Origin of the sequence: Pseudomonas sp. 22085 (assembly GCF_052045815.1) — a bacterium.
In the GTDB taxonomy this organism is placed as follows: Bacteria; Pseudomonadota; Gammaproteobacteria; order Pseudomonadales; family Pseudomonadaceae; genus Aquipseudomonas; species Aquipseudomonas glycinae.
The window spans coordinates 1-56,190 of record NZ_JBQEQA010000031.1 but is presented as its reverse complement, the minus strand read 5'-3'; the positions used below and the strand labels follow the sequence as shown (position 1 = coordinate 56,190).

Annotated in this window: 54 protein-coding genes (1 of these 54 only partly in view); 32 read left to right on the top strand and 22 right to left on the bottom strand. The window is 60.8% G+C overall.

The window, feature by feature from the left end; all coding sequences use genetic code 11:
* A protein-coding gene (rhlB, locus tag ACTJK7_RS27635; RefSeq protein WP_323151565.1) for an ATP-dependent RNA helicase RhlB crosses the window boundary here: on the bottom strand, nt 1–333 show its start. It extends 1,146 nt beyond the left edge of the window; only the first 333 of its 1,479 coding nucleotides appear in the window; its start codon is at nt 331–333; the stop codon falls past the left edge of the window.
* Between the two features lie 96 nt (nt 334–429).
* The gene (locus tag ACTJK7_RS27630; protein ID WP_323151564.1) at nt 430–1,086 is read right to left on the bottom strand and encodes an alpha/beta hydrolase; all 657 of its coding nucleotides are present in this window, start codon (nt 1,084–1,086) and stop codon (nt 430–432) included.
* Nucleotides 1,087–1,553: 467 nt separating this feature from the next.
* Between ACTJK7_RS27630 and ACTJK7_RS27625 the strand changes: the two genes are divergently transcribed.
* From ACTJK7_RS27625 to ACTJK7_RS27610, 4 genes are all read left to right on the top strand, one after another.
* The gene (locus ACTJK7_RS27625) at nt 1,554–2,585 is read left to right on the top strand and encodes an amino acid ABC transporter substrate-binding protein (protein ID WP_064382445.1); all 1,032 of its coding nucleotides are present in this window, start codon (nt 1,554–1,556) and stop codon (nt 2,583–2,585) included.
* A gap of 65 nt (nt 2,586–2,650) precedes the next feature.
* Nucleotides 2,651–3,832, top strand: a complete 1,182-nt coding sequence (locus ACTJK7_RS27620; protein WP_011332572.1) for an amino acid ABC transporter permease — start codon at nt 2,651–2,653, stop codon at nt 3,830–3,832.
* Between the two features lie 10 nt (nt 3,833–3,842).
* The gene (locus ACTJK7_RS27615) at nt 3,843–4,940 is read left to right on the top strand and encodes an amino acid ABC transporter permease (RefSeq protein ID WP_064382444.1); all 1,098 of its coding nucleotides are present in this window, start codon (nt 3,843–3,845) and stop codon (nt 4,938–4,940) included.
* 11 nt (nt 4,941–4,951) lie between these two features.
* Entirely contained in the window at nt 4,952–5,716 is a 765-nt protein-coding gene (locus tag ACTJK7_RS27610; RefSeq protein ID WP_007957337.1) for an amino acid ABC transporter ATP-binding protein, read from the top strand.
* 52 nt (nt 5,717–5,768) lie between these two features.
* Here ACTJK7_RS27610 and ACTJK7_RS27605 read toward each other — a convergent pair whose 3' ends face one another.
* Nucleotides 5,769–6,260, bottom strand: a complete 492-nt coding sequence (locus ACTJK7_RS27605; protein ID WP_007957339.1) for a type II TA system antitoxin MqsA family protein — start codon at nt 6,258–6,260, stop codon at nt 5,769–5,771.
* A complete protein-coding gene (locus tag ACTJK7_RS27600) occupies nt 6,257–6,568 on the bottom strand; it encodes a type II toxin-antitoxin system MqsR family toxin (protein WP_074691191.1) in 312 nt (103 codons plus the stop codon). Before ACTJK7_RS27600 ends, ACTJK7_RS27605 begins: the two co-directional genes overlap by 4 nt.
* A gap of 166 nt (nt 6,569–6,734) precedes the next feature.
* Between ACTJK7_RS27600 and ACTJK7_RS27595 the strand changes: the two genes are divergently transcribed.
* The 5 genes from ACTJK7_RS27595 (at nt 6,735) to ACTJK7_RS27575 (ending at nt 10,815) form a co-directional block, all read left to right on the top strand.
* Complete coding sequence (locus ACTJK7_RS27595) at nt 6,735–7,394, top strand: FadR/GntR family transcriptional regulator (RefSeq protein ID WP_064382442.1); 660 nt, start codon at nt 6,735–6,737, stop codon at nt 7,392–7,394.
* The gene (locus ACTJK7_RS27590; protein WP_108559705.1) at nt 7,384–8,688 is read left to right on the top strand and encodes a CynX/NimT family MFS transporter; all 1,305 of its coding nucleotides are present in this window, start codon (nt 7,384–7,386) and stop codon (nt 8,686–8,688) included. Before ACTJK7_RS27595 ends, ACTJK7_RS27590 begins: the two co-directional genes overlap by 11 nt.
* 100 nt (nt 8,689–8,788) lie before the next feature.
* Nucleotides 8,789–9,262, top strand: coding sequence for a nuclear transport factor 2 family protein (locus ACTJK7_RS27585; RefSeq protein WP_085654676.1), 474 nt, complete (start codon nt 8,789–8,791; stop codon nt 9,260–9,262).
* 39 nt (nt 9,263–9,301) lie between these two features.
* Entirely contained in the window at nt 9,302–9,604 is a 303-nt protein-coding gene (locus ACTJK7_RS27580; RefSeq protein ID WP_440781036.1) for a GIY-YIG nuclease family protein, read from the top strand.
* 275 nt (nt 9,605–9,879) lie between these two features.
* On the top strand, nt 9,880–10,815 hold the full coding sequence (locus ACTJK7_RS27575) for a glutathione S-transferase family protein (protein ID WP_440781035.1): 936 nt from the start codon (nt 9,880–9,882) through the stop codon (nt 10,813–10,815).
* Between the two features lie 31 nt (nt 10,816–10,846).
* Here ACTJK7_RS27575 and ACTJK7_RS27570 read toward each other — a convergent pair whose 3' ends face one another.
* A complete protein-coding gene (locus tag ACTJK7_RS27570; protein WP_085654681.1) occupies nt 10,847–11,197 on the bottom strand; it encodes a glutaredoxin family protein in 351 nt (116 codons plus the stop codon).
* Nucleotides 11,197–12,201, bottom strand: a complete 1,005-nt coding sequence (yejK, locus tag ACTJK7_RS27565; RefSeq protein WP_039769496.1) for a nucleoid-associated protein YejK — start codon at nt 12,199–12,201, stop codon at nt 11,197–11,199. The genes ACTJK7_RS27570 and yejK overlap by 1 nt, the downstream gene beginning before the upstream one ends.
* A gap of 396 nt (nt 12,202–12,597) precedes the next feature.
* On the opposite strand from yejK, the gene ACTJK7_RS27560 reads away from it, so the two are divergent.
* Complete coding sequence (locus ACTJK7_RS27560; RefSeq protein WP_064382436.1) at nt 12,598–12,879, top strand: HU family DNA-binding protein; 282 nt, start codon at nt 12,598–12,600, stop codon at nt 12,877–12,879.
* Nucleotides 12,880–13,001: 122 nt separating this feature from the next.
* Here the strand turns inward: ACTJK7_RS27560 and rlmF are convergent, their stop codons facing one another.
* The 5 genes from rlmF to ACTJK7_RS27535 all read right to left on the bottom strand — a co-directional run bounded on the left by rlmF (nt 13,002) and on the right by ACTJK7_RS27535 (nt 19,587).
* A complete protein-coding gene (rlmF, locus tag ACTJK7_RS27555; RefSeq protein ID WP_085654683.1) occupies nt 13,002–14,024 on the bottom strand; it encodes a 23S rRNA (adenine(1618)-N(6))-methyltransferase RlmF in 1,023 nt (340 codons plus the stop codon).
* Between the two features lie 133 nt (nt 14,025–14,157).
* Nucleotides 14,158–17,004: a valine--tRNA ligase gene (locus tag ACTJK7_RS27550; RefSeq protein ID WP_108559713.1), complete on the bottom strand. Its 2,847-nt coding sequence runs from the start codon at nt 17,002–17,004 to the stop codon at nt 14,158–14,160.
* A gap of 199 nt (nt 17,005–17,203) precedes the next feature.
* Nucleotides 17,204–17,599 (bottom strand): hypothetical protein, encoded by a 396-nt coding sequence (locus tag ACTJK7_RS27545; protein WP_064382433.1) that lies wholly within the window; start codon nt 17,597–17,599, stop codon nt 17,204–17,206.
* An 8-nt stretch (nt 17,600–17,607) separates the two neighbouring features.
* Nucleotides 17,608–18,036 carry a DNA polymerase III subunit chi gene (locus tag ACTJK7_RS27540; RefSeq protein ID WP_064382432.1) on the bottom strand — a complete coding sequence of 143 codons (429 nt, stop codon included), beginning with the start codon at nt 18,034–18,036 and terminating at the stop codon, nt 17,608–17,610.
* A 60-nt stretch (nt 18,037–18,096) separates the two neighbouring features.
* Complete coding sequence (locus ACTJK7_RS27535) at nt 18,097–19,587, bottom strand: leucyl aminopeptidase (RefSeq protein ID WP_064382431.1); 1,491 nt, start codon at nt 19,585–19,587, stop codon at nt 18,097–18,099.
* 307 nt (nt 19,588–19,894) lie between these two features.
* Here ACTJK7_RS27535 and lptF point away from each other — a divergent pair, with 307 nt between their 5' ends.
* The 8 genes from lptF (at nt 19,895) to pdxJ (ending at nt 28,295) form a co-directional block, all read left to right on the top strand.
* Entirely contained in the window at nt 19,895–21,016 is a 1,122-nt protein-coding gene (gene lptF / locus ACTJK7_RS27530) for an LPS export ABC transporter permease LptF (RefSeq protein WP_011332585.1), read from the top strand.
* Nucleotides 21,009–22,070 (top strand): LPS export ABC transporter permease LptG, encoded by a 1,062-nt coding sequence (gene lptG / locus ACTJK7_RS27525; RefSeq protein WP_011332586.1) that lies wholly within the window; start codon nt 21,009–21,011, stop codon nt 22,068–22,070. The genes lptF and lptG overlap by 8 nt, the downstream gene beginning before the upstream one ends.
* A 172-nt stretch (nt 22,071–22,242) precedes the next feature.
* Entirely contained in the window at nt 22,243–24,039 is a 1,797-nt protein-coding gene (gene lepA / locus ACTJK7_RS27520) for a translation elongation factor 4 (protein ID WP_039769508.1), read from the top strand.
* A 9-nt stretch (nt 24,040–24,048) separates the two neighbouring features.
* Nucleotides 24,049–24,903: a signal peptidase I gene (gene lepB / locus ACTJK7_RS27515; RefSeq protein ID WP_064382430.1), complete on the top strand. Its 855-nt coding sequence runs from the start codon at nt 24,049–24,051 to the stop codon at nt 24,901–24,903.
* A gap of 182 nt (nt 24,904–25,085) precedes the next feature.
* On the top strand, nt 25,086–25,775 hold the full coding sequence (gene rnc, locus ACTJK7_RS27510; RefSeq protein WP_011332589.1) for a ribonuclease III: 690 nt from the start codon (nt 25,086–25,088) through the stop codon (nt 25,773–25,775).
* The gene (gene era, locus ACTJK7_RS27505) at nt 25,768–26,670 is read left to right on the top strand and encodes a GTPase Era (protein ID WP_011332590.1); all 903 of its coding nucleotides are present in this window, start codon (nt 25,768–25,770) and stop codon (nt 26,668–26,670) included. Before rnc ends, era begins: the two co-directional genes overlap by 8 nt.
* A gap of 144 nt (nt 26,671–26,814) precedes the next feature.
* A complete protein-coding gene (gene recO / locus ACTJK7_RS27500; protein ID WP_085654693.1) occupies nt 26,815–27,504 on the top strand; it encodes a DNA repair protein RecO in 690 nt (229 codons plus the stop codon).
* A gap of 47 nt (nt 27,505–27,551) precedes the next feature.
* Nucleotides 27,552–28,295, top strand: a complete 744-nt coding sequence (pdxJ, locus tag ACTJK7_RS27495) for a pyridoxine 5'-phosphate synthase (protein ID WP_085654695.1) — start codon at nt 27,552–27,554, stop codon at nt 28,293–28,295.
* Nucleotides 28,296–28,348: 53 nt separating this feature from the next.
* On the opposite strand, the gene mltF is transcribed toward pdxJ, so the two are convergent.
* The gene (mltF, locus tag ACTJK7_RS27490) at nt 28,349–29,809 is read right to left on the bottom strand and encodes a membrane-bound lytic murein transglycosylase MltF (protein ID WP_108559715.1); all 1,461 of its coding nucleotides are present in this window, start codon (nt 29,807–29,809) and stop codon (nt 28,349–28,351) included.
* Nucleotides 29,810–30,094: 285 nt separating this feature from the next.
* Here mltF and purL point away from each other — a divergent pair, with 285 nt between their 5' ends.
* Both purL and ACTJK7_RS27480 read left to right on the top strand, forming a co-directional pair.
* Entirely contained in the window at nt 30,095–33,991 is a 3,897-nt protein-coding gene (gene purL / locus ACTJK7_RS27485) for a phosphoribosylformylglycinamidine synthase (protein WP_108559717.1), read from the top strand.
* 5 nt (nt 33,992–33,996) lie between these two features.
* The gene (locus ACTJK7_RS27480; RefSeq protein ID WP_108563646.1) at nt 33,997–34,308 is read left to right on the top strand and encodes a Nif3-like dinuclear metal center hexameric protein; all 312 of its coding nucleotides are present in this window, start codon (nt 33,997–33,999) and stop codon (nt 34,306–34,308) included.
* Nucleotides 34,309–35,023: 715 nt separating this feature from the next.
* On the opposite strand, the gene nagE is transcribed toward ACTJK7_RS27480, so the two are convergent.
* The 7 genes from nagE to ACTJK7_RS27445 all read right to left on the bottom strand — a co-directional run bounded on the left by nagE (nt 35,024) and on the right by ACTJK7_RS27445 (nt 43,686).
* Entirely contained in the window at nt 35,024–36,742 is a 1,719-nt protein-coding gene (gene nagE, locus ACTJK7_RS27475; RefSeq protein ID WP_108559720.1) for an N-acetylglucosamine-specific PTS transporter subunit IIBC, read from the bottom strand.
* Nucleotides 36,743–36,765: 23 nt separating this feature from the next.
* Complete coding sequence (gene ptsP / locus ACTJK7_RS27470) at nt 36,766–39,279, bottom strand: phosphoenolpyruvate--protein phosphotransferase (protein ID WP_323151136.1); 2,514 nt, start codon at nt 39,277–39,279, stop codon at nt 36,766–36,768.
* Nucleotides 39,280–39,314: 35 nt separating this feature from the next.
* The gene (locus tag ACTJK7_RS27465; protein WP_108559725.1) at nt 39,315–40,325 is read right to left on the bottom strand and encodes an SIS domain-containing protein; all 1,011 of its coding nucleotides are present in this window, start codon (nt 40,323–40,325) and stop codon (nt 39,315–39,317) included.
* Nucleotides 40,318–41,424 carry an N-acetylglucosamine-6-phosphate deacetylase gene (gene nagA / locus ACTJK7_RS27460; protein WP_064382422.1) on the bottom strand — a complete coding sequence of 369 codons (1,107 nt, stop codon included), beginning with the start codon at nt 41,422–41,424 and terminating at the stop codon, nt 40,318–40,320. The genes ACTJK7_RS27465 and nagA overlap by 8 nt, the downstream gene beginning before the upstream one ends.
* A 30-nt stretch (nt 41,425–41,454) precedes the next feature.
* Nucleotides 41,455–42,186: a GntR family transcriptional regulator gene (locus tag ACTJK7_RS27455; RefSeq protein WP_108559727.1), complete on the bottom strand. Its 732-nt coding sequence runs from the start codon at nt 42,184–42,186 to the stop codon at nt 41,455–41,457.
* A 330-nt stretch (nt 42,187–42,516) separates the two neighbouring features.
* Complete coding sequence (locus ACTJK7_RS27450; protein WP_007954614.1) at nt 42,517–43,032, bottom strand: L,D-transpeptidase family protein; 516 nt, start codon at nt 43,030–43,032, stop codon at nt 42,517–42,519.
* 102 nt (nt 43,033–43,134) lie between these two features.
* Nucleotides 43,135–43,686: an NUDIX hydrolase gene (locus ACTJK7_RS27445; RefSeq protein ID WP_108559729.1), complete on the bottom strand. Its 552-nt coding sequence runs from the start codon at nt 43,684–43,686 to the stop codon at nt 43,135–43,137.
* A gap of 147 nt (nt 43,687–43,833) precedes the next feature.
* Between ACTJK7_RS27445 and ACTJK7_RS27440 the strand changes: the two genes are divergently transcribed.
* The 5 genes from ACTJK7_RS27440 to purT all read left to right on the top strand — a co-directional run bounded on the left by ACTJK7_RS27440 (nt 43,834) and on the right by purT (nt 47,031).
* A complete protein-coding gene (locus ACTJK7_RS27440; protein WP_064382420.1) occupies nt 43,834–44,433 on the top strand; it encodes a CoA pyrophosphatase in 600 nt (199 codons plus the stop codon).
* A 47-nt stretch (nt 44,434–44,480) separates the two neighbouring features.
* Nucleotides 44,481–45,005 carry a gamma carbonic anhydrase family protein gene (locus ACTJK7_RS27435; protein WP_011332606.1) on the top strand — a complete coding sequence of 175 codons (525 nt, stop codon included), beginning with the start codon at nt 44,481–44,483 and terminating at the stop codon, nt 45,003–45,005.
* Entirely contained in the window at nt 45,002–45,217 is a 216-nt protein-coding gene (locus ACTJK7_RS27430) for a DUF1289 domain-containing protein (protein ID WP_007954618.1), read from the top strand. Before ACTJK7_RS27435 ends, ACTJK7_RS27430 begins: the two co-directional genes overlap by 4 nt.
* Nucleotides 45,218–45,281: 64 nt before the next feature.
* Entirely contained in the window at nt 45,282–45,749 is a 468-nt protein-coding gene (locus tag ACTJK7_RS27425) for a preQ0 transporter (protein ID WP_011332607.1), read from the top strand.
* Between the two features lie 100 nt (nt 45,750–45,849).
* The gene (purT, locus tag ACTJK7_RS27420; protein WP_108559731.1) at nt 45,850–47,031 is read left to right on the top strand and encodes a formate-dependent phosphoribosylglycinamide formyltransferase; all 1,182 of its coding nucleotides are present in this window, start codon (nt 45,850–45,852) and stop codon (nt 47,029–47,031) included.
* 47 nt (nt 47,032–47,078) lie between these two features.
* On the opposite strand, the gene ACTJK7_RS27415 is transcribed toward purT, so the two are convergent.
* The 3 genes from ACTJK7_RS27415 to ACTJK7_RS27405 form a co-directional block, all read right to left on the bottom strand.
* Entirely contained in the window at nt 47,079–48,395 is a 1,317-nt protein-coding gene (locus tag ACTJK7_RS27415; protein WP_064382417.1) for an MFS transporter, read from the bottom strand.
* 235 nt (nt 48,396–48,630) lie between these two features.
* A complete protein-coding gene (locus ACTJK7_RS27410) occupies nt 48,631–49,872 on the bottom strand; it encodes a transporter associated domain-containing protein (protein ID WP_108559735.1) in 1,242 nt (413 codons plus the stop codon).
* A gap of 12 nt (nt 49,873–49,884) precedes the next feature.
* Nucleotides 49,885–50,697 (bottom strand): cytochrome C assembly family protein, encoded by an 813-nt coding sequence (locus ACTJK7_RS27405; RefSeq protein WP_039769548.1) that lies wholly within the window; start codon nt 50,695–50,697, stop codon nt 49,885–49,887.
* Between the two features lie 209 nt (nt 50,698–50,906).
* Here ACTJK7_RS27405 and ffh point away from each other — a divergent pair, with 209 nt between their 5' ends.
* From ffh to ACTJK7_RS27370, 7 genes are all read left to right on the top strand, one after another.
* On the top strand, nt 50,907–52,283 hold the full coding sequence (gene ffh / locus ACTJK7_RS27400) for a signal recognition particle protein (protein WP_108559737.1): 1,377 nt from the start codon (nt 50,907–50,909) through the stop codon (nt 52,281–52,283).
* Nucleotides 52,284–52,532: 249 nt separating this feature from the next.
* Complete coding sequence (gene rpsP / locus ACTJK7_RS27395; protein ID WP_003185073.1) at nt 52,533–52,784, top strand: 30S ribosomal protein S16; 252 nt, start codon at nt 52,533–52,535, stop codon at nt 52,782–52,784.
* A gap of 5 nt (nt 52,785–52,789) precedes the next feature.
* Nucleotides 52,790–53,326, top strand: coding sequence for a ribosome maturation factor RimM (rimM, locus tag ACTJK7_RS27390; RefSeq protein WP_011332613.1), 537 nt, complete (start codon nt 52,790–52,792; stop codon nt 53,324–53,326).
* A 3-nt stretch (nt 53,327–53,329) separates the two neighbouring features.
* Entirely contained in the window at nt 53,330–54,082 is a 753-nt protein-coding gene (gene trmD, locus ACTJK7_RS27385; RefSeq protein WP_108559739.1) for a tRNA (guanosine(37)-N1)-methyltransferase TrmD, read from the top strand.
* A gap of 45 nt (nt 54,083–54,127) precedes the next feature.
* Nucleotides 54,128–54,478, top strand: coding sequence for a 50S ribosomal protein L19 (gene rplS, locus ACTJK7_RS27380; protein ID WP_003175895.1), 351 nt, complete (start codon nt 54,128–54,130; stop codon nt 54,476–54,478).
* 90 nt (nt 54,479–54,568) lie between these two features.
* On the top strand, nt 54,569–54,982 hold the full coding sequence (locus tag ACTJK7_RS27375) for an acyl-CoA thioesterase (protein WP_011332614.1): 414 nt from the start codon (nt 54,569–54,571) through the stop codon (nt 54,980–54,982).
* A gap of 239 nt (nt 54,983–55,221) precedes the next feature.
* Nucleotides 55,222–56,184 carry an IS110 family transposase gene (locus ACTJK7_RS27370; RefSeq protein WP_440779566.1) on the top strand — a complete coding sequence of 321 codons (963 nt, stop codon included), beginning with the start codon at nt 55,222–55,224 and terminating at the stop codon, nt 56,182–56,184.
* Nucleotides 56,185–56,190 lie beyond the last annotated feature (6 nt).

Genomic DNA, 56,190 nt, shown 5'->3' with positions numbered 1-56,190 from the left:
AGGGGCGAGTTTGAAATCGTGGAAGCGGGTCTTGCCTTCCTGGGGCTCGACGACGAAGTCTTCGAGTTTCCAGGGAATCACCGGCGCCTTGGGCTTGGGTTCGCGACGTGGTCTGGCCGGTTTCGGTGTTTCGCTGCGGGCCGGCTCGGTGGCAGGCGCGGCAGCTGGAGCGGGTTTCGGTTCTTGCTTTGGGGGCGTGGCGGGCGTCTGGCGGTCGGCCTGGCTGGCATCGTTGCGATGACCGGGGGCGTGCGACGGCGCAGTGGGGACTGGCGCGAGCTGCTCAGCCTCGCTTTTACCGAACATTTTCTTGAGTGCTTTGAGCACGGTCATCTCATCAATTGGTTAAGGAATGTACGCCGGCCAGTGTAATGCAAGAAACGGGCGCGGCGTAGTGGGATGATCAAAGGGCGACCCCTGTCGCAATTGTCAGCGCAGGTGTTCGCTCAACCATGTGCCGATGTCGCGAATTTCTTCGGGTAACACTTCGTGCTCCATTGGGTATTCCTGCCATGTCACGGTGACACCATGGGCCTTGAGATACTCATAAGCCGTGCGTCCCATCGAGTTCTGCACCACGTTGTCGAACTGGCCGTGCAGCGCCAGCACCGGAATCCGCTGCTGTCTGGCGGACAACTCCAGTTCATCGCTGAACGTCGGCGCGTATGTCGATAGTGCCAGTACCCCACCCAATGGCCCTTGCCACTTCAGGAATGCGGTGTGATAGACCACGGCGCCACCCTGGGAAAAACCGGCGAGGAAAATCCGCGAGGCGTCTATTCCGCTGCTTCGCTGTTGTTCGATCAATTCGATGATGCGGTCGGCGGACGCTTCCAGCTCATCGCGGTCGATTGCCCGGGCCGGGCTCATCGCCTTGATGTCGTACCAGCTCGGCATGGCATATCCGCCATTTATCGTCACCGGACGGGTCGGCGCCTGGGGCAGGACGAAACGCGTGCTCAGCAGGCTTTCCTGAAGCGCTTCGGCCACCGGCAGAAAGTCGTAGCGGTCGGCGCCGAGGCCGTGCAGCCAGATCACGCAGGCGTCTGCGGGCTTAACAGGCTGAAGAATCAAGGGCTCGGTCATGGCTGCTCCAATTGTGTGCGGGCGCTCTCATTGAGTGCGTGATTTGCGTGCGCGCCCGGTTGATCCGTTAAGAAGATGTCGCAAGGCTGCAAGTTTTGCTATTGACCTGTCACTCAATCGCTTCAGCAGCCGGTGTGGTACGGGCTTTGCTATGAGGTAGTCGTGCAATCGATCTCGCGCCTGGCGGTAACACTATCAGTGAACGCCTGGCGACGGGATAGCAAAGAATCCGGTGATGGATGTTCGCCAATGGCCGCAACGGGCTTAGCGAACGTGAAAGGGCTACCGCCCGTTCGGCCGACTGGTGAGAAGTGAGTTGTCCATGATGTGGATTGTCTCCTACTAGACTCATAGCGAAGGTCCTGCGTCGGTTGACCCCAAAAAAAGCCAACACGGGTCAACAACGCCTCAAAAGGGTGCGACTGGACTCAAGCTCCGACACAACAAGAGCAAAACTGGAGGTTTGAATGAAGATGTTGAAATCCACGCTGGCGATCGTGACTGCTGCTGCAGTACTGGGTGTCAGCGGGTTCGCTCAGGCGGGTGCAACCCTGGATGCAGTGAAGAAGAAAGGATTCGTGCAGTGCGGCGTCAGCGATGGCTTGCCAGGCTTCTCGGTTCCGGATTCCACCGGCAAGATCGTGGGTATCGATGCTGACGTCTGCCGCGCCGTGGCTGCTGCCGTGTTCGGCGACGCGACCAAGGTCAAGTTCAGTCAGCTGAACGCCAAGGAGCGTTTCACCGCGCTGCAGTCGGGCGAGATCGACATTCTGTCGCGCAACACCACCATGACCAGCTCCCGTGACGCGGGCATGGGCCTGAAATTTCCGGGCTTCATTACCTACTACGACGGCATCGGCTTCCTGGTAAACAACAAGCTGGGCGTGAAGAGTGCCAAAGAGCTGGACGGTGCAACCATCTGCATCCAGGCCGGTACCACCACCGAGCTGAACGTTTCCGACTACTTCCGCGGCAACGGTCTGAAATACACCCCGATCACTTTCGACACCTCCGATGAAAGCGCCAAGTCGCTGGAATCCGGTCGTTGCGACGTGCTGACCTCCGACAAGTCCCAGCTGTTCGCCCAGCGCAGCAAGCTGGCTTCGCCGAAGGACTATGTAGTTCTGCCGGAAACCATTTCCAAGGAACCACTGGGCCCGGTCGTGCGTAACGGCGACGACGAGTGGCTGGCCATCGTGCGTTGGGTTGGCTACGCGCTGCTGAACACCGAAGAAGCCGGCATCACTTCGAAGAACGTCGAAGCTGAAGCCAAGGCGACCAAGAACCCGGATGTCGCTCGTATGCTCGGTGCAGACGGCGAATACGGCAAAGACCTGAAACTGCCGAAGGACTGGGTCGTACAGATCGTCAAGCAAGTCGGCAACTACGGCGAAATCTTCGAGAAAAACCTCGGCAAGAGCACTCCGCTGGAAATCGACCGCGGCCTGAACGCGCTGTGGAACAACGGCGGCATTCAATACGCACCACCAGTGCGCTGATGGTTCTGTCACCCGGCAGGCCAACTGCCGGGTGATGTTCTGTTCCATTATTTCCGGGGCACTTCATGCAAAATTCAATCGGCGCACCAAAGCAGAGGCTCAGCCTCAGCGATCCACGAGTGCGTGCGTGGGTATTTCAGATCATCACCATCGTGGCGGTGGTCTCCCTGGGCTGGTATCTGTTCGATAACACCCAGACCAACCTGCAACACCGGGGTATCACTTCGGGGTTCGACTTTCTCGAGCGCAGTGCCGGGTTCGGCATTGCTCAACACCTGATCTCCTACACTGAAGCGGACAGTTATGCCCGGGTTTTCGTCATCGGCCTGCTCAACACGCTGCTGGTGACGTTCATCGGTGTGATCCTGGCCACGATCCTCGGCTTCATCGTCGGCGTGGCACGTCTGTCGAAGAACTGGATCATTTCCAAACTGGCAACGGTGTACGTGGAGGTTTTCCGTAACATCCCGCCACTGCTGCAGATCCTGTTCTGGTACTTCGCGGTGTTCCTGACCATGCCGGGGCCGCGCAACAGCCACAACTTCGGCGATACCTTCTTCGTCAGCAGCCGTGGCCTGAACATGCCGGCCGCGCAAATGGCCGACGGCTTCTGGGCGTTCGTGGTCAGCATCGTGGTGGCCATCGTCGCCATCGTGCTGATGAGCCGCTGGGCCAACAAGCGCTTTGAAGCAACCGGCGAGCCATTCCACAAGTTCTGGGCAGGCCTGGCGCTGTTCCTGGTGATCCCGGCGCTGTGCGCGCTGATCTTCGGTGCACCTGTGCACTGGGAAATGCCGAAGCTGCAAGGCTTCAATTTTGTCGGTGGCTGGGTGCTGATTCCGGAACTGCTGGCCTTGACCCTGGCGTTGACGGTGTACACCGCAGCGTTCATCGCCGAGATCGTGCGTTCGGGCATCAAGTCGGTCAGCCATGGCCAGACCGAGGCGGCGCATTCGCTCGGCCTGCGCAACGGCCCGACCCTGCGCAAGGTGATCATTCCGCAAGCGCTGCGGGTCATCATCCCGCCGCTGACCAGCCAATACCTGAACCTGGCGAAGAACTCCTCGCTGGCGGCCGGTATCGGTTATCCGGAGATGGTTTCGCTGTTCGCCGGCACCGTGTTGAACCAGACCGGTCAGGCGATCGAAGTCATTGCCATCACCATGAGCGTGTACCTGGCGATCAGTATCAGCATTTCCCTGCTGATGAACTGGTACAACAAGCGCATCGCGCTGATCGAGCGGTAAGGAATAGCGCATGAGTACTCATACTTTCAAACCCGACATGCCACCGCCGGCCAAGGTCTTCGGCCCGATGGCGTGGATCCGCGCGAACATGTTCTCCAGCTGGCTCAATACCCTGCTGACCCTGTTTGCGTTCTACCTGATCTACCTGGTGGTGCCGCCGATCCTCAGCTGGGCGATCCTCGATGCCAACTGGGTCGGCACCACCCGCGCCGACTGCACCAAGGATGGCGCCTGCTGGGTCTTCATCCAGCAGCGTTTCGGCCAGTTCATGTACGGCTACTACCCGCCGGAACTGCGCTGGCGCGTGGACCTGACCGTGTGGCTGGCGGTCATCGGCGTGGCGCCACTGTTCATCAAGCGCGTGGCGCACAAGGCGGTGTACGGCCTGAGCTTCCTGGTGGTCTACCCGATTGTTGCCTGGTGCCTGCTGCATGGCGGCGTCTTCGGCCTCGACACCGTGGCGACCAGCCAGTGGGGCGGTCTGATGCTGACTTTGGTGATCGCCACTGTCGGCATCGCCGGTGCGTTGCCGCTGGGGATTGTCCTGGCGCTGGGCCGGCGTTCGAACATGCCGGCGATTCGTGTGGTCTGCGTGACCTTCATCGAGTTCTGGCGCGGCGTGCCGTTGATCACGGTGCTGTTCATGTCCTCGGTGATGCTGCCGCTGTTCCTGCCCGAAGGCATGAACTTCGACAAGCTGCTGCGGGCGCTGATCGGCGTGATCCTGTTCCAGTCGGCGTACGTCGCCGAAGTGGTGCGCGGCGGTCTGCAAGCGATCCCCAAAGGCCAGTACGAAGCCGCGGCCGCGATGGGCCTCGGTTACTGGCGCGCCATGGGCCTGGTGATTCTGCCGCAAGCCCTGAAGCTGGTGATTCCCGGCATCGTCAACACCTTCATCGCGCTGTTCAAGGACACCAGCCTGGTGATCATCATCGGCCTCTTTGACCTGCTCAACAGCGTCAAGCAAGCCGCTGCCGATCCGAAATGGCTGGGCATGGCCACCGAAGGCTACGTGTTCGCCGCCCTGGTGTTCTGGATTTTCTGTTTTGGCATGTCGCGCTATTCCATGCACCTGGAACGCAAGCTCGACACTGGCCACAAGCGTTAGGAGTTTTTTCGATGAGCGAAGCAATCAAAAAGCCAGTGGGCCCTGAAGGCATCATTCAGATGCAGGGCGTGAACAAGTGGTATGGCCAGTTCCACGTGCTGAAAGACATCAACCTCAACGTGCGTCAGGGCGAGCGTATCGTGCTGTGCGGCCCGTCGGGTTCCGGCAAGTCCACCACCATCCGCTGCCTCAACCGTCTGGAAGAGCACCAGCAGGGCCGCATAGTGGTCGATGGCGTGGAGCTGACCAACGACCTCAAGCAGATCGAAGCGATCCGCCGTGAAGTCGGCATGGTGTTCCAGCACTTCAACCTGTTCCCGCACCTGACCATCCTGCAGAACTGCACTCTGGCGCCGATGTGGGTGCGCAAGATGCCCAAGCGCAAGGCCGAGGAAATCGCCATGCATTACCTGGAGCGCGTACGCATTCCGGAGCAGGCGCACAAGTATCCGGGACAGCTGTCCGGCGGTCAGCAGCAGCGTGTGGCGATTGCCCGCGCGCTGTGCATGAAGCCGAAAATCATGCTGTTCGACGAACCGACCTCGGCACTCGACCCGGAGATGGTGAAAGAGGTGCTCGACACCATGATCGGCCTGGCCGAAGACGGCATGACCATGCTCTGCGTAACCCACGAAATGGGCTTCGCCCGCACCGTGGCCAACCGCGTGATCTTCATGGACAAGGGCGAAATCGTTGAGCAGGCGGCACCGAACGACTTCTTCGACAATCCGCAGAATGATCGGACGAAGCTGTTCCTGAGTCAGATCCTGCATTGAGATCTGATGCATAAAACCAACCCGGCCTTGTGCCGGGTTTGTTTTTTGGGAGTCAGGAAACAGTGAGGGTTTCGTGTTCTTTGTGCTCGGTATACTTGAAGGCGTTCCTCAGATCCGCCCCTTCACCCAAGGCTTTCGCATCGGCGAGCAAGTGCGGATAGCGATCGAGCAGGCGCATCAGCAGCATCAACGCCTTCGGCGGAAGCACTTCGCCGCGCTCATAGCGGGAAAATGCGTTGTGTCCGCCACCTGACAACAGTTGAACCGTTTCTTTTTGCGTCAGGTGCAATTTGCGCCGGATGCGCTTCATTTCGTTACCGATCATTTGTCGGGCAGCTATTACCAGATCATCACCGGCTTGCGTGTAGCGTTCTGCACTATCGGTATCGGCGTCCCACTCGACCTCACCGCATTTACGACATTCCCAGCCAGCAAGGTCATCGATACGACGTTCCATGCCTTTGACACTGATGGTTTCGCCGCGGCCTTCGAAATGTGTCATTCCCTCACGTGCACCGCAGCTGAAACATTGCCGGGTTTTCATTGGTTTTTCTCCTTGAAGGAGATTACCGGTGGGCCACCTTCGGGGCGGTATGTCACCTTGATGTAAATCTCCAGATCGTGTGAGTGCGTGTGATAAACGTCTTGCCAGACTCGATGATCGTCATAGGTGGTCATCGACTTGTACAACATCCTGTTCTGCAGTTCGAAAACGATTTCTTGCATCTCTATGATGCTGAAGCCGAGATCCAGTCCGGTTTTTTCTGCGCTCTTGGTGAATGCCTGTCTTCCCCGTCGCCTGACCTCAGCCTTGATCACCACCAAGTCGTAATGGGGTGTGTTCTTTTCCATAAGAAACCAAAACCCTGTCCCTGAAATTACCCTTAAAGGGTAATTCTGACCAATCGAAAATCCCGCTCCATTTGCCTCTCTCTGACCCTAGGTGGTTGCTGTCCTACAAGGAGCTGACTAACATGTCAGAAAATTCATCCCATGATTGGATGAAAGGGCGAATCCTATGTCAGACATTTCTCCACTCATTAAGCGATCCCTGGTCGACCAAGCCCTGGATCAGTTGCGCCAGCGCATTACCGACGGCACGTGGCAGGTCGGTCAGCGATTGCCGACCGAGCCCGAGCTGTGCGCCGAACTCGGCATCAGCCGCAACACCGTTCGCGAGGCGATGCGGGTGCTGGCGTTCTCAGGGTTGATCGAGATCCGTCAGGGTGACGGCAGTTACCTGCGGGCAGTGGTCGATCCGATGGACACGCTCAAGGCGCTGTCCAAATGCTCGCTGGATCAGGCCCGGGAAACCCGGCACATCCTTGAAGTCGAGGCCATTGGCCTGGCGGCCTTGCGCCGGACCGACGAAGACCTCGTCGCGTTGCGCGAGGCACTGGGGCACGCCGGCAGTCACTACCATGGCGACCTCGACAGCTACATCGCCTGCGATCTGGTTTTCCACCGCCGTCTGGTGGACGCCGCGCACAACCCGACCCTCAGCGAGCTGTATCGCTATTTTTCCAGCATCGTCGGCGCGCAATTGCGCCAGACCCTGAACATCGTCCCCCGTCGACAGGAAGTCTTCGATTTGCACGTCGCCTTGCTTGAGGCCGTCGAGCAGCGCGATCCGGAGCGGGCCAAAGCCCTGTCGAGGCAGTTGATCAATGAACCTTGAAACCGAGAAAACCATGTCCCGCCCAGAAGTCTCCACAGCCCCCGTTCGCAAGGCCGAGCTTGAAGAGTTGTTGATCGACGCCGAAGCCGATGACGATCAGGTGCAGCAAAGCCATCCGCTGGTGCGGCGCCCGTGGCTGTTGCTGCTGGGGCTGATCCTGGTGGCGTTGAACCTGCGTCCGGCGCTGTCGAGCATGGCGCCGTTGCTCGGTGAAGTGTCGAAAAGTCTCGGTTTGTCCGCTGCTCAAGCGGGATTGCTGACGACGCTGCCAGTGCTCTGCCTTGGGTTGTTCGCACCTCTGGCCCCATTGCTCGCACGGCGTTTCGGTGCCGAACGGGTGGTACTGGGGATTCTTCTGACACTGGCCGGCGGCATCATCCTGCGCAGCAATTTCGGTGAGATCGGTCTGTTCGCCGGCAGCGTGCTGGGTGGCGCGAGCATTGGCATCATCGGCGTGTTGCTGCCGGGCATCGTCAAACGCGACTTCGCCAAACACGCCGGCACCATGACCGGCGTCTACACCATGGCCCTGTGCCTGGGCGCGGCAATGGCGGCGGGATCGACCGTGCCATTGAGCGAACACTTTGACCACAGCTGGGCCATGGGCCTGGGTTTCTGGGTGATCCCGGCGCTGGTGGCGGCAGTGTTCTGGCTGCCGCAAATCGGCCAGAAGCATGGTGCACACAACGTTGCCTACCGGGTGCGCGGTCTGCTGCGGGATCCGCTGGCCTGGCAAGTGACCTTGTACATGGGCCTGCAATCGTCGCTGGCCTACATCGTGTTCGGCTGGCTGCCGTCGATCCTTATCGGTCGCGGGCTGACGCCGACCCAGGCCGGTCTGGTGCTGTCCGGATCGGTGATCATCCAGCTCGCCAGCTCCCTGGCGGCACCGTGGCTGGCCACACGTGGCAAAGATCAGCGGCTGGCGATCGTGGTGGTGATGGCGTTGACCCTGGGCGGCCTGTTCGGTTGCCTCTTCGCGCCGATCGAAGGCCTGTGGGGCTGGGCGATCCTGCTGGGCCTGGGGCAGGGCGGCACGTTCAGCCTGGCGCTGACCCTGATCGTGCTGCGCTCGCGGGATTCCCATGTCGCGGCCAACCTGTCGAGCATGTCCCAGGGCTTTGGCTACACCCTCGCGTCCATGGGGCCGTTCGCGGTCGGCGTAGTGCATGACTGGACCGGTGGCTGGAACGCCGTGGGCTGGATTTTCGGCATCATTGGTGCGGGTGCAATCCTCGCTGGCCTCGGTGCCGGACGTGCGCTGTACGTGCAGGTGGTCAGCGAAAAGGTCTGATGCGTACACACTGTCGGTATTCGAAATGCGAATGCCGATAGTGTTTCAGGCGTTTGCGGATTATCGTGCTGGCAATCTGTACCTTTCCTGGAGATTGCCCATGAGTGAAGAAGCCCACAGCGCCCTGATCACCCGTTTCTACCAGGCTTTCCAGCGCCTCGACGCCGAGGCCATGGCCGCCTGCTACACCGACGACGTGGTGTTCAGCGATCCGGCCTTCGGCGAGCTGCGCGGTCGTGATGCCGGCGACATGTGGCGCATGCTCACCACTCGCGCCAAGGACTTCTCCCTGACCTTCAACAACGTCCGCGCCGACGAGCGCAGCGGCGGCGCCCACTGGGTGGCGACCTACCTGTTCAGCCAGACCGGCAATGTCGTGATCAACGACATCCAGGCGCGCTTCGTTTTCCGTGACGGCAAGATCTGTGAACACCACGACCACTTCGACCTGTGGCGCTGGTCGCGTCAGGCGCTGGGTTTCAAGGGGTTGTTGTTGGGCTGGACGCCTCTGGTGCGCAACGCTGTCCGTGCTCAGGCGCTGAAAGGGCTGAAGGCATTTCAGGCGAGTCGCTGATAAGATCGCCACCTGTTTTCCTTACGCCTGAATTGTCCCGTGAACAGCCTCAGCAAAAATCCTCTCGATGCCGACGTTCCAGTGAGCAAATCCTGGTTCGTCTACCTCGTACGCGCCGCCAACGGTTCGCTGTACTGCGGGATCAGCGATGATCCCGTGCGCCGTTTTGCCAAGCACCAGAGCGGCAAGGGCGCACGGTTCTTTCTTTCAAGCCCGGCGATGGCGCTGGTCTACACCGAGCGTTGTCGCGACAAGGGTGATGCGTTGCGTCAGGAGCGGTTGATCAAGAAGCTCAGGAAGAGTGCGAAGGAGTGTCTGGTGGCGTCTTATCGGCCTGATTGATCAGGTATTGGCAAACGGTAGAAATCTCCGCGTCGACGCGGTGCCTCCGGCAAACGACAGGCGAAAAAAACCGCCTTTGCGGGGCGGTTTTTTCTGTAAACGCCGGTTTGCGGCCGGGTTTACTGATCTCACAGGAGACATTGACGTAGGCGGAGAGTATTCCTCTTTGCATGCCTTATCAACCTGACTGATCAGTTCCCATCAGCCGGATCCGTAGGCTGCGAACGAATTGCGCGCTAAGCTGCTGGTTCACTTTCTGTGCGGCGGAGCCGAGCATGTCCGAGTTGATTCTGCATCATTACCCGACCTCTCCATTCGCCGAAAAGGCCCGGCTGCTGTTGGGTTTCAAGGGCTTGTCCTGGCGCTCGGTGCACATCTCGCCGGTGATGCCGAAACCGGATCTGACTGCCCTGACCGGGGGCTATCGCAAGACGCCAGTGCTGCAGATCGGCGCCGACATCTATTGCGACACCGCGCTGATTGCCCGTCGCCTCGAGCAGGAGAAGGCTCAGCCTTCGTTCTTCCCGGACGGTCAGGAAATGATCGCCGCCAGTTTTGCCGCCTGGGCCGATTCGGTGGTGTTCCAGCATGCGGTGAGCCTGGTGTTTCAGCCGGAATCGGTGGCGGTACGTTTCGGCAAGTTGCCGCCGGAAGCGATCAAGGCGTTTCTCGCCGATCGTGCCGGACTGTTCAGCGGTGGCAGCGCAACCAGGCTGTCAGCGGAGCAGGCCAGGCACAATTGGCCGACCCTCATGGCGCGTCTGGAGCAGCAGTTGCAGCGTGAAGACGGTGACTTCCTGTTCGGTGAGCCGTCGATTGCCGACTTCGCCATGGCCCATCCACTGTGGTTCCTCAAGGCCACGCACGTGACGGCGCCCTTGGTGGATGCTTATCCGGCGGTGTCGGCGTGGCTGGGGCGTGTGCTCGGTTTTGGCCATGGCGCGGCCAGCGAGATGAGCTCGGAGCAGGCACTGGAAATTGCGCGCAGTTCGACGCCGGCGGCGTTGCCGGACGAAGAGTTCACTGATCCGAACGGGTTCGTGGCAGGTCAGCAGGTGCTGATCGCCGCGACAGACTACGGCGTTGATCCGGTTGCCGGTGAGCTGGTGTTTGCCGGTCGAGAGGAGTTGATCCTGCGCCGTGAAGACGAACGTGGCGGGTTGGTGCATGTGCACTTCCCGCGTTTCGGTTTCCGAATCGAGAAACGCTGAAACAACTGAGGGAGCCGATTGGCTCCCTCGTTCATTTCAGTGCAGCGAGAATCTCGTCCGGATCAAACCCGCGAATCAACGTGCCATTGACGTCGATCAGAGGAATTCCGCGTCCGCCCAAAGCTTCGTACGCCTTGCGTGCTTCGGCATCCTTCTCGATATCGAATTCCTTGAACGCAATGCCTTTCTGATCGAGAAAGCGTTTGGTCTGCTTGCAGTAGCCGCACCAGTCCGTCGCGTACAGCACCACATTGGCGTTGGCGCGGATCTGCTCCGACGCCATCTGCGACGGGTTGAACACCCGCTCGATCTTGCCCCAGTTCTGATAGACCACAACCACCAGCAGAACCAGTGCGACTTTCTTCAGCACATTGCCGAGCATCAGTTGCGACGCTTCAGCTGATCGGTGAGCGAGGTCGGCAGGCCTTTGATGACCAAAGTCCCGGCTTCTTCGTCGTATTCGATCTTCGAGCCCAGCAGGTGCGCTTCAAAGCTGATCGACAGGCCTTCGGCGCGGCCGGTGAAGCGGCGGAACTGGTTGAGCGTGCGTTTATCCGCCGGAATCTCCGGCGACAGGCCGTAATCCTTGTTGCGGATATGATCGTAGAAGGCCTTCGGGCGTTCTTCGTCGATCAGCTCAGACAGTTCTTCCAGGCCCATCGGTTCGCCGAGCTTGGCCTGGCTGCTGGCGTAATCGACCAGGGTCTTGGTTTTTTCGCGCGCGGAGTCTTCCGGCAGGTCTTCGCTCTCGACGAAGTCGCTGAAGGCCTTGAGCAGGGTGCGGGTCTCGCCCGGGCCGTCGACGCCTTCCTGGCAGCCGATGAAGTCGCGGAAGTACTCCGAGACTTTCTTGCCGTTCTTGCCCTTGATGAACGAAATGTACTGCTTGGACTGCTTGTTGTTCTGCCACTCGGAAACGTTGATCCGCGCCGCCAGGTGCAGTTGGCCGAGGTCGAGGTGGCGCGACGGGGTCACGTCCAGCTCATCGGTCACCGCCACGCCTTCGCTGTGGTGCAGCAAGGCGATGGCCAGGTAGTCCGTCATGCCTTGCTGATAGTGGGCGAACAGCACGTGGCCGCCGACCGACAGGTTCGATTCTTCCATCAGCTTTTGCAGGTGCTCGACCGCGACTTTGCTGAACGCAGTGAAGTCCTTGCCGCCCTCCATGTATTCCTTCAGCCAGCCGCTGAACGGGAACGCGCCGGACTCCGGATGGAACAAGCCCCAGGCTTTGCCCTGTTTGGCGTTATAGCTCTCGTTGAGATCGGCGAGCATGTTCTCGATGGCTGCGGACTCAGCCAGTTCGGAGTCACGGGCGTGCAGGACTGCGGGTGTGCCGTCGGGTTTTTTGTCGATCAAATGGACGATGCAATGACGGATCGGCATAGGCTTCTCGGCTGGTGGAAGGAAGGAGGGCGGGCTCCCCCGAAAAAGCGCCCAGTGTACCGCAACCACTGGATTTGGCGCGGGGTGAGGGGCAAATCCTGGTCACTCGACCGCCCTTATGCATTTATTTACCGATTTAGCGCAATAAACCTGACCATTTGGCTAGCTAGAGGCGGATATTTCCTTGTCTCTGTGCTAGTTTTGCCCGGTCTTGTGCGAAGTCACCGCGACAAGCATGCATTCAGCTTTTGTCAGGTCGAACCAAACCTTGATTTCGGCATCTATAACCCCGACTCGTCGTGGTTATCGCCGAGGGTGCCAGATCCAGAAGATCGGGCTCGATGGCTGACACTGCACTCTGCAATCCATATGAATTTGATAGGGAAGGAACACTACATGGCTCTTACTAAAGACCAACTGATCGCCGACATCGCTGAAGCTATCGACGCGCCGAAAACCACCGCGCGTGCCGCTCTGGACCAACTGGGTCAAATCGTTGCCGATCAGCTGGAAAATGGTGCCGAAATCACTTTGCCAGGTATCGGCAAGCTGAAAGTGACCGAGCGTCCTGCCCGCACTGGCCGTAACCCGTCGACTGGCGCTGCCATCGAAATCCCTGCCAAGAAAGTGATCAAGCTGGTTGTGGCCAAAAGCCTGACCGACGCTGTGAACAAGTAAGACGCAGCGATACAAAAAAGCCGTGCACCGGAGCGATCCGGACACGGTTTTTTTATGTCTGCTGTTTGTGTTTCAGCAGTAGCGGCGGCTTTGCGATCAAGCGCCGCCCCGATTGAAGCGAATTACTTGCGAACCCAGCGTTCGCGCCGCCAGATCTGCTGCTCGGACTTGGTCTGGAAGGTCCATGCCACGAAGCGGCTCTGCTTCTGCCCCTGGGACATTTCCACTACCTGGCTTTCCAGCGCACCGGCCTTCTTCAGCGCAATTTCGATGGCCGGCAGGTTTGAAGCTTTCGAGACCAGGGTGCTGAACCACAACACCTTGTGCGCAAAGTTCGCACTTTCGGCGATCAGTTGCGTCACGAAACGTGCTTCGCCGCCTTCACACCACAGCTCGGCCGACTGACCGCCGAAGTTCAGTACCGGCAGTTTGCGTTTCGGGTCGGCCTTGCCCAGTGCCCGCCACTTACGCTCGCTGCCCTTGGTAGCCTCTTCCATCGAGGCGTGGAACGGCGGGTTGCACATGGTCAGGTCAAAGCGCTCGCCGGGCTCCAGCAGGCCGATCAGGATGTGCTTGCGGTTCTCCTGTTGGCGCAGCTGGATGACCTTGTTCAGGTCGTTGGACTGGACGATGGCCCTGGCGGCGGCCACGGCGGTCGGATCGATCTCCGAGCCGAGGAAGTGCCAGCGATATTCGCTGTTACCGATCAGCGGGTACACGCAGTTGGCGCCCATGCCGATATCCAGCACATTGACGATGGCGCCACGCGGAACCACACCGTCGTTGTTGCTGGCCAAGAGGTCAGCCAGGAAGTGGATGTAGTCGGCACGGCCCGGCACCGGCGGGCACAGATAATCGGCCGGGATGTCCCAATGCTGGATGCCGTAGAACGACTTGAGCAGCGCCCGGTTGAACACACGCACTGCATCGGGACTGGCGAAGTCGATGCTTTCCTTGCCGTACGGGTTGGTGATCACGAACTTCGCCAGTTCCGGCGTAGTCTTGATCAGCGCCGGGAAGTCGTAGCGACCCTGATGGCGATTGCGCGGATGCAGGCTGGCTTCTTTACGCGGCGCCACGGGCTTGGCCGGGGTGACGGAGTCAGGCTTCTTGCGCGCAGGTTTCGGTGTGCGTGGGGCGTTCATGGGCGTGGTCGATTCGGGTAGGGCTGAAAGTGGCGGCCATTGTCCCACAGGGAGCCGTATTGTTGGCCGGAAAAGTGCCGGGCACAAAAAAGGGAGGCCGTTGCGGGCCTCCCTTTTTCAGTGCGATTTGCCGTTACAGGCTGGCAATCCGCGCGTGCTGCTCGGCCAGCTTGGCCAGAGCCTGTTCGGCTTCGGCCAGTTTGGCGCGTTCCTTCTCGATGACTTCGGCCGGAGCCTTGTCAACGAAACCGGCGTTGGACAGCTTGCCGCCCACCCGCTGGACTTCGCCCTGCAGACGCAGGATTTCCTTGTCCAGGCGCGCCAGCTCGGCGCCCTTGTCGATCAGACCGGCCATCGGCACCAGCACTTCCATCTCGCCGACCAGCGCGGTCGCCGACAGCGGCGCTTCTTCGCCGGCGGCCAGTACGGTGATCGACTCCAGACGCGCCAGCTTCTTCAGCAGCGCTTCGTTCTCGGTCAGGCGGCGCTGGTCTTCAGCGCTGACGTTCTTCAGGTAGATCGGCAGCGGTTTGCCCGGGCCGATGTTCATTTCGCCACGGATGTTGCGCGTGCCGAGCATCAGGCCCTTGAGCCATTCGATGTCGTCTTCGGCCGCCGGATCGATGCGCTCTTCGTTGGCCACCGGCCATGGTTGCAGCATGATCGTCTTGCCCTGAATACCGGCCAGCGGCGCGATGCGCTGCCAGATTTCTTCAGTGATGAACGGCATGAACGGATGCGCCAGACGCAGCGCCACTTCCAGTACGCGAACCAGCGTGCGGCGAGTGCCGCGCTGACGCTCGACCGGCGCGTTTTCGTCCCACAGCACTGGCTTGGACAGTTCCAGGTACCAGTCGCAGTACTGGTTCCAGATGAACTCGTACAGCGCTTGCGCCGCCAGGTCGAAACGGAACTGATCCAGTTGACGGGTCACTTCGGCTTCGGTGCGTTGCAGCTGCGAGATGATCCAGCGATCCGCCAGCGACAGCTCGTAGGCTTCGCCGTTCTGGCCGCAGTCTTCGCCCTTGTCCAGAACATAACGCGCGGCGTTCCAGATCTTGTTGCAGAAGTTGCGATAGCCTTCGACGCGGCCCATGTCGAACTTGATGTCGCGACCGGTGGACGCCAGCGAGCAGAAGGTGAAGCGCAGGGCGTCGGTGCCGTAGCTGGCGATGCCGTCGGCGAATTCGTCGCGGGTCTGCTTCTCGATCTTCTTCGCCAGTTTTGGCTGCATCAGACCGGACGTGCGTTTCTGCACCAGGGTTTCGAGCTCGATGCCGTCGATGATGTCCAGCGGGTCCAGGACGTTGCCCTTGGACTTGGACATCTTCTGGCCCTGGCCATCACGCACCAGGCCGTGCACATAAACAGTCTTGAACGGAACCTGCGGCGTGCCGTCCTCGTTCTTGATCAGATGCATGGTCAGCATGATCATCCGGGCAACCCAGAAGAAAATGATGTCGAAACCGGTGACCAGCACGTCGGTGGAGTGGAATTTCTTCAGGAACTCGGTCTTTTCCGGCCAGCCCAGGGTAGAGAAGGTCCACAGGCCCGAACTGAACCAGGTGTCGAGAACGTCGTTGTCCTGTTGCAGCGCAACGTCCGGGCCGAGATTGTGCTTGGCGCGCACTTCGGCTTCGTCGCGACCGACGTAGACCTTGCCCGACTCGTCGTACCAGGCCGGAATCCGGTGGCCCCACCACAGCTGACGGCTGATGCACCAGTCCTGGATGTCGCGCATCCACGAGAAGTACATGTTTTCGTACTGCTTCGGCACGAACTGGATGCGACCGTCTTCAACGGCGGCAATCGCAGGCTCGGCCAGCGGTTTGGTGGACACGTACCACTGGTCGGTCAGCCATGGCTCGATGACGGTGCCGGAGCGGTCGCCTTTCGGCACTTTCAGGTTGTGGTCGTCGACGCTGACCAGCAGGCCGGCGGCGTCGAACGCGGCAACGATCTGCTTGCGCGCTTCGAAACGCTCGAGGCCGGCGTACTCGGCCGGAATCTTGCCGTCGATGCTGTCGTTCAGCGTGCCGTCGAGGTTGAACACTTGCGCTGCCGGCAGCACATTGGCGTTCTTGTCGAAGATGTTCAGCAGCGGCAGGTTGTGGCGCTTGCCGACTTCGTAGTCGTTGAAATCGTGGGCCGGGGTGATCTTCACGCAGCCGGTGCCGAATTCAGGATCGCAGTAATCGTCGGCGATGATCGGGATGCGGCGGCCGACCAGCGGCAACTCGACAAACTTGCCGATCAGGGCTTTGTAGCGCTCGTCGTTCGGGTTCACTGCGACGGCGGAGTCGCCGAGCATGGTTTCCGGACGGGTAGTCGCGACGATCAGGAAATCGTTGCCTTCAGCGGTTTTCGCGCCGTCGGCCAGCGGGTACTTCAGGTTCCACAGGAAACCTTTCTCGTCGTGGTTTTCCACTTCGAGGTCGGAAATCGCCGTGTGCAGTTTGGTGTCCCAGTTGACCAGTCGCTTGCCGCGGTAGATCAGGCCGTCTTCGTGCAGGCGCACGAACGCTTCCTTAACGGCTTCCGAGAGGCCGTCATCCATGGTGAAGCGCTCGCGGCTCCAGTCAACGGACGAGCCGAGGCGACGGATCTGACGGCTGATGTTGCCGCCGGACTGATCCTTCCATTCCCAGACTTTCTCGAGGAATTTTTCCCGGCCCAGATCATGGCGGTTCTGGCCCTGGGCTTCGAGTTGACGCTCCACCAGCATTTGCGTGGCGATACCGGCGTGGTCGGTGCCCGGCTGCCAAAGGGTGTTGCGACCCTGCATACGGCGGAAACGGATCAGGGCGTCCATGATCGCGTTGTTGAAACCGTGACCCATGTGCAGGCTGCCGGTGACGTTCGGCGGCGGGATCATGATGGTGTAGGAGTCGCCCGCGCCTTGCGGGGCGAAGTAGTTCTCGGACTCCCAGGTGTTGTACCAGGAAGTTTCAATGGCGTGCGGCTGGTAGGTCTTATCCATGCGCGGCGGGACCCTATTGGCATTTATTCAGGAAAAGCCGGGAAGTATAGCGGGGCATGGGGCGCAGGGCGAGCGGGGCGGGCCGGGTGGAGGCTTAAATGTGGGAGCTGGCCTGCCAGCGATGCAGGCGCCGCGGTTTTTCAGGAAAACCGCAGTGATGCGAACGCTGGCAAGCCAGATCCAACAGGAGATCGGGAGATTATTCGTATTGGCCGAGAAGCCGTTCCATCCGCGCCTCGAGGCGACGTTTGATTTCGGTTTCGATGTGCGGGGCGAAGTCGTCGATCACGTCCTGCATGATCAATTGCGCGGCGGCGCGCAGTTCGCTGTCCAGATGCAGGAGGGCGTCGGGGCCTTTATCCACAGGCGCGACGGGCGCAGTAGCGGGCTTCACGACGGGGGCGGGAGGCGGTACGACGGCGGGAGGCTCAGTGCCGACCGAATCGAACAACATCGGAATCTGTTCCTGTTCGCCATCATCGACCGTGTCGGTCAGCAGTGGCGGTTGCAGGTTGTCATCGCCGAGCAGCTGGCGGATCGACTCAAGGTCATCCAGCAGGTGCGCGGGTTTTTGCAGCGGTTTTGGAGTGTCCATCGGCGTACTCAGAGTCGCTGTAAACGGTGGTCTTGCAGAGGATAGCCCTGTTCGCGGTAGAAACGGAAACTCTCCCGCGCCGCAGTGCGGATCGCCGGATCTTCCACCACCACCTCGGCAACGCGGGCGAATTTACTGGCGAAAACCGGGACTTTCAGGTCGAGGTTGACCAGCAAGTCCGCGTGCTGGCCGCAGTCGTCGCCCACTCCCAATACGATCAAACCTTCCGGTTCGCTTTCAGCCGGGCCATGGGGTACGAAGGTTTCGCCCTTGAACGCCCACAGTCGCGCATCGAGATCATCACGCTGGGCGGCATCGCTGCAATGCAGGTAGATGCGATGGCCCATGCGCCAGGCTTTATCGGTGAGCTTGCAGGCAAAATCCAGGCGAGCCGAAGGATCGGCGCTGGGCAGGATATAAAAGTCGACTTTGGTCATTGCGGTTCCTGAGCTGCAAGCGGCACCCCTCAAGAGAGGCGCCGCTCGCAGTCATCGGTTTCAGGCTTTGGCGCGGTCCAGCAGGTATTGGGTCAGCAGCGGAACCGGACGGCCGGTGGCGCCCTTGTCCTTGCCGCCGCTGGTCCAGGCGGTGCCCGCGATGTCCAGATGCGCCCAGTTCAGGTTCTTGGTGAAGCGCGACAGGAAGCAGGCGGCGGTGATGGTGCCGGCCTTCGGACCGCCAATGTTGGCGATGTCGGCGAACGGGCTGTCCAGTTGCTCCTGGTATTCGTCGAACAGCGGCAGTTGCCAGGCACGGTCGTCGGCAGCCTTGCCCGCGCTCAGCAGTTGCTCGATCAGTTCGTCGTTGTTGCCCAGCAGGCCCGACGTGTGGGCGCCCAGCGCGACGACGCAGGCACCGGTCAGGGTGGCGATGTCGATCACCGCTTGCGGCTTGAAGCGCTCGGAGTAAGTCAGTGCATCGCACAGCACCAGACGGCCTTCGGCGTCGGTGTTGAGGATTTCCACGGTCTGGCCGCTCATGGTGGTGACGATGTCGCCCGGACGCGAAGCAGTGCCGCTCGGCATGTTCTCGGCGCAGGCCAGGATGCACACCAGGTTGATCGGCAGTTTCAGTTCCAGCACGGCGCGCAGGGTACCGAACACGCTGGCCGCGCCACCCATGTCGTATTTCATCTCGTCCATGCCGGCGCCCGGTTTCAGGCTGATGCCGCCGGTGTCGAAGGTGATGCCTTTGCCGACCAGTGCGTACGGCTTCTCGGATTTCTTGCCGCCGTTGTATTGCATGACGATCAGGCGCGGCGGCTGGGCGCTGCCCTGGCCGACGGCGTAGAACGAACCCATGCCCAGCGACTTGATCTTCTTCTCGTCGAGGACTTCGACTTTCAGATCCTTGAACTCTTTGCCGAGGTTCTTGGCTTGCTCGCCGAGGAAAGTCGGGTGGCAGATGTTCGGCGGCAGGTTGCCCAGGTTACGGGTGAATGCCATGCCGTTGGCGATCGCGGTGGCGTGGTTCACGGCGCGTTGCACTTCGGCCTGAGCGGCCTTGATGGTCAGCAGGGTGATTTTCTTCAGGGCGCGCGGTTCGGCTTTCTGGCTCTTGAACTGGTCGAAGGTGTATTCGCCGTCGACCAGGGTTTCGGCCAGCAGACGGGTCTTGCCGTAGCTGTCGCGGTTCTTGACGATGATTTCATCGAGTGCCAGTACGGCGTCGCTGCCGCCCAGGCTTTTGAGGGTGTTGAGGATGCCGGCGACGATCTTGCGGAACGGACGGTCGCCCAGTTCTTCATCCTTGCCCACGCCCACCAGCAGCACACGTTCGGCTTTCAGGTTCGGCAGGCTGTGCAGCAACAGGCTCTGGCCGACCTTGCCGGCCAGGTCGCCACGCTTGAGCACGGCGCTGATGGCGCCGCCGCTCAGTTCGTCGACCTGCCTGGCGGCGGCACCGAGTTTGCGGCCTTCGCCGACGGCAACCACCAGGGTGGCGGTTTTCAACGTTTCTGGGCTAACGCTTTTTACAACCAGTTCCATGTCCGGATCCCTGAATGAATGGTCAACACACAGGCGTTCGACGTGTCCGCCGTCGCCTGCTTATAGAGAGAAGAGGCGCAGGCCAGTGCCTGCGACAGAGGCGGCAGTTTGAACCTCGCTCACCGCGCCTGACAACCCTCGGTTGTACGATCTTCAACCGATTGCACGCTTGCGTGTGTGCGCGCAGTGACAGGCGCCCTCAATCACAGGATAATGCCGCATCTTTTTTCGACGGCTCTGCCTTGCGGGCCCGTCGATACGTTTGCTTGTTTGGCCGCCTTAGCCTGACAACCCTGGAGTGTCTGGTTTGATCGTCTTCCGTTATCTGTCCCGCGAAGTCCTGTTGACCCTGAGTGCGGTAAGCGCCGTGCTGCTGGTCATCATCATGAGCGGTCGCTTCATCAAATACCTTGCCCAGGCCGCCGCGGGCCAGCTCGATCCGGGATCGCTGTTCCTGATCATGGGCTATCGCCTGCCGGGCTTCATGCAGTTGATCCTGCCGCTGGGGCTGTTCCTCGGGATTCTGCTGGCGTACGGCCGGCTGTACCTCGAAAGCGAGATGACCGTGCTTTCGGCCACCGGCATGAGTCAGCAGCGGTTGTTCCGCATGACCCTGTTTCCGGCCACCCTGGTAGCTGTGGTGGTGGCCTGGCTGAGCTTGAGCCTGGCACCGCAAGGCGCCAACCAGTTCCAGCTGCTGCTGAACAAACAGGATGCCCTGACCGAATTCGACACCCTCGAGCCGGGCCGTTTCCAGGCCTTGCGCGACGGTACGCGGGTGACCTACACCGAAACCCTCAGCGATGACCGGGTCAACCTCGGCAGCGTATTCATCTCGCAGAAGAACCTCGGTGCCAACCAGAAAGATCGCGGGATTTCCGTGCTGGTAGCTGAAAAGGGTCGCCAGGAAGTGCGTCCCGACGGCAATCGCTACCTGATTCTCGACAACGGCTACCGTTACGACGGCAGCCCGGGTCAGGCCAACTATCGCGCCATCCACTACGAAACCTACGGCGTGCTGCTGCCCAAGCCGGATGTCAGCGAGGAAGTCACCGACCGTGACGCCATGCCGACCTCGTCCCTGCTCGGCAGTGACGACATTCGCTCGAAAACCGAACTGCAATGGCGCCTGTCGCTGCCGTTGCTGGTGTTCATCGTGACCCTGATGGCGGTGCCGCTGTCGCGGGTCAACCCGCGTCAGGGGCGTTTCCTCAAGCTGCTGCCGGCGATTCTTCTTTATATGGCTTACCTGACCATCCTGATTGCCGCCCGCGGCGCCCTCGAGAAAGGCAAGATTCCACCGGCGCTCGGCTTGTGGTGGGTGCATGCGATCTTCCTGACGATCGGTCTCGGTCTGTTGTACTGGGAGCCTTTGCGCCTGAAGCTGGCCAGCCGTCGCAGCGCAGCGCTGGAGGTGGCCCGTGGTTAAACTCGACCGCTACATCGGCAGCAGCGTGTTCATCGCGATCATCGCGGTGCTGGCGATCATTCTCGGCCTGGCCACCTTGTTTGCGTTCATCGACGAGATGGGCGATGTCAGTGACACCTACACCCTGGTCGATGTCCTGAGTTTCGTGCTCCTGACCGCGCCGCGCCGGCTCTACGACATGCTGCCGATGGCGGCGCTGATCGGCTGCCTGATCGGCCTTGGCAGTCTGGCGAGCAGCAGCGAGCTGACCGTGATGCGCGCCGCCGGTGTCTCCATCGGGCGTATCGTCTGGGCGGTGATGAAGCCGATGCTGGTACTGATGCTGGCCGGTGTGCTGATCGGCGAATACGTGGCCCCAGCCACCGAAAGCATGGCCCAGGCCAACCGTTCGCTGGCGCAAGGCAGCGGCGACGCGCAAAGCGCCAAGCACGGCATGTGGCACCGCCAGGGTGACGAGTTCATTCACATCAACTCCGTGCAACCCAACGGTCGTCTGTATGGTGTGACCCGCTATCACTTCGACAAAGAGCGCCATCTGCTCAGTTCGAGCTTCGCCAAGCGCGCCGAGTTCGACACCGATCACTGGCAGCTGACCGACGTGACCACCACCAAATTTCACGAGCGCAGCACCGAAGTGGTCAATACGCCGGTCGAGCGCTGGGATGTCTCGCTGAGCCCGCAATTGCTGAGCACTGTAGTGATGGCGCCGGAATCGCTGTCGATCACCGGTCTGTGGGGTTACATCCACTATCTGGCCGATCAGGGTCTGAGCAACGGTCGTTACTGGCTGGCATTTTGGGTCAAGGTGTTGCAGCCGCTGGTGACCGCTGCGCTGGTACTGATGGCGATTTCCTTCATCTTCGGTCCGCTGCGTTCGGTGACCCTCGGTCAGCGGGTGTTCACCGGTGTGCTGGTGGGCTTTACCTTCCGCATCGTTCAGGATCTGCTGGGCCCATCCAGTCTGGTGTTCGGCTTCTCGCCGCTGTTCGCGGTGCTGGTGCCGGCTGGCGTGTGTGCGCTGGCGGGTGTCTGGCTGTTGCGTCGAGCCGGTTGATGAACCAGGTTGCACCCACGCTTTAGCCGTGAAAACGCCTCGGTCGCCAGACCGGGGCGTTTTTGCATGCAATCCGGGTGACAGGCGAACGTGACGCTTGCGCCGTGTATCAGGTACAATTCCCGGCTATTTTTCGGCGGGCCAAGCCTGCAGCCTTTTTGAGTGTTGATCCGTGAGTGATTTGAGTCATATCCGCAATTTCTCCATCATCGCCCACATTGACCATGGCAAGTCGACGCTGGCTGACCGTTTCATCCAGATGTGCGGCGGCCTGGCCGAGCGTGAAATGGAAGCCCAGGTACTGGATTCCATGGATCTGGAGCGCGAACGCGGGATCACCATCAAGGCCCACAGCGTCACCCTCTATTACAAGGCCAAAGATGGCGTCACCTACCAGCTGAACTTCATTGACACCCCGGGTCACGTCGACTTCACCTACGAAGTCAGCCGTTCCCTGGCGGCCTGTGAAGGTGCGTTGCTGGTGGTCGATGCGGGGCAGGGCGTTGAAGCCCAGTCCGTGGCCAACTGCTACACCGCCATCGAGCAGGGCCTTGAGGTCATGCCGGTGCTGAACAAGATCGACCTGCCACAGGCCGAGCCTGATCGCGTCAAGGACGAGATCGAGAAGATCATCGGCATCGACGCCACCGACGCCGTCACCTGCAGCGCCAAGACCGGCCTTGGTGTCGACGAAGTGCTCGAACGTCTGGTTGCTACCATTCCTGCGCCGACCGGCAATATCGAAGATCCGCTGCAGGCGTTGATCATCGACTCCTGGTTCGACAATTACCTGGGCGTTGTCTCCCTGGTGCGCGTGCGTCACGGCCGCGTGAAGAAGGGCGACAAGATCCTGGTGAAGTCCACCGGCAAGGTGCATCTGGTCGACAGTGTTGGCGTATTCAACCCGAAACACACCGCCACCGCTGACCTGAAGGCCGGCGAAGTGGGCTTCATCATCGCCAGCATCAAGGACATTCACGGTGCGCCGGTCGGTGACACCCTGACCCTGAGCTCCACGCCGGACGTTCCGGTGCTGCCAGGTTTCAAACGCATCCAGCCGCAGGTTTACGCCGGTCTGTTCCCGGTCAGCTCCGACGACTTCGAGGACTTCCGCGAAGCGCTGCAGAAACTGACCCTGAACGACTCGTCGCTGCAATACACCCCGGAAAGCTCCGACGCACTGGGCTTCGGCTTCCGTTGCGGCTTCCTCGGCATGCTGCACATGGAGATCATCCAGGAGCGCCTGGAGCGCGAGTACGACCTGGACCTGATCACCACGGCGCCGACGGTAATCTTCGAACTGGTGCTGAAAACCGGTGAAACGATTTACGTCGACAACCCGTCGAAGCTGCCGGACGTCTCGTCGATCGAAGACATGCGCGAGCCAATCGTGCGCGCCAACATCCTGGTGCCGCAGGAACACCTGGGCAACGTCATCACCCTGTGCATCGAGAAACGCGGTGTGCAGGTCGACATGCTGTTCCTCGGCAATCAGGTCCAGGTGACCTACGACCTGCCGATGAACGAAGTGGTCCTCGACTTCTTCGACCGTCTGAAATCCACCAGCCGCGGCTATGCTTCGCTGGACTACCATTTCGATCGTTACCAATCGGCTAATCTGGTGAAACTGGACGTGCTGATCAACGGCGACAAGGTCGACGCTCTGGCGCTGATCGTGCACCGTGACAATTCGCACTTCAAAGGTCGCCAGTTGACCGAGAAGATGAAAGAACTGATTCCTCGTCAGATGTTCGACGTGGCCATCCAGGCTGCCATTGGCGGTCAGATCGTCGCCCGGACAACCGTCAAGGCACTCAGAAAGAACGTATTGGCCAAGTGCTACGGCGGCGACGTCAGCCGTAAGAAAAAACTGCTTGAGAAGCAGAAGGCCGGTAAAAAACGCATGAAACAGGTCGGCAACGTGGAAATCCCGCAAGAAGCCTTCCTCGCCGTGCTCAGGTTGGAATAGTCAGGTCCTATGTCACTAAATTTCCCGCTGTTGCTGGTCATTGCCGTGTTCGTCTGCGGTCTGTTGGCGTTGCTCGATCTGTTGATCCTGGCACCGCGTCGGCGTGCCGCCATCGCTTCCTATCAGGGCAGCGTCAGCCAGCCTGACGTGGTGGTGGTCGAGAAGCTGAACAAGGAACCGCTGCTGGTCGAGTACGGCAAGTCGTTCTTCCCGGTGCTGTTCATCGTGCTGGTGCTGCGTTCGTTCCTGGTGGAGCCGTTCCAGATTCCGTCCGGCTCGATGAAACCGACCCTGGACGTCGGCGACTTCATTCTGGTGAACAAGTTTTCCTACGGGATCCGTTTGCCGGTGATCGACAAGAAGATCATCGAAGTCGGTGACCCGCAGCGCGGCGATGTGATGGTGTTCCGTTACCCGAGCGACCCGAACGTCAACTACATCAAGCGTGTGGTCGGCCTGCCGGGCGATACGGTGAGGTACACCGCCGACAAGCGTCTGTTCGTCAACGGCGAGTCGATTGCCGAACAACTGGTCGGCTCCGAGCCGGGCACGCTGGGCAGTGCGGAACTCTACAAGGAAAAACTCGGCGCCGCCGAGCACCTGATCCGCAAGGAAATGAGCCGCTACCGCGCCACGCCGGACCATACCTGGACCGTGCCGGCCGGGCACTATTTCATGATGGGCGACAACCGCGACAACTCGAACGACAGTCGCTACTGGGATGATCCGAACATTCCCAAGGACCTGCTGGGCATGGTTCCCGACCAGAACATTGTCGGCAAGGCCTTCGCGGTCTGGATGAGCTGGCCGGAACCGAAACTCAGCCACCTGCCGAACTTCTCGCGGGTCGGCCTGATCAAGTAAACAAACACGGCGCTGTTGACCACAGCGCCGAATGCATTTCTGGCGTCGGCACAACCGGCTCCGGGGCATGAAGCCACGATATTCAGGACGTCATTTTTGAACACAGCGTTAATTGTCCCAAGCCTGCGCCGTATCCCGGCGATGGCAGTGGAATCCAGCCACGAACTCAGCGTGGGTAAACCGTGAGCGTTTCTCTAAGCCGTCTCGAGCGTCAGCTCGGTTACACCTTCAAGGACCAGGAACTGATGGTCCTGGCCCTTACGCACCGCAGCTTTGCCGGACGCAACAACGAGCGTCTGGAATTCCTCGGCGATGCGATCCTCAACTTTGTTGCCGGCGAAGCCTTGTTCGACCGTTTCCCGCTGGCGCGCGAAGGCCAGTTGTCGCGTTTGCGCGCACGGCTGGTAAAAGGTGAGACGCTGGCGGTGCTGGCCCGCGGTTTCGATCTGGGCGATTACCTGCGTCTGGGTTCCGGCGAATTGAAGAGCGGCGGTTTCCGTCGCGAGTCGATCCTGGCCGACGCCCTTGAAGCACTGATCGGTGCGATCTACCTCGACGCCGGCATGGAAGTCGCCCGCGAGCGCGTACTGGCCTGGCTGGCCGGCGAGTTCGAAGGCCTGACGCTGGTCGACACCAACAAGGATCCGAAGACCCGCCTGCAGGAATTCCTGCAATCGCGCGGCTGCGAACTGCCGCGTTATGAAGTGGTGGACATCCAGGGCGAGCCGCACTGCCGTACCTTCTTCGTCGAGTGCGAAGTTGTCCTATTGAATGAAAAAAGTCGGGGTCAGGGTGTGAGCCGTCGCATTGCCGAACAGGTAGCGGCCGCCGCAGCACTGATTGCCCTGGGTGTGGAGAATGGCAATGACTGATACAAACGCAACGCGCTGTGGCTATGTTGCCATCGTCGGCCGTCCCAACGTGGGCAAGTCCACGCTGTTGAACCACATCCTCGGCCAGAAGCTGGCGATCACTTCGCGCAAGCCGCAGACGACTCGCCACAACATGCTCGGGATCAAGACCGAGGGCGACGTGCAGGCGATCTACGTCGACACCCCCGGCATGCACAAGGGTGGCGAAAAGGCCCTGAACCGCTACATGAACAAGACCGCTTCAGCGGCGTTGAAAGACGTCGACGTGGTGATCTTCGTGGTCGATCGCACCAAGTGGACCGAAGAAGACCAGATGGTGCTGGAGCGCGTGCAGTACGTGACCGGCCCGCTGATCGTCGCGCTGAACAAGACCGACCGCATCGAAGACAAGGCCGAGCTGATGCCGCACCTGTCGTGGTTGCAGGAACAGCTGCCGAACGCGCAGATCATTCCAATCTCGGCGCAGCAGGGGCACAACCTCGACGCGCTGGAAAAGGTTATCGCCGATCATCTGCCGGAGAACGATCACTTCTTCCCGGAAGACCAGATCACCGACCGCAGCAGCCGCTTCCTCGCCGCCGAACTGGTGCGCGAGAAGATCATGCGCCAGCTCGGCGCCGAGCTGCCGTACCAGATCACCGTGGAAATCGAAGAGTTCAAGCAGCAGGGTGCGACGCTGCACATTCATGCGCTGATCCTCGTCGAGCGTGACGGCCAGAAGAAAATCATCATTGGCGACAAGGGCGAGCGCATCAAGCGCATCGGCACCGAGGCGCGCAAGGACATGGAGCTGCTGTTCGACTCCAAGATCATGCTCAACCTGTGGGTCAAGGTGAAGGGCGGCTGGTCCGACGACGAGCGTGCGCTGCGTTCGCTGGGTTACGGCGACCTGTAACACCGGTTTTCTGCTACACCAGAGAACCCCCTGTGGGAGCGGGCTTGCCCGCGATGAGGATGTAATGTTCGGCAGNCGCGGGCAAGCCCGCTCCCACATTTGGTTTATGTTGATCTCAAGCCTGCATTCCTCCAGCGAGACACCATGTCCTCAACCCCGCCTCCCGCCCAACCCGCCTACGTCCTCCACTCACGCGCCTACCGCGAAACCAGCGCGCTGGTGGACTTCCTCACGCCGCAAGGTCGGCTGCGGGCGGTGTTGCGCAGCGCGCGGGGCAAGGCCGGGACGCTGGCGCGGCCATTCGTGCCGCTGGAAGTGGAGTTTCGCGGCAAAGGTGAGTTGAAGAATGTCGGGCGCATGGAGAGTGTCGGGAATGCAACCTGGATGGTCGGCGAGGCGCTGTTCAGCGGCTTGTATCTCAATGAGCTGCTGATTCGCCTGTTGCCCGCCGAAGATCCGCATCCTGCGGTGTTCGATCATTACGCTGCCACGTTGCTGGCATTGGCCGAAGGGCGGCCACTGGAGCCGCTGCTGCGTTCCTTCGAATGGCGGCTGCTCGACGATCTCGGTTACGGTTTTTCCCTGAATACCGATATCAACGAGGATCCCATCGCTGCGGATGGCCTCTACCGCTTGCAGGTGGATGCCGGGCTCGAGCGGGTCTACCTGTTGCAACCCGGTCTGTTCAACGGCACCGAACTGCTGGCCATGGCCGAAGCCGACTGGTCGGCTCCCGGCGCGTTGTCCGCCGCCAAGCGACTGATGCGCCAAGCCTTGGCGGTGCATCTGGGCGGTCGTCCCCTCGTCAGTCGCGAGCTGTTTCGCAAGCCCTGATCTCGCCGTATGCTGTGCGCCGAATCTTTCCCTTCAGGAGCGCATCCGTGACCACCAGCAATCGCATTCTTCTTGGCGTGAACATCGACCACGTCGCCACCCTGCGTCAGGCCCGTGGTACGCGCTATCCGGATCCGGTCAAGGCTGCGCTGGACGCGGAAGAGGCGGGCGCCGACGGCATCACCGTGCACCTGCGCGAAGACCGTCGGCACATTCAGGAACGCGACGTGCTGCTGCTCAAGGACGTGCTGCAAACCCGCATGAACTTCGAAATGGGCGTCACCGAAGAAATGATGGCGTTCGCCGAGCGCATCCGTCCGGCGCACATCTGTCTGGTGCCGGAGACCCGTCAGGAGCTGACCACCGAAGGCGGTCTGGATGTGGCGGGGCAGGAAGAGCGAATCAGAGCGGCGGTCGAACGTTTGTCGAAGATCGGCAGCGAAGTGTCGCTGTTCATCGACGCCGACGAGCGGCAGATTGCTGCGTCGAAGCGCGTCGGCGCACCGGCCATCGAATTGCACACCGGGCGTTACGCCGATGCCGAAACGCCGACCGAAGTGGCTGAAGAACTCAAGCGTGTGGCGGACGGCGTGGCCTTCGGTCTGGCCCAGGGCCTGATCGTCAATGCCGGCCATGGCCTGCACTATCACAACGTCGAGGCGGTTGCCGCGATCAAGGGCATCAACGAGCTGAACATCGGTCATGCGCTGGTGGCGCATGCGTTGTTCGTAGGTTTCAAGTCGGCGGTGTCTGAGATGAAGACGTTGATTCTGGCGGCTGCCAAACACTAAGTATCAACATCCTGTGGGAGCAAACTTGCTCCCACATTTGTTTTGGGGATGGGTTAAAGCGGGGCGGGCTCTTGAGCGGGTTTCGACTTGTCGATCCCCGGCACATGCAGATTGCCCTCGGCCACCTGATCGCCTTCAAGCTGCGGCTGGGTCACCCAGGTGAGGATGTCGTAGTAGCGACGGATGTTCGCCACGAAATGCACCGGTTCGCCGCCTCGGGCATAGCCGTAGCGGGTCTTGCTGTACCACTGCTTCTGCGACAGGCGCGGCAGGATCTTTTTCACATCCAGCCACTTGTCCGGGTTCAACCCTTCCTTGGCCGCCAGTTTGCGCGCGTCATCCAGATGACCGCTGCCGACGTTGTAGGCCGCCAGGGCAAACCAGGTGCGATCCGGCTCCTGGATCGACTCGTCGAGCTGATCCTTCATGTAGGCCAGGTACTTGGCGCCACCCATGATGCTCTGCTTCGGATCGAGGCGGTTGGACACGCCCATGGCCTGAGCGGTGTTCTGGGTCAGCATCATCAGCCCGCGCACACCGGTCTTCGAGGTGACCGCCGGTTGCCACAGCGACTCCTGATAGCCGATCGCCGCCAGCAGGCGCCAGTCGACTTTCTCTTTCTTGGCGTAGGTCTTGAAGTGTTGTTCATATTTGGGCAGCCGCTGCTGCAAGTGCTGGGCGAAGGTGGTGGCGCCCATGTAGCCAAGAACGTCGACGTGGCCGTAGTAGCGGTCCTTCAGGCGTTGCAGGGTGCCGTTCTTCTGCACCTTGTCCAGGTAACTGTTGATCTCGTTGAGCAGGCTGTTGTCTTCGCCGGCGGCCACGGCCCAGCTCTGGCTGCGGGCGTCGCCGAGGTCGAAGGCCACGCGGATGTTGGTGAAGTACACCTGGTTCATCGCCACTTCGTTGGAATCGACCAGGGTCAGATCGATCTGGCCTTCGTCGACCATGCGCAGCAGGTCGACCACTTCAACGGCGTCGGACTCTTCGTACTGGATGCCAGGATATTTCTGTTTCAGCTCCGCCAGTTGTTCGGCATGGGTGCTGCCCTTGAGCACCATGATCTTTTTGCCCACCAGATCGCCGGCGTCGGTGGGGCGTGACTGTCCGTTGCGATAGATGATCTGCGGGGTGACTTCGAGGTAGGAGCGCGAGAAGCGCACCTGCTTCTTGCGCTGCTCGCTGCTGACCAGGCCGGCGGCCGCAAGTACCGGGCCGTTCGGCTTGCCGACCTGGTTGAACAGGTCGTCGAGGTTGTCGGCGGTCTCGATCTTCAGCTCGACCCCCAAATCGTCGGCGAAGCGCTTCACCAGCTCGTATTCGAAGCCGGTTTCACCGCTGCGATCCTGAAAGTAGGTGGCGGGGCTGTTTCGGGTGACCACCCGCAGCACGCCATCCTCCTTTACGCGCTCGAGTGTGTTGGGTTTATCAACACAGCCACTGAGCATCAGGAAGAGTCCGGTAGCGATCAGCCATTTGGCGTATCGCGGACGCAAAGCCGTTGGGGAAAACATGTGCGCAGTATACGCAAAGGACAACGGGCGCCATATCTCGACAGTGGCGGGGTTGTCTGCTAGGCATCACAAAACCGCGCGAAACCCCGCAGAAACGGGCCCGAAAGGCATTTTGTGACAGAAAAAATAACCCGCCTTGCGACACCTCATAAATTTGACCCTCAAGGCAGGAACACCACTCGACATCCGGGTGCAACCGTGCGTAGCGTTTCGGGTGATGTTGAGGGCGGTTTAGGCTAGAATGCACGGCCTCAAAGCACACCCCTTCCCGAGGCTGTCCCGAAGATGTTGATCCTGCGCGGCGCTCCTGCCCTTTCTGCCTTTCGCCACAGCAAACTCCTTGAGCAACTGAGCCAGAAGGTTCCAGCTGTCAGTGGCCTGTATGCTGAATTCGCTCACTTCGCCGAAGTCACCGGCGTCCTGACCGGCGACGAACAGCAGGTGCTTGCGCGCCTTCTGAAGTACGGTCCAAGCGTTCCGGTTCAAGAGCCTACCGGTCGTCTGTTCCTGGTGTTGCCGCGTTTCGGCACCATCTCGCCATGGTCGAGCAAGGCCAGCGACATCGCCCGCAATTGCGGCCTGAGCAAGATCCAGCGTCTGGAGCGCGGCATCGCGTTCTACGTCGCCGGCCAGTTCAGCGAAACCGAAGCGCAGCAGATTGCAGACGTACTGCATGACCGCATGACGCAGATCGTTCTGGCCAACCTCGAGCAGGCCGCCGGTCTGTTCAGCCACGCCGAACCGAAGCCGCTGACCGCCATCGACATCCTCGGCGGCGGTCGCGCCGCGCTGGAAAAAGCCAACGTCGAACTGGGCCTGGCCCTGGCCGAAGACGAGATCGATTACCTGGTCAACGCCTTCAACGGTCTCAAGCGTAACCCCCACGACATCGAACTGATGATGTTCGCCCAGGCCAACTCCGAGCACTGCCGCCACAAGATCTTCAACGCCAGTTGGGATATTGACGGCGAGAGCCAGGAAAAAAGCCTGTTCGGCATGATCAAGAACACCTATCAGATGCACAGCGAAGGCGTGCTGTCCGCTTACAAGGACAACGCTTCGGTGATCGTCGGCAACGTCGCCGGCCGCTTCTTCCCGGATCCGGAAACCCGCCAGTACGGCGCGGTGCAGGAGCCGGTGCACATCCTGATGAAGGTTGAAACCCACAACCACCCGACCGCGATCGCACCGTTCCCGGGCGCGTCCACCGGTTCCGGTGGCGAGATCCGCGACGAAGGTGCAACCGGTCGTGGCGCCAAGCCGAAAGCCGGCCTGACCGGTTTCACCGTGTCGAACCTGCAGATCCCTGGCTTCGAACAGCCGTGGGAAGTGCCGTACGGCAAGCCTGAGCGCATCGTCAACGCGCTGGATATCATGATCGAAGGCCCGCTGGGCGGCGCTGCGTTCAACAACGAATTCGGTCGTCCGGCCCTGACCGGCTACTTCCGGACCTTCGAACAATCGATCACCACTCCGCACGGTGACGAAGTTCGCGGTTACCACAAGCCGATCATGCTGGCTGGCGGCATGGGCAACATCCGTGAAGAGCACGTCAAGAAAGGCGAGATCGTTGTCGGCTCCAAGCTGATCGTGCTCGGCGGCCCGGCGATGCTGATCGGTCTGGGCGGCGGCGCTGCTTCCTCCATGGCCACCGGCACCAGCTCGGCGGATCTGGACTTCGCTTCGGTTCAGCGTGAAAACCCTGAAATGGAACGTCGCTGCCAGGAAGTCATCGACCGTTGCTGGCAGCTGGGTGACAAGAACCCGATCAGCTTCATCCACGACGTGGGTGCGGGCGGTCTGTCCAACGCCTTCCCGGAACTGGTCAACGACGGTGACCGCGGTGGCCGTTTCGAACTGCGCAACATTCCAAACGACGAGCCGGGCATGGCCCCGCACGAAATCTGGTCCAACGAATCCCAGGAACGTTACGTTCTGGCAGTCGGCCCGGCCGACTTCGAGCGCTTCAAGGCGATCTGCGAACGTGAGCGTTGCCCGTTTGCCGTTGTCGGTGAAGCCACCGCCGAGCCGCAACTGACCGTGACCGACAGCCACTTCGGCAACAACCCGGTGGACATGCCACTGGAAGTGTTGCTGGGCAAGGCCCCGCGCATGCACCGTTCGGTGGTTCGCGAAGCCGAGCTGGGCGATGACTTCGATCCGTCGAACCTCGACATCGGCGAAAGCATCGAACGCGTCCTGCACCACCCGGCCGTGGCGAGCAAAAGCTTCCTGATCACCATCGGCGACCGCACCATCACCGGCCTCGTGGCCCGTGACCAGATGGTCGGCCCCTGGCAGGTTCCGGTGGCCGACGTTGCCGTCACTGCCACCAGCTTCGACGTCTACACCGGTGAAGCGATGGCGATGGGCGAGCGCACTCCGCTGGCGCTGCTGGACGCTCCGGCGTCGGGCCGCATGGCCATCGGCGAAACCCTGACCAACATTGCCGCCTCGCGCATCAACAAGCTCTCCGACATCAAACTGTCGGCGAACTGGATGTCCGCTGCCGGCCATCCGGGCGAAGACGCGCGTCTGTACGACACCGTGAAAGCGGTCGGCATGGAACTGTGCCCTGAGCTGGGCATCACCATCCCGGTCGGCAAGGACTCCATGTCCATGGCCACCCGCTGGAACGACAACGGCGAAGACAAGACCGTCACCTCGCCAATGTCCCTGATCGTGACCGGTTTCGCGCCAGTGGCTGACATCCGTCAGACTCTGACTCCGGAACTGCGCATGGACAAGGGCACCACCGACCTGATCCTGATCGACCTCGGTCGCGGTCAGAACCGCATGGGCGCCTCGATCCTGGCGCAGGTTCACGGCAAGCTCGGCAAGCAGGCGCCGGACGTCGACGACGCCGAAGACCTGAAAGCGTTCTTCGCAGTGATCCAGGGCCTCAACGCCGACGGTCACCTGCTGGCTTACCACGACCGTTCCGACGGTGGTCTGCTGACCTCCGTGGTGGAAATGGCCTTCGCCGGTCACTGCGGTCTGAGCCTGAACCTGGACAGCGTTGCCGAAAGCTCCGCTGAAATCGCCGCCATCCTGTTCAACGAAGAACTGGGTGCCGTGATCCAGGTTCGCCAGGACGCCACCCCGGACATCCTCGCCCAATTCAGCGCTGCCGGTCTGGGCGACTGCGTGTCGGTGATCGGTCAGCCGATCAACAACGGTCAGATCAACATCACCTTCAACGGTGACACCGTGTTCGAGGGCCAGCGTCGTCTGCTGCAACGTCAGTGGGCCGAGACCAGCTACCAGATCCAGCGTCTGCGCGACAACGCCGACTGCGCCGAGCAAGAGTTCGATGCGCTGCTGGAAGAAGACAACCCGGGCCTGAGCGTCAAGCTGAGCTACGACGTCAACCAGGACATCGCCGCGCCTTACATCAAGAAAGGCATCCGCCCACAGGTTGCCGTGCTGCGTGAGCAGGGCGTCAACGGTCAGGTGGAAATGGCGGCAGCGTTCGACCGCGCCGGTTTCAACGCGATCGACGTGCACATGAGCGACATTCTGGCCGGCCGTGTCGACCTGAACGAGTTCAAAGGTCTGGTGGCCTGCGGTGGTTTCTCCTACGGCGACGTTCTCGGCGCCGGTGAAGGCTGGGCCAAGTCCGCACTGTTCAACAGCCGTGCCCGCGATGCGTTCCAGGGCTTCTTCGAGCGTAACGACAGCTTCACGCTCGGCGTGTGCAACGGTTGCCAGATGATGTCCAACCTGCACGAGCTGATCCCGGGCAGCGAGTTCTGGCCGCACTTCGTACGCAACCGCTCCGAGCAGTTCGAAGCGCGCGTGGCGATGGTTCAGGTTCAGGAATCGAACTCGATCTTCCTGCAGGGCATGGCCGGTTCGCGCATGCCGATCGCCATCGCTCACGGTGAAGGCCATGCCGAATTCGAAAGCGAAGAGGCACTGCTCGAAGCCGATCTGTCCGGTTGCGTGGCGATGCGTTTCGTCGACAACCACGGCAAGGTCACCGAAGCCTACCCGGCCAACCCGAACGGTTCGCCGCGCGGGATCACCGGCCTCACCAGCCGCGACGGTCGCGTGACGATCATGATGCCGCACCCGGAGCGCGTGTTCCGCGCCGTGCAGAACTCGTGGCGTTCGGAAGACTGGAACGAAGACGCACCCTGGATGCGTATGTTCCGTAATGCTCGTGTGTGGGTGAACTAAGCGCTGTGTACAAGCTCGCGTTTTTTGTTCCCGACAGTCATGTCGAGGTGGTCAAGGAGGCTGTATTCGCTGCCGGTGGTGGGCGGATCGGTGACTATGACCACTGTGCCTGGCAGGTGCTTGGATCTGGTCAGTTTCGGCCTTTGGACGGGAGTCAGCCGTTCGTGGGTGAGACGGGGCGGGTTGAGCAGGTCGAGGAGTGGAAGGTTGAACTTGTTGTTGGTGATGAGTTGATTCGTGGGGTGGTGGCGGCTTTGAAGGCTAGCCATCCTTACGAGACGCCGGCTTATGAGGTTTGGCGGTTGGAGGGTTTTTGATCTTCCTTGGCTGCTGAAACGGGAAACCCGCTGAGAGTGATTTCAGCGGGTTTTTTGGTTTTTTGGGTTTGGGTTTGGGATTGAGTGAATATCCGTTGCTGCGGTAACGGCTTCTTATGGTTTCGCCCTTACGGCGAGTCACTTTTTTCAAACGCCAAAAAAGTAACCAAAAACGCTGGGCCCCGGCGTTCGGCACCTCGCTTTGGCTCGGTGTTCCTTCGTTCCGGGATTCATCCGGGGGCATCGCCTACGGTTTGCTTCGCTGCACCTCCTCTCGATGCATGCGGCTGCGCCGCACGGTCGCTGCGCTCCCACCCCCGGATGAATCCCTCCACTCAGCCTGCCGATGGGGCCGGCACGTCAAGAGCGGTACTCGAGCTAACGCTCATCGTGTTGAGTGGTGGGAAGCGGGAAGCGGGAAGCGGGAAGCAGGAAGCAGGAAGCAGGAAGCAGGAAGCAGGAAGCAGGAAGCAAAAGGTAGCTGTGTACTGCTTGATCGTTCCCACGCTCCGCGTGGGAATGCAGCCCGGGACGCTCCGCGTTCCATTTTCGAATGTTTAAAGATGTGTGGGATTTACCGAATCTTCCCATTTGGTTTGAGCTTGCCCCTCGGAAGCTCCGGTCCAGCGGTGGTTGCTTCAAATGAAACAGGAAACCCGGCCTAGGCCGGGTCTCTTGTTTGTAATCGCTTCAAGTCAAAACTTGATGGCAACCATCAGACCTTGGCACTCACCTCACTCCGATTAACCAACCCCTCAAGCGCCGCACTCAGACTCTGTGCCCGCTCGCCCACCAGCAAGTGCCACACGCCATCCTCCAGCGCGCTCACGCCCAGACATCCAAGCTCTTTCAATCGGCTTTCCGACAGTGCTTTGCCATCGGCCAGTTGCAGGCGGATCCGGCTCATGGCGATGCAGTCGAGTTGCAGCACGTTGTCGCTGCCGCCCAGGGCGTTCAGCCATTGCTGGGCCTGCGGTGCGGCTATAGCAACGGGCTCGCTGGTTTCGACGACGGCGACAGGAGCAGTCGTCGCTGCGGCTCGGCCCAATGCGGGCATCGCCAGGCGGATTTCGTCGGCAATGCTGTCGGCCATCGGCCCGACAACCACCTGCAGGCTCCCGCTCTTGCCCGGACGTACCACGGCCATCGCGCCCAGTGCTTTCAAGTCCGCATCGGAGGCTTTGTTGCGATCGACCATTTCCAGTCGCAGTCGCGTGGTGCAGGCGCCGACGGTGAGCAGATTCTCGGCACCTCCCAAGGCTTTTATGTACGCAGCGGCGCGCTCGTTTTCTGTCAGCACGGATTTCTCGGCAGTGGCGACGTCTTCACGTCCCGGGGTTTTCAGGTTGAAGCGGCGGATACAGAAGTCGAACACCGCGTAATAGATGACGGCATAAACCAGTCCTACCGGCACCACCAGCCAGCCGTTGGTCGAACGTCCCCAGCCCAGCACCATGTCGATGAAGCCGCCGGAGAAGGTGAAGCCCAAGTGGATGTTCAGTGCGTTGGTGATTGCCATCGACAACCCGGTCAGCAGCGCGTGCAGCAAAAACAGCAGCGGTGCGAGGAACATGAAGGCGAATTCGATCGGTTCGGTGACGCCGGTGAGGAACGCGGTCAGGGCCATCGACAGGAAGATCCCGCCCATGACTTTGCGCCGCTCCGGCAGGGCGTTGCGGTACATCGCCAGGCAGGCGGCGGGGAGGCCGAAGATCATGACCGGGAACATGCCGGTCATGAACTGGCCGCCTTTCGGGTCGCCGGCAAAGTAGCGGGACAGGTCGCCGGTGACCAGTGCGCCGGTGGTCGGGTCGGTGAAGTTGCCAAACACGAACCACGCCATGTTGTTGAGGATGTGGTGCAGGCCGGTGACGATCAGCAGGCGGTTGAACACGCCGAAGACGAAGGCGCCGAAGCTGCCGCTTTCCATCAGCAGGGTGCCGAAGCTGTTGATGCCATGCTGGATCGGCGGCCAGATGTAGCCGAACAGCACGCCCAGGCCGACTGCGCTGAACCCGGTGACGATGGGCACGAAACGCCGGCCGCCGAAGAATGCCAGGTACTCCGGCAGCTTGATGTCCTTGAAGCGGTTGTACAGCGCGCCGGCCATCAGGCCGCTGACGATCCCGGCGAGCATGCCCATGTTGATGCTGGCGTCGAGCACTTTGAGGGTGGAGATCATCACCAGGTAACCGATCACCCCGGCGAGGCCGGCGGTCCCGTTGTTGTCACGGGCGAAACCGACCGCGATGCCGATGGCGAAGATCATCGCCAGGTTGGCGAAGATCACCTGGCCGGCGTCGTGGATGATCGCGATGTTCAGCAGGTCGGTGTCGCCCAGGCGCAGCAGCAGGCCGGCGATCGGCAGGATCGCGATCGGCAGCATCAGCGCGCGGCCGAGGCGTTGCAGGCCTTCGATGAAGAGTTGGTACATGGCGTTTGTCCTTGTTGTTTTTGTTAGCGCAGAGGCCAATGTTGATGACAGGCATGACGCACCGCAGCGGCGCTGCTCAGCTTGAGCAAGTCCCGGGCGAGGCGTTGGCATTCGGCTTCGTGCAACTGGCGCACGCGGTCCTTGATTTCACCAATTTGTACCGGGCTCACCGACAGCTCGGTCACGCCCAGACCGATCAAAACCGGCGTCGCCAGCGGATCGGAAGCCAGGGCGCCGCACACGCCGACCCAGCGTTTATGCACCGCCGCGCCTTCGCAGGTCATGGCGATCAGGCGCAGCAGCGCCGGGTGCAAGGCATCGACCCGCGCGGCGAGGCCGGCGTGATCGCGGTCCATGGCCAGGGTGTATTGCGACAGGTCGTTGGTGCCGATGGACAGGAAGTCGGCGTGCTCGGCCAGTTGTTCGGCTTGCAGGGCGGCGGCCGGGACTTCGATCATCACGCCGATTTCCGGACGTTGATTGATGCCCAGTTCCAGACACAGCGCATCGACCCGCTGGCGGATGTGCAGCAGTTCGTCGACTTCGGTGACCATCGGCAGCAGGATCCGGCAGCGCTGCAGCGGGCTGACTTGCAGCAGCGCGCGCAGTTGCTGGTCGAGGATTTCCGGGCGGGCCTGGGCCAGGCGAATGCCGCGCAGGCCGAGTACCGGGTTGGCTTCCACGGGCAGCGGCAGGTAGTCGAGTTGTTTGTCGCCGCCGACGTCGATGGTGCGGATGATCACCGACTTGTCGCCCATGGCATCGATCACAGCTTGATAGGCGGCGCGTTGTTCTTCGACGTCCGGCGCAGTGTGGCGATCGACGAACAGGAACTCGGTGCGCAACAGGCCGACGCCGTCGGCGCCGTTGGCAAATGCATCCGCCGCTTCATGGCTGGAGGCGACGTTGGCGACCACTTCGATGGCCACGCCGTTGCGGGTTTCGGCTGGCAGATGGGCCTGAGCTTGCTGGGCGTCGCGCCGTTGTTGGCGGTCGATCTGCGCTTGTTGGACTTCGGCCAGACGCTCGGCATTCGGCGTCAGTTCGAGGCGACCGCCGTCGGCATCGAGAACCACTGATTGACCTTGAGTTTGATCCAGCAAAACCGAGCCCAGTGCGACCATGCACGGCAAGCCTTTGCCTCGGGCCAGAATCGCCACGTGGGAAGTCGCGCCACCTTCGGCCATGCACAAACCGGCGACGCCTTGCGCGCTCAGTTGCAGCAAATCCGAAGGCGTCAGTTCGTGAGCGGCGACGATGGCGCCGGCCGGCACGTCGTAATGCCAGGCTTCGCCGAGCAGGGCGCGCAGCACCCGTTGCTTGAGGTCGCGCAGATCGTTGGCGCGCTCGGCCAGCAGCGGGCTGCCGGTGTTTTGCAGCACTTGGCATTGCGCATCGATGGACTGGCTCCAGGCGTGAGTCGCCGCCGTGCCGGTTTCAATCGATTGCCGGGCGGCGTCGAGCAGGGCCGGGTCTTCCAGCAAGGCCAGATGCGCGGCGAAGATGGCTTCTTCTTCGACATTGCGCTGTTTTTTCGCCTGGGCGAGGGTGCCGTCGATTTCGCTGCGAACCTGATTCAGCGCCGTGTCGAGAATCTGTAGTTGTTGCTCGGGCTGATGATTGCCGCTGTCGGCTGGCAGGCTGATCGCGTTCAGGCGAAACAGCGGCCCGCCGACCAGACCCGGTGCGGCGCACACGCCGTGCAACACGCCGGCCTCGGCCGGGCGATTGCGTGGAGTGGCGGCAAGCGGTGCAGCGGCGTGATGATCCTCTGGCAGGGCGGTGGCCAGTGCAGCGAGCAAGGCTTGCAGTGCCTCTTGCGCGTCGGAACCCTGACAACGGACCTGCACTTCGTCCTGTTCGCCAATCGCCAGGCCCATCAAACCGATGAGGCTGTTGCACGGTGCCGATTTGCCGGCGAAATGCAGCTGCGACTGGCTCTTGAACCCTTGCGCTGTCTGGCGGATCAACGCCGCCGGGCGCGCATGCAGACCGCCGCGATGGGCGACCTGCACGTGACCGTGAACTTGCGGGCCGCCGAGTTCTTCTGTGTTCGCCGCTGCGCTGTGACGAGCGACGATGTGCAGCAGCGGTTCGCCGACCTTCACCGTTTTCAGGGTGATGGGGCGCGCCTGGAAATCCTGGCTGTTGGTCAGGATCAGCAGGCTGACCAGGCTTTTGCACTGGCGGCCGACCTTGTCCAGGTCATAGCGCAGCAGCGGCTGGCCATTGCTGACCCGCGCGCCTTCCTTGACCAGCATCGAGAACCCTTCGCCCTGCAACTCCACCGTGTCCAGGCCGAGGTGCAGCAACAGCTCGGCGCCGTTGTCGGCGCGCACGGTCAGTGCATGGCCGGTGCGGGCGACGTGGATCACCACCCCGGCGCAGGGCGAATACAGGGTGTCGTTCAGCGGATCAATGGCAATGCCGTCGCCCATCGCGCCGCTGGCGAACACCGCGTCCGGGACTTTGGCGAGCGTGAGCACCGGGCCGCTGAGCGGGGCGCTTAAAGTCAGCTCTTTATTGTTGTTGTGCATGGCTCGGTCTCATCAGGAAAACGTTCGGTTCGGACTCAGTGCGTACGAGTGACTTTGCTCAGGTGTCGCGGCTGATCCGGGTCCATGCCACGGGCCACTGCCAAAGCGGCCGCCATCACGTAGAAACTCTGGATCGCCAGGATCGGATCGAGGGCCGGGTGCTCGGCACGGCTGAGGGTCAGGTCGCGTTCGCTGACGTCATCCGGCGCAGCCAGCAACACGCGGGCGCCGCGCTGACGCATTTCGGCTGCCAGGCTCAGCAGGCCGGCCTGTTCGGCACCGCGTGGGGCGAACACCAGCAGCGGGTAATGTTCGTCGATCAGGGCCATCGGGCCGTGGCGGACTTCGGCGCTGCTGAAGGCTTCGGCCTGGATCGCCGAGGTTTCCTTGAATTTCAGCGCGGCTTCCTGGGCAATGGCGAAACCGGCGCCACGGCCGATCACCATCAGGCGTTCGCAATCACGCAGGGCGTCGATGGCCAGGCTCCAGTCCTGTTGCGCAGCTTCGCGCAGGCCTTCGGGCAGGGCGTCGTGCGCTTCCAGCAATTCGCTGTCTTCTTTCCAGTGCGCGATCAGTCGGGCGCTGGCGCTGAGGGTGGCGATGAAACTCTTGGTCGCGGCGACGCTGCTTTCGGTGCCGGCCAGCAACGGCAGGCTGAATTCACAGGCAGCTTCCAGCGGCGAATCGGCGGCGTTGACCATCGACACGCTCAGGGCGCCGCGCTTGCGCAGCAGGCGCAGGCTGTTGACCAGATCCGGGCTCTGGCCCGACTGCGAGAAGGCGAACGCGACCTGACCGCTGACCTTCAACGGCGCCTGTTGCATGGTCACCACCGACATCGGCAGCGACGCCACCGGAATCCCCAGTTGCTGCATGGTCAGGTAGGCGAAGTAGCTCGCCGCATGGTCGGAGCTGCCACGGGCAACGGTCATCGCCACTTGCGGTGGCTGACGGCGCAGGCGTCCGGCAATCTCGATCATTGAGCCATCGAGCTGTTGCAGTTGGGCTTGCACGGCCTCGAACGAGGACAGCGCCTCCTCAAGCATTTTTGAAGTCAATGTCTTCTCCTTCGACCATGACGGCGGTCAGTGTGAGTGAGCGATCCAGTCGCACGCAGTCGGCCCAGGCGCCGGGTTGCAGGCGCCCGCGTTCGGTGATGCCGAGATAGTCGGCGGGGAATTGCGAAAGACGTTGCGAGGCCTCGGCGATCGGCAGACCGATTTTCACCAGATTGCGCAGGGCCTGATCCATGGTCAGGGTGCTGCCAGCCAGGGTGCCGTCGGGCAGGCGCACGCCGCCCAGGCATTTGGTGACGGTGTGGCTGCCGAGCTTGTATTCACCGTCGGGCATGCCGGCGGCGGCGGTTGAATCGGTGACGCAATACAGGCACGGGATCGAGCGCAGAGCCACGCGGATCGCGCCGGGGTGTACGTGCAGCAAGTCCGGAATCAGTTCCGCGAATTTGGCGTGGGCGAGGGCCGCGCCGACGATGCCCGGTTCGCGGTGATGCAGCGGGCTCATGGCGTTGTACAAGTGGGTGAAACTGGTGGCACCGGCTTCGAGGGCGGCGACGCCTTCCTCGTAACTGCCGAGGGTATGACCGATCTGCATGCGGATGCCACGGCCGCTCATTTCACGAATCAAGCCATCGTGGCCGGCGATTTCCGGGGCGATGGTGATCACCCGGATCGGCGCCAGCGCCAGATAGTCTTCGACCTCGGCCATCAACGCGGTGTGGGCGAAGTTCGGCTGGGCGCCGAGCTTGCCGGGATTGATGTACGGGCCTTCGAGGTGCACGCCGAGCACTCGGGCGGCGCCTTTCGGACGCTGTTCGCAGAATTCGCCGACCTCCTTGAGCACGCTGGCAATCTCGGCACTCGGCGCGGTCATCGTGGTGGCGAGCAGCGAGGTGGTGCCGAAGCGCACGTGGGTCTTGGTGATGGTCTCGAACGCGCTGGCGCCTTCCATGATGTCCTTGCCGCCACCGCCGTGGACGTGCAGGTCGATGAAACCCGGCAGCAGATACGGCAAGTCATTGGTCGCCGGATCGCAAGGCTCGCCTTCGATCGACACGACTCTGCCGTGTTCGTGGATCAGCCGGCCGCGAATCCAGCCGTCAGCGGTGAGGATGTTGTCTTCGGACATTTCGCTTCTCTCGTTTGGCCTGGCTGCTGATCAGCGGCGAAGCTCTGCAACAAAGTCGTAGTAGTCGTTGCGGCAATAGGTGTCGGTGACTTCGATCGGCGTGTTGTCTTCCAGGTAGCCGACCCGGGTCATCAGCAGCATCGCGGTGCCGGGGGCGATGCCGACGAGTGCGGCGAACTCGTCCGAGGCGTTGATCGCCTGGATGTGCTGCAAGGCGCGCACGATCGGTTTGCCGATGCTGTCGAGGTGTTCGTAGAGGGAATCGCCCACCACCTGTGGCTTGGGCATGATCGAGGCGGGCAGGGTGCTCATCTCGATGGCCATCACCGTGTCGTCGGCTTTGCGCAGGCGTTTCATGCGCGCGACCTTGTCGTTCGGCGACAGGCCGAGGCGGATCAGTTCTTCGTGGGTCGGCAGGGTGATTTCCCGCTCCAGCCATTTCGAACTGGGCACGAAGCCCTTGAGGCGGAGCATTTCGCTGAAGCCCGACAGGCGCGACAGCGGTTGTTCAAGGCGCGGGGTGATGAAGGTGCCGGAACCTTGCAGGCGGCGGATCAAACCTTGATCGAGCAGCACTTCCAGCGCTTTGCGCGCGGTGACCCGGGAAATTCCCAGCATCTCGCTGAGATTGCGCTCGGAGGGCATCGCCTGTTCGGCTTTCCACTGGCCGGCATGGATCGCCGCTTCCAGGTTGCGCGCCAGTTGCAGGTACAGCGGCGTCGGCTGGGAGTCGTCAGGGCGCAGGGCGTGGAGATCGTTCATGCAGGCACTTCCGGAGCTGATATTGGAATGTTGTCGCTCGCTGTTTCGGCGAAAACTAATACCACTTGCATACCATGTCAACGCGTCGGAAATGCCTGTAGGCCCATGGCTCAGAAGGTTTCAAGGCGGGTGGTTTCAAGTGGTATTAGAGGTGCGCTGTAAAACGCAAAAAATCGCGGTCTGCGGCAGTTCTGGCGAGTGACAGTGGTATCACCGTTCAGACGTTGCCGCAGGCGGCGATCTTTTTGATTTATTTTTTGCGAGCGACCAATGGTCGGGAGAAAGGGCCGTTTTAAGGCCCCTCGGGAGCGTGCTCCCTGGATGACAGAATCAGGGGCGAATTTCGATCATCGTGCCATCCGGCACCAGATTCCAGACTTCGCGCATGTCGACGTTGCGCATGGCAATGCAGCCGTCGGTCCAGTCCAGGGTGTGGAACAGTTGTTCGGGGTTGTCCTCGGAGTCCGGCGTGCCGTGGATCATGATCATTCCGCCAGGCTCGACGCCTTCGCGGCGGGCGCGGGCGGAGTCGCTGATGTTCGGGTAGGAGATGTGCATCGACAGGTTGAATTTGTCGCTGGTCTTGCGCCAGTCGATCCAATAGAAACCTTCCGGTGTGCGTTTGTCCCCCTCAATCAGCTTCGGGCCTTTTTTCGCGCCTTTGCCCAGGGAAATGCGATAGCTCTTGAGGGGCTTGCCGTCGGCGATCAACTGCAGTTGATGGGCCGATTTGAGCACCAGTACTTTTTCGATGAGCGGGGTGTTCGAAGGCGTCACGGTGGTCACGAATGACGCTTGGGAGACGGTGACGAACGACAGGCAGAACAGGGCAAGCAACCAGCGCATTGAAACGATTCCCCAGAAATGAAGCAGATACTTTATTTATAGATAGTGTGCAGGCGCTGTCGCGGTCTGCGTCAGCCGGTTATCGGCCGGCCGCCGTCGAAATCAAGTGATGGCCGGTTGAGCGAGTGGCGGGATCGATTCGGAGCGAACCGGATAAACCTCGACACGCCGGTCAGCGAAGAAGCATTCCAGGGTACGGCCCACCGTGCGGAAAGCCAGTTCGTCCCAAGGAATGTCTTCCTCGTCGAACAGTTGCACTTCCAGGCTTTCGGGGCCGGCGGCGAAGTCCAGATCCGCCAGCTCGGCGCGGAAAAACACATGCACCTGACTGATGTGCGGCACGTCGATCAAGGTATAGATGCTCAGGTTGCGCACCCGGGCGCAGGCTTCCTCGGCGGTTTCGCGGATGGCGGCCTGTTCGATGGTCTCGCCGTTCTCCATGAACCCGGCGGGCAGCGTCCAGTAACCGAGGCGTGGCTCGATGGCGCGGCGGCACAGCAGGACTTTGCTGCCCCAGATCGGTACGCAACCGGCCACGATATTGGGGTTCTGATAGTGAATCGTCTGACAGCTGTCGCAGACGAATCGCAGCCGCGAGTCGCCTTCGGGAATGCGCTGGGTCACCGGGTTGCCGCAGTGGCTGCAAAATTTCATGCTGGGGTTCCTGAATGCTGCGCCTATCTTGGCGTGCAGCGGTGTCAGTCGGCAAGTTGTCGTTTCGCGACATGACGCCCGTTCGGGGCTTGGGCGGTCGCAATGATTGGTGCATGATGCAGGGTAAGGCACCGATCGAGAACACTTATGCTGGACGAGCTACTGCACCGGGTAAGCAATCACACGCCGCGCACGCTGGAGACCGACACGCGTTTCCCCGAGGCCGCTGTCCTGGTGCCGATTACTCGCAGTGACGAACCCGAACTAGTCCTCACCCTGCGCGCCAGCGGGCTCTCGACCCACGGCGGCGAAGTCGCCTTCCCCGGTGGACGACGCGATCCCGAGGACCCGGATCTGGTGTTCACCGCCCTGCGTGAAGCCGAAGAGGAAATCGGCCTGCCCCCTGGACTGGTCGAAGTGATCGGTCCGCTCAGCCCGCTGATTTCCCTGCATGGCATCAAGGTCACGCCGTATGTCGGGGTGATTCCCGATTTTGTCGAATACCAGGCCAATGATGCCGAGATTGCTGCGGTGTTCAGTGTGCCGCTGGAGTTCTTCCGCAAGGATCCGCGCGAACACACCCATCGCATCGACTATCAGGGTCGCAGTTGGTACGTGCCGAGCTACCGTTACGGCGAATACAAGATTTGGGGGCTGACGGCGATCATGATCGTCGAGTTGATCAACCTGCTCTATGACGCCAAAATCAGCCTGCATCAGCCGCCTAAAAGCTTCATCAATACCTGAAGCCATCGCTCGAATGGCCAGCCATCGTGAGCCCTGAGGAAAACAAGATGAAATACCGCCTGGGCGACGCCCGCGTCGAAACCCATCCGCAGAGCTGGGTCGCCCCCAACGCCGTGCTCGTGGGCAAGGTCAGACTGGAAGAGGGCGCCAACGTCTGGTTCAACGCCGTGTTGCGTGGGGACAACGAACTGATCCTGATCGGCAAGAACAGCAACGTGCAGGATGGCACGGTGATGCACACCGACATGGGCTATCCGCTGACCATCGGCACCGGCGTGACCATCGGCCACAACGCCATGCTCCACGGCTGCACGGTCGGCGACTACAGCCTGATCGGCATCAACGCGGTCATCCTCAACGGCGCGAAGATCGGCAAGAACTGCATCATTGGCGCCAATTCGCTGATCGGCGAAGGCAAGGAAATTCCTGACGGTTCACTGGTGATGGGCTCGCCGGGCAAGGTCGTGCGCGAACTGACCGAGCAACAGAAGAAGATGCTCGAAGCCAGTGCCGCGCACTATGTGCATAACTCTCAGCGCTATGCGCGCGATCTGGTCGAGCAGGAAGAATGACAACCCCGGAAAGACCCGTTGCCTCGCCGTGCGTGAGCATTTGCGCACTGGACGAAGACGACATTTGTACCGGTTGCCAGCGCACGGTCGAGGAAATTACTCGCTGGAGCCGGATGACCAATGATGAACGTCGGGTTGTTCTCGGGCTCTGTCATGAGCGGGCGAAGGCCAGTGGCCTGGTCTGGATGATCGGCAAAACGCCGGGGCAATAGCCGATTTGATTGGCGTCATCGAAGGGCTGAAGTAACCTGTGCGCCAAATTGACAGGTCACGCCCATGATTTTCCTCATCGCTTACATCAGCAGCGTCGTGCTGATCAACTTCGCCTTCTCCACCGCGCCGCACCTGGACATCATCTGGTCGGCCTGGGGCGGGTTGGTGTTCGTGCTGCGCGACATGGTGCAGATCCGTTTCGGCCACGGCGCGATCGTGGCGATGCTGGCGGCGCTGGTGCTGTCCTATGTCACGTCCGATCCGTCGATTGCGCTGGCCAGTGCCACGGCATTCGCAGTCTCCGAGTGCATCGACTGGCTGGTGTTCACCATCACCAGGCGCCCGTTGCGCGACCGGTTGTGGATCAGCTCGGCGCTGAGCATTCCCCTCGATACCTTCATCTTCTTTGGCATGATCGACCTGCTGACGCCGCCAGTGCTTATCACCGCGCTGGCCTCGAAGTTCGCCGGCGTGACTGCGGTCTGGCTGATCATGGCCTGGCGCGAACGCAAACAGGCTGTCGCCGGCTGAAGCCAAACCCTCAGGTTCATGTAAAATGCCGCGCTTTCTCCCCATGGAAAGCGCGTCTGGCGTTGCTTTCCTCGATGATCCGCTTCTTTGAGGACCTGAGATGACCCGTATCGGAACTCCATTGTCGCCGACCGCGACCCGCGTATTGCTGTGTGGCTGTGGTGAGTTGGGCAAGGAAGTGGTGATCGAGCTGCAACGCCTGGGCGTTGAAGTGATCGCCGTTGACCGTTACGCCAACGCGCCGGCCATGCAGGTTGCCCATCGCAGCCACGTGATCAACATGCTCGATGGTGCCGCCCTTCGTGCAGTGATCGAAGCCGAGAAGCCGCACTTCATCGTGCCGGAAATCGAAGCCATCGCCACTGCCACGCTGGTCGAACTGGAGGCCGAAGGCTTCACCGTGATCCCGACCGCTCGCGCCGCGCAACTGACCATGAACCGCGAAGGCATCCGTCGTCTGGCTGCCGAAGAGCTGGACCTGCCGACTTCGCCGTACCACTTCGCCGATACCTTCGAGGACTACAGCAAAGCCGTTCAGGACCTGGGCTTCCCGTGTGTCGTCAAACCGGTGATGAGTTCGTCGGGCAAGGGCCAGAGCCTGCTGCGCAGCGCCGATGACGTGCAGAAAGCCTGGGATTACGCCCAAGAGGGCGGTCGCGCGGGTAAAGGTCGCGTGATCATCGAAGGCTTCATCGATTTCGACTACGAAATCACTCTGCTGACCGTGCGTCACGTCGGCGGCACGACGTTCTGTGCGCCGGTCGGCCACCGTCAGGAGAAGGGCGACTATCAGGAATCCTGGCAGCCACAGGCCATGAGCCCGGTGGCGCTGGCCGAGTCCGAGCGCGTTGCCAAAGCCGTGACCGAAGCATTGGGCGGTCGTGGTCTGTTCGGCGTCGAGCTGTTCATCAAAGGCGATCAGGTGTGGTTCAGTGAAGTGTCGCCACGTCCACACGACACCGGTCTGGTAACCCTGATTTCCCAGGACCTGTCGCAGTTCGCCCTGCACGCCCGAGCCATCCTCGGCCTGCCGGTGCCACTGATCCGTCAGTTCGGCCCATCGGCTTCGGCGGTGATTCTTGTGGAAGGTCAGTCGACCCAGACTGCATTCGCCAATCTTGGCGCTGCGCTGAGTGAACCGGATACCGCTCTGCGTCTGTTCGGCAAGCCTGAAGTCAACGGTCAGCGCCGCATGGGTGTGGCACTGGCCCGTGACGAGTTGATCGAGGCCGCTCGTGCCAAGGCGACCCGTGCTTCTCAGGCTGTCGTTGTAGAGCTGTAATCTCGCTATCTGATCGCTCCCGCATCGGGCGGGAGCGATCAGGGCATTTACGACACCTGATTCAAATCGTTATTGCGCGTTTCCTTCAGGCACAGCACAGCGATCAAGCTGAGCACCGCTGCCGCTGACACATACCCGCCGACGTAACTCAAACCACCCATCGCCACCAGTTTCTGCGCAAAGAATGGCGCCGCCGAGGCTCCGACAATGCCGCCGAGGTTGTAGGCCGCCGATGCACCGGTATAGCGGACGTGTGTCGGAAACAGCTCCGGCAGCAGCGCGCCCATTGGGGCGAATGTCACCCCCATCAGAAACAGCTCGATGCACAGGAACAGGGCCACGCCCCAGGTCGAACCCTGAGTCAGCAGCGGCTCCATCAGAAACCCGGAAAGAATCGCCAGCACACCGCCGACGATCAGCACCGGCTTGCGCCCGTAACGATCGCTTGCCCACGCCGACAAAGGCGTCGCGGCTGCCATGAACAGTACTGCGAAGCACAGCAGCCCGAGGAACGTCTCACGGCTGTAGCCCAAAGTGGATACGCCGTAGCTCAGGGAAAACACCGTTGAGATGTAGAACAGTGCGTAGCACACCACCATGGCAGCGGCGCCAAGCAATGTCGGTGCCCAGTATTGGCTGAACAGCTCGACCAGCGGCACTTTCACGCGTTCCTGACGGGCAATGGCATTGGCGAACACCGGGGTCTCGTGCAGCTTGAGGCGCACGTACAGCCCGACCATCACCAGCACGGCACTGAGCAGGAACGGAATGCGCCAGCCCCAACTGCGGAACTGATCGTCGCTCAGGCTCATGGCAAGGGTCAGGAACAGACCGTTGGCGGCCAGAAAACCAATCGAAGGCCCGAGTTGCGGGAACATACCGAACCACGCCCGTTTGCCTTTCGGCGCGTTTTCGGTCGCCAGCAGCGCTGCACCGCCCCATTCGCCACCCAATCCCAGGCCCTGGCCGAAGCGCAGCACGCAAAGCAGGATCGGCGCCCACGCCCCGATGCTGTCGTAGCCCGGCAGCACGCCGATCAGCGTGGTGCAGACGCCCATCAGCAGCAGCGAAGCGACCAAAGTCGATTTGCGCCCGATCCGGTCGCCGAAATGGCCGAACAGCGCCGAGCCCAGCGGTCGGGCCAGGAAGGCGATGCCGAAGGTAAGAAATGCCGAAAGCATCTGCGCCGTGCCGGAAGTCTGCGGGAAGAACACCGGCCCGATCACCAGCGCAGCAGCGGTGGCGTAGACATAGAAATCGTAGAACTCGATGGCCGTGCCGATGAAGCTTGCCGTGGCCACGCGGGTGGCGGAGTTGGTCGGTTGGGCAGGCGTGGTGTCGCTGTAAGCGGTACTGGTCGTCATGCGGTGATCCCTGACAGTCATGAGCTCCGTTGGAGCGAATTATTATGGTCGAACACCCAGGGATGTGGGATGAGGCGCGATCGCTGCTTCAGGTAGGAACAGTCGTCGGTGTGATGCGGATATTGCCGATGAACCGGCCGGAACTTGTCGGGTGCGGGGTAAGCACACGGTTCGGCGGGGCTTGGGTAAGCACCGCGATTATAGGAAGGTGGCTAACGATTGAACAAGGGGCTGTCTAGCGGGCCGTGGCCAGCGTCGGGGCCGAAGTGGTGTGCCAGATCAGGACCTTGCTGACGCGGTTCTCTTCGGTTTCGAGAATCTCCAGCCGGTAGCGGCCGATCTTCAGGCAGACCGCGCTTTCCGGGATGGTTTCCAGCGCTTCGGTCACCAGGCCATTGAGGGTCCGGGGGCCGTCGCTGGGCAGGTGCCAGCCCAGGCATTTGTTCAGTTCGCGGATCGACGCCGCGCCATCGATCACCATGCGGCCATCGGCCTGCGGGTGGATGTGCGGATTGTCGAGGCTGTGCTCGCTTTCGAATTCGCCGACGATTTCTTCGAGAATGTCTTCCAGGGTGACGATGCCGAGCACTTCGCCGTATTCGTCCACCACCATGCCCAGACGCCGTTGCTGCTTGTGGAAGTTCAGCAGTTGCAGTTGCAGCGGGGTGCTTTCAGGGACGAAATACGGCTCGTAACTGGCCGCCAGCAAGGCTTCGCGGGTCAGGCTGCCGTTGTCGAGCAGGTGACGAATCTGCCTGGTATTGAGCACCGCTTCGACCTGATTGATATCGCTGTGGAAGACCGGCAGGCGAGTGCGCCGGTTCTTGCGCAATTGTTCGGTGATTTCTTCGATCGGATCGTCGAGGTTGATACCGTCGACATCGCTGCGCGGCACCAGAATGTCGTTGACCGTGATGTTGTCCAGCGCATGGATGCCTGAAACCGGGTGCGGGCGCACCGGATGATCCGGGTCGTCATGACGCTCCGCCGGCACATCGTCTTCGCTCTGTTGCACCACCTGGGCCTTGCGGATGAACGGTTGCATCAGCAAACCACTGGTGCGGCTGAGTAGCCAGGCAAGCGGGTAAACGACCTTCAGCGGGACCGCCAGCAGCGTATTGCCGAACGACAACACCGCATCCGGATAACGCTGGGCGAGGGCGCGGGGGAAATAGTCGGCAAAAACCAGCAGCAGGGCGCCGGCGCCGAGGCAGGCGGCCCAGGGGCCATTTTCTGCACAGAGAAAGATTGCCAGCAGGGTGGCCAGAATGACGGCGAGGGCGCGGCACAGGGTATTGCAGAGGATCAGGCTGTCGAGCGGGAAGTTGAGCTTAGCCAGCGGCTTGTCGCTGGCGCGGGATGCGGTGCGTTGCGCGAGCAGGTGCTGTTGCGCCGCTTCGACGGCGGTAAACAGCCCTGACCAGAGAATCAGCAGGACAAATACCGCGAGCATCGGCCCTATGGGCAAACCGTCCATTTATGCCGCCCGTCAGATGTGCAGGATGTATTCACGAACCAGTTTGCTGCCGAAATACGCGAGCATCAGCAGGCAGAAACCGGCGAGGGTCCAGCGGATTGCCTTGTGGCCGCGCCAGCCGAGGCGGTTACGGCCCCACAGCAGGACGCTGAACACGATCCAGGCCAGGCAGGCCAGCAGGGTTTTATGCACCAGGTGCTGGGCAAACAGGTTCTCGACGAACAGCCAGCCGGAAATCAGCGACAGCGACAGCAAAGTCCAGCCGGCCCAAAGGAAGCCGAACAGCAGGCTTTCCATGGTTTGCAGTGGCGGGAAGTTCTTGATCAGCCCGGACGGGTGCTTGTGCTTGAGCTGATGATCCTGCACCAGCAGCAACAGGGCCTGGAACACCGCGATGGTGAACATGCCGTAGGCGAGGATCGACAACAGGATGTGTGCGAGGATGCCCGGTTCTTCATCGATGATCTGCACCGTGCCGGCCGGCGCGAATTGCGCCAGCAGTACGGTGATCGCACCCAGCGGGAATAGCAGCACCAGCAGGTTTTCCACCGGGATCCGCGAGCAGGCCAGCAGGGTCAGAGCGATGACGGCCGCAGCAATCAGGCTCGAGGCGCTGAAAAAATCCAGGCCCAGACCGATCGGCGTCAATAAATGAGTGAGCAGGCTGGCGCTGTGGGCCAGCACGGCGAGGACGCCGAGCGAGACCAGCAGGCGCTTGTTGGCCTTGGCGCCGGTGGCCAGGCGGGTGCCCTGATAGAGAGTCGCAGCGGCGTAAAGAAGGGCGGCGGCGAGGGTGGTCAGCAAACTCGGTGACAAGGGGAGCATAAATCCTGTTAGGCAAGCCCGAAAGGCGCTGAGTTTGGCATAGAACCGCCGTTGCACGAAAGACCGGCAAGCTGACAGCGAGGTGTCCGCCAGTCGCAGTCTTCGCTATAATCCGCGACCTGCCCACGCCGCAGGCTCGCCGAGCACATGTTGATTCCGGTCTGGGCCGCCATTATCCCGGTCTACACAGGGCCTGAAAGGATCGCGCAATGTTTGAAAACTTAACCGACCGTCTCTCGCAGACGCTGCGCCATGTCACCGGCAAGGCGAAACTGACCGAGGACAACATCAAAGACACCCTGCGCGAAGTGCGCATGGCGTTGCTCGAAGCCGACGTGGCCCTGCCTGTGGTCAAGGACTTCGTCAATTCGGTCAAGGAGCGTGCTGTCGGCACCGAGGTGTCGCGCAGCCTGACGCCGGGCCAGGCGTTCGTGAAGATCGTCCAGGCCGAACTCGAAAGCCTGATGGGCGCGGCCAACGAAGACTTGAACCTGAGCGCCGTGCCGCCTGCCGTCATTCTGATGGCCGGTCTGCAGGGGGCGGGTAAAACCACCACCGCCGGCAAACTGGCGCGCTTCCTTAAAGAGCGCAAGAAGAAGTCGGTCATGGTCGTGTCGGCGGACATCTACCGCCCTGCTGCTATTAAACAGCTGGAAACCCTGGCCAACGACATCGGTGTGACGTTCTTCCCGTCCGACCTGAGCCAGAAGCCGGTCGACATCGCCAGCGCGGCTATTAAAGAAGCAAAACTGAAATTCATCGACGTGGTCATCGTCGACACCGCCGGTCGTCTGCACATCGACGAAGAGATGATGGGCGAGATCAAGGCGCTGCACGCCGCGATCAACCCGGTCGAAACCCTGTTCGTGGTGGATGCCATGACCGGTCAGGACGCGGCCAACACGGCCAAGGCCTTCGGTGATGCGCTGCCGCTGACCGGTGTGATCCTGACCAAGGTCGACGGTGATGCCCGTGGCGGTGCCGCGCTGTCCGTTCGTTCGATTACCGGCAAGCCGATCAAGTTCATCGGTATGGGCGAGAAGAGCGAAGCGCTCGATCCGTTCCATCCTGAGCGGATCGCTTCGCGTATCCTCGGCATGGGCGACGTGCTCAGCCTGATCGAACAGGCTGAAGCGACCCTCGACAAGGAAAAGGCCGACAAACTGGCCAAGAAGCTGAAGAAGGGCAAGGGCTTCGACCTCGAAGACTTCCGCGATCAGCTGCAACAGATGAAGAACATGGGCGGCCTCGGCGGGCTCATGGACAAACTGCCGAGCATCGGCGGCGTCAATCTCTCGCAAATGGGCAACGCTCAGAACGCTGCAGAGAAGCAATTCAAACAGATGGAAGCCATCATCAACTCCATGACCCCGGCCGAGCGCCGCGACCCTGAGCTGATCAGCGGTTCGCGCAAGCGCCGGATCGCCATGGGTTCCGGCACCCAGGTGCAGGACATCGGTCGCTTGATCAAGCAGCACAAGCAGATGCAGAAGATGATGAAGAAATTCTCCGCCAAGGGCGGAATGGCGAAAATGATGCGCGGCATGGGCGGAATGTTGCCCGGCGGCGGCATGCCAAAGATGTAAAAGAACTCGCCGGTCGTCGCACCGGCGCAGTCCCGCAAGGAAGCGGGATCCACAGCAAACCCGCACTCGGCGGGAGCTGACCGGCCGTGTTAAACGACGGCCCCATATGCAAATCTGCACGGCATGCCACAGGCGCCGGAAAAAGTCATTTGCAAAAGTCCGGATATTCCTTAGAATATGCGGCCTTTCGGGCACCCATGCCCGCTGTGCATTTAGATTTGCAGCACCGACTACAGGAACGATGTTCACATGCTAACAATCCGTCTTGCCCTTGGCGGCTCCAAAAAGCGCCCGTTTTACCACCTGACCGTAACCGACTCCCGCAACCCGCGTGACGGTTCCCACAAAGAACAGGTTGGTTTCTTCAACCCTGTTGCCCGTGGTCAGGAAATCCGTCTGTCCGTGAACCAAGAGCGCGTTGCCTACTGGCTGAGCGTTGGTGCACAGCCTTCTGAGCGTGTTGCTCAGTTGCTGAAGGAATCTGCCAAGGCTGCAGCCTGAGCAGTATGAGCGCGACGCCAGAAAAAGCTGATGACCTGATCGTTGTCGGCAAGATTTTTTCGGTTCACGGCGTTCGCGGCGAGGTGAAGGTCTTTTCCTTTACCGATCCGATTGAAAACCTGTTGGGCTATCGCAACTGGACGCTTCGGCGCGAAGGCGTGGTGAAACAGGTCGAGCTGGTCAGCGGCCGATCCACTCAAAAGGATCTGGTTGTAAAGCTCAAAGGCCTCGACGATCGCGATGAAGCCCGTCTTCTGAGCGGTTACGAGATTTGCATCCCGCGAAGCCTTTTGCCCGACCTGACTGCCGACGAGTACTACTGGTACCAGTTGGAGGGTCTGAGCGTCATCAACCAGGACGAACAATTGTTCGGCAAGGTTGATCACCTGTTGGAGACCGGCGCGAACGATGTATTGGTGGTCAAGCCCTGCGTTGGCAGCCTGGATGATCGCGAGCGGTTGTTGCCCTATACGGAGCAATGCGTGCTGGCAATCGACCTGGAAGCAGGCGTGATGAGGGTGGAATGGGACGCGGACTTCTAAGCAATGGCCAGCCTGCGCGTAGACGTCATTACGCTGTTCCCCGAGATGTTCTCGGCCATCAGTGAGTACGGCATTACCAGTCGTGCGGTCAAACAGGGGCTCTTGCAGCTGATCTGTTGGAATCCGCGGGATTACACGACGGATCGACATCACACTGTGGACGATCGCCCGTTTGGCGGTGGTCCGGGCATGGTGATGAAGATCAAGCCCCTGGAAGATGCTCTGGTTCAGGCCAAGGCAGCAGCCGGGGAGGCGGCGAAGGTGATTTACCTGTCCCCCCAAGGCCGTCAACTGACTCAGTCGGCGGTACGCGAACTGGCGAAATCGGATGCATTGATCCTGATTGCCGGTCGCTATGAAGGCATTGACGAGCGCTTTATTGAGGCTCATGTCGATGAAGAGTGGTCGATTGGTGACTATGTGTTGTCTGGCGGCGAGCTGCCGGCCATGGTCATGATCGATGCGGTTACACGACTGCTGCCCGGAGCTTTAGGGCATGCGGATTCCGCTGAGGAAGATTCCTTTACGGATGGTCTGCTGGATTGCCCGCACTACACCCGACCTGAGGTGTATGCGGATCAGCGTGTTCCCGACGTGTTGCTGAGTGGCAATCACGCGCATATCCGGCGTTGGCGTTTACAGCAGTCCCTTGGTCGGACCTATGAACGACGCGCCGATCTTCTGGAAAGCCGCTCGCTTTCTGGAGAAGAGAAGAAGCTGCTCGAGGAATACATCCGCGAGCGGGACGATAGTTAACAACGTATCGATGGTAGATCAGACGATTTACCTTAGGAGCACAGCATGACCAACAAAATCATCCTTGCACTCGAAGCAGAGCAGATGACCAAAGAAATCCCTACCTTTGCCCCAGGCGACACCATCGTCGTTCAGGTGAAAGTGAAGGAAGGCGATCGTTCCCGTCTGCAAGCGTTCGAAGGCGTTGTAATCGCCAAGCGTAACCGCGGCGTGAACAGTGCGTTCACCGTTCGTAAAATCTCCAACGGTGTTGGCGTAGAACGTACTTTCCAGACCTACTCCCCGCAGATCGACAGCATGGCTGTCAAACGTCGCGGTGACGTACGTAAAGCCAAGCTGTACTACCTGCGCGACCTGTCGGGTAAAGCAGCTCGCATCAAGGAAAAACTGGCTTAAGTCCAGCTTCCGATGCAGAAAAAAGCAGCCTACGGGCTGCTTTTTTGTTGCCCGCAATTTATCCACAGTAATCCGTTTCAGGACTGACCCATGACCCCTCGCGAGCAAGAAATCGAACGCCGCACCGAACTGTCGGTGACCCGCGTGACCAAGGCGGTTTTCCCGCCGACTACCAACCACCACAACACGCTGTTCGGCGGCACTGCGCTGGCCTGGATGGACGAAGTGTCGTTCATCACCGCCACACGGTTTTGCCGTTTGCCGCTGGTGACCGTGTCCACCGATCGCATCGACTTCAATCACGCGATTCCGGCAGGCTCCATCGTCGAACTGGTCGGGCGAGTGATCAAGGTCGGCAACACCAGCCTCAAGGTCGAGGTGGAAGTGTTCGTGGAAAGCATGAGCTGCGACGGGCGCGAGAAGGCCATTCATGGGCAGTTCAGCTTTGTAGCGATTGATGATGACAAGCGTCCGGTGCCGGTGCTGCCGGGTTTCGCGGCCTGATCCAGCACCGAGTCGCGGCATTCGCGGGCAAGCCCGCTTGTATGTTTAGACTTGAAGGGGTGGGCGGGACTAAAAGCTCGATTCCGACTCTAGCCAGTACGGACCGTGGGAGACTTCTCGTCCCGCCCTTTCTACCTAAAGCGCCGATAAGGAATTCATCGGTAAAACCGACGATAGAGGCAAGCCAGCGCTACGGTAGACCCCGACAAGCTCTTAAACCCTAGCTCCGAGGATTCGTCATGACAATCCTTACCTCGCCAACGGTGATTGGTGTCGATGTGGCCAAGGCCGAAATCGTTGTTTATCGCGAAGATCTGGAAATTACCCAGGTCATCAACAATGACCGCACGTCTGTAGGTCGTTGGCTGAAGACCTTGCCCGCACAAAGCTCGATCGCTCTGGAAGCCACTAATCTCTACCACCTGGACACGGCCGAACTGGCCCATGGTATGGGGCATCGGGTTTACGTCGTGGACCCTTACCGGGTGAGCCATTACCGCGAAAGCATCGGTCAGCGTGCAAAAACCGACCCTTGTGATGCACGTCTTCTGGCGCGTTATCTAACCAGTGAACAGCACCGGCTGCGGGTCTGGAGCCCACCACCACGGCACTACACGGTGTTGAAAAGTCTGCTTAACAAGCGTGCGCAGCTGATGAAGGCCCGAGTCAGTATCATGCTGAGCTGGTCAAACGAACCTCTCCTTGAAGATCTTTTGGCCCGTGGGTTGGAGCATTTCAAACAGCTTGATCAAGCCATTCAGGAATTACTCCGCAAAGTCAGCCAAGAGGCCGGCATTAGCGAAAACATCAGACGCTGCAAAGCGATTGAAGGGATTGGTGAACTCACGGCAACGGGCTTGGCAACTACGTATATGCGAGGTGAGTTCGCCAGCGCCGATGCGTTCATCGCCTTTCTGGGAATGGATTTGAAGGCAAAGGACTCAGGCAAGAAACACAGTCCTCGCCACTTGAGCAAAAAAGGTGACGGAGAATTACGGCGTCTTGCACACAATGCAGCTATGGCAGCTTGTCGGTCCCCTGTTTGGAAACCGTTCTATGAATCCTATCTGGCAAGAGGTCTAGCCAGAACTCAGGCTTTGGTCATCCTCGCCCGTAAGCTTTGCCGGGTGGCATTCGCCCTCATGAAAAATCAGAGCGAATACCAACCCAATTTAAGGTTGCAGGGTTCCCCTGCAACATAGAATCTC

Coding starts and splice junctions, on each gene's coding strand:
- rpsP (WP_003185073.1), top strand. CDS start 52,533: ATGCTAACAATCCGTCTTGCCCTTGGCGGCTCCAAAAAGCGCCCGTTT.
- mltF (WP_108559715.1), bottom strand. CDS start 29,809: ATGTTTTCCCCAACGGCTTTGCGTCCGCGATACGCCAAATGGCTGATC.
- ACTJK7_RS27450 (WP_007954614.1), bottom strand. CDS start 43,032: ATGCGCTGGTTGCTTGCCCTGTTCTGCCTGTCGTTCGTCACCGTCTCC.
- ACTJK7_RS27445 (WP_108559729.1), bottom strand. CDS start 43,686: ATGAAATTTTGCAGCCACTGCGGCAACCCGGTGACCCAGCGCATTCCC.
- ACTJK7_RS27540 (WP_064382432.1), bottom strand. CDS start 18,036: ATGACCAAAGTCGACTTTTATATCCTGCCCAGCGCCGATCCTTCGGCT.
- ACTJK7_RS27535 (WP_064382431.1), bottom strand. CDS start 19,587: ATGGAACTGGTTGTAAAAAGCGTTAGCCCAGAAACGTTGAAAACCGCC.
- ACTJK7_RS27410 (WP_108559735.1), bottom strand. CDS start 49,872: ATGGACGGTTTGCCCATAGGGCCGATGCTCGCGGTATTTGTCCTGCTG.
- ACTJK7_RS27600 (WP_074691191.1), bottom strand. CDS start 6,568: ATGGAAAAGAACACACCCCATTACGACTTGGTGGTGATCAAGGCTGAG.
- purL (WP_108559717.1), top strand. CDS start 30,095: ATGTTGATCCTGCGCGGCGCTCCTGCCCTTTCTGCCTTTCGCCACAGC.
- ACTJK7_RS27415 (WP_064382417.1), bottom strand. CDS start 48,395: ATGACGACCAGTACCGCTTACAGCGACACCACGCCTGCCCAACCGACC.
- ACTJK7_RS27425 (WP_011332607.1), top strand. CDS start 45,282: ATGATTTTCCTCATCGCTTACATCAGCAGCGTCGTGCTGATCAACTTC.
- ACTJK7_RS27630 (WP_323151564.1), bottom strand. CDS start 1,086: ATGACCGAGCCCTTGATTCTTCAGCCTGTTAAGCCCGCAGACGCCTGC.
- ACTJK7_RS27550 (WP_108559713.1), bottom strand. CDS start 17,004: ATGGATAAGACCTACCAGCCGCACGCCATTGAAACTTCCTGGTACAAC.
- ACTJK7_RS27610 (WP_007957337.1), top strand. CDS start 4,952: ATGAGCGAAGCAATCAAAAAGCCAGTGGGCCCTGAAGGCATCATTCAG.
- ACTJK7_RS27370 (WP_440779566.1), top strand. CDS start 55,222: ATGACAATCCTTACCTCGCCAACGGTGATTGGTGTCGATGTGGCCAAG.
- ACTJK7_RS27620 (WP_011332572.1), top strand. CDS start 2,651: ATGCAAAATTCAATCGGCGCACCAAAGCAGAGGCTCAGCCTCAGCGAT.
- ACTJK7_RS27545 (WP_064382433.1), bottom strand. CDS start 17,599: ATGGACACTCCAAAACCGCTGCAAAAACCCGCGCACCTGCTGGATGAC.
- ACTJK7_RS27570 (WP_085654681.1), bottom strand. CDS start 11,197: ATGCTCGGCAATGTGCTGAAGAAAGTCGCACTGGTTCTGCTGGTGGTT.
- rimM (WP_011332613.1), top strand. CDS start 52,790: ATGAGCGCGACGCCAGAAAAAGCTGATGACCTGATCGTTGTCGGCAAG.
- ACTJK7_RS27625 (WP_064382445.1), top strand. CDS start 1,554: ATGAAGATGTTGAAATCCACGCTGGCGATCGTGACTGCTGCTGCAGTA.
- purT (WP_108559731.1), top strand. CDS start 45,850: ATGACCCGTATCGGAACTCCATTGTCGCCGACCGCGACCCGCGTATTG.
- nagE (WP_108559720.1), bottom strand. CDS start 36,742: ATGTACCAACTCTTCATCGAAGGCCTGCAACGCCTCGGCCGCGCGCTG.
- ACTJK7_RS27405 (WP_039769548.1), bottom strand. CDS start 50,697: ATGCTCCCCTTGTCACCGAGTTTGCTGACCACCCTCGCCGCCGCCCTT.
- ACTJK7_RS27465 (WP_108559725.1), bottom strand. CDS start 40,325: ATGCTTGAGGAGGCGCTGTCCTCGTTCGAGGCCGTGCAAGCCCAACTG.
- ptsP (WP_323151136.1), bottom strand. CDS start 39,279: ATGCACAACAACAATAAAGAGCTGACTTTAAGCGCCCCGCTCAGCGGC.
- ACTJK7_RS27595 (WP_064382442.1), top strand. CDS start 6,735: ATGTCAGACATTTCTCCACTCATTAAGCGATCCCTGGTCGACCAAGCC.
- nagA (WP_064382422.1), bottom strand. CDS start 41,424: ATGTCCGAAGACAACATCCTCACCGCTGACGGCTGGATTCGCGGCCGG.
- ACTJK7_RS27590 (WP_108559705.1), top strand. CDS start 7,384: ATGAACCTTGAAACCGAGAAAACCATGTCCCGCCCAGAAGTCTCCACA.
- ACTJK7_RS27435 (WP_011332606.1), top strand. CDS start 44,481: ATGAAATACCGCCTGGGCGACGCCCGCGTCGAAACCCATCCGCAGAGC.
- rplS (WP_003175895.1), top strand. CDS start 54,128: ATGACCAACAAAATCATCCTTGCACTCGAAGCAGAGCAGATGACCAAA.
- ACTJK7_RS27455 (WP_108559727.1), bottom strand. CDS start 42,186: ATGAACGATCTCCACGCCCTGCGCCCTGACGACTCCCAGCCGACGCCG.
- ACTJK7_RS27560 (WP_064382436.1), top strand. CDS start 12,598: ATGGCTCTTACTAAAGACCAACTGATCGCCGACATCGCTGAAGCTATC.
- ACTJK7_RS27585 (WP_085654676.1), top strand. CDS start 8,789: ATGAGTGAAGAAGCCCACAGCGCCCTGATCACCCGTTTCTACCAGGCT.
- ACTJK7_RS27575 (WP_440781035.1), top strand. CDS start 9,880: ATGTCCGAGTTGATTCTGCATCATTACCCGACCTCTCCATTCGCCGAA.
- ACTJK7_RS27605 (WP_007957339.1), bottom strand. CDS start 6,260: ATGAAAACCCGGCAATGTTTCAGCTGCGGTGCACGTGAGGGAATGACA.
- ACTJK7_RS27430 (WP_007954618.1), top strand. CDS start 45,002: ATGACAACCCCGGAAAGACCCGTTGCCTCGCCGTGCGTGAGCATTTGC.
- ACTJK7_RS27615 (WP_064382444.1), top strand. CDS start 3,843: ATGAGTACTCATACTTTCAAACCCGACATGCCACCGCCGGCCAAGGTC.
- lepB (WP_064382430.1), top strand. CDS start 24,049: ATGTCACTAAATTTCCCGCTGTTGCTGGTCATTGCCGTGTTCGTCTGC.
- ACTJK7_RS27440 (WP_064382420.1), top strand. CDS start 43,834: ATGCTGGACGAGCTACTGCACCGGGTAAGCAATCACACGCCGCGCACG.
- yejK (WP_039769496.1), bottom strand. CDS start 12,201: ATGCCGATCCGTCATTGCATCGTCCATTTGATCGACAAAAAACCCGAC.
- ACTJK7_RS27375 (WP_011332614.1), top strand. CDS start 54,569: ATGACCCCTCGCGAGCAAGAAATCGAACGCCGCACCGAACTGTCGGTG.
- trmD (WP_108559739.1), top strand. CDS start 53,330: ATGGCCAGCCTGCGCGTAGACGTCATTACGCTGTTCCCCGAGATGTTC.
- ffh (WP_108559737.1), top strand. CDS start 50,907: ATGTTTGAAAACTTAACCGACCGTCTCTCGCAGACGCTGCGCCATGTC.
- recO (WP_085654693.1), top strand. CDS start 26,815: ATGTCCTCAACCCCGCCTCCCGCCCAACCCGCCTACGTCCTCCACTCA.
- era (WP_011332590.1), top strand. CDS start 25,768: ATGACTGATACAAACGCAACGCGCTGTGGCTATGTTGCCATCGTCGGC.
- rlmF (WP_085654683.1), bottom strand. CDS start 14,024: ATGAACGCCCCACGCACACCGAAACCTGCGCGCAAGAAGCCTGACTCC.